Here is a 56,396-nt window from a genome sequence, read left to right on the forward strand (position 1 = left end):
GGATTAGGTACTGTCGGATCTGGTGTTGTTAAAATCATCGAAGAGAACCGACAGCAAATTCAAGATACATTAAATAAAGATATTGTCATAAAGCATATTCTTGTTCGAGATAAATCTAAAAAGAGACCGCTAAATATTAGCCAATATCATTTAACTGAAGATGTTAATGAAATTTTAAATGATGATTCATTAGATATTATCGTTGAAGTCATGGGAGGAATTGAACCAACTGTAGATTGGTTAAGAACAGCACTTAAAAATAAAAAACATGTTATTACCGCAAATAAAGATTTATTAGCAGTACATCTTAAACTTTTAGAAGATTTAGCAGAAGAAAATGGTGTAGCTTTAAAGTTTGAAGCGAGTGTAGCAGGTGGTATTCCGATCGTAAATGCCATAAATAATGGTTTGAATGCGAATAATATTTCAAAATTTATGGGAATTTTAAATGGTACCTCTAATTTTATTTTATCTAAAATGACTAAAGAGCAAACGACATTTGAGGAAGCACTTGATGAAGCGAAAAGACTTGGTTTTGCTGAAGCGGATCCAACTGATGATGTAGAAGGGGTAGATGCAGCGCGTAAAGTTGTCATTACATCATATTTATCATTTAACCAAGTCATTAAATTAAACGACGTTAAACGAAGAGGAATTAGTGGCGTAACTTTAACTGATATTAATGTAGCCGATCAACTGGGGTATAAAATTAAATTGATTGGTAAGGGAATATATGAAAATGGCAAAGTTAATGCATCGGTAGAACCAACGTTAATTGATAAAAAGCATCAATTAGCAGCTGTAGAGGATGAATATAACGCGATTTATGTCATTGGTGATGCCGTTGGTGACACGATGTTTTATGGAAAAGGAGCAGGCAGTTTAGCAACAGGTAGTGCCGTTGTCAGTGATTTATTGAATGTAGCATTATTCTTTGAATCAGATTTACACACATTGCCACCACATTTTGAAATAAAGACAGATAAAACACGGGAAATGATGGATTCAGATGCAGAAATTAATATTAAAGAAAAATCCAATTTCTTTGTAGTAGTGAATCATGTCAAAGGTTCAATTGAAAATTTTGAAAATGAGTTAAAGGCAATATTACCATTTCACCGATCATTAAGAGTTGCAAATTACGATAATCAATCATATGCCGCTGTTATAGTTGGATTGGAATCATCACCGGAAGAATTAATCACTAAGCATGGATACGAAGTTGACAAAGTATACCCAGTAGAAGGAGTTTAATTATAATGAGAAGATGGCAAGGATTAGTAGAAGAGTTTAAAGCACATTTACCAGTAAATGAAAATACACCAAAATTAACATTGAACGAGGGAAATACACCACTCATTCATTGTGAAAATATGTCTAAAATACTAGGTATAGATTTATATGTGAAGTATGAAGGTGCCAATCCGACAGGTTCATTTAAAGATCGCGGTATGGTAATGGCTGTGACAAAAGCAAAAGAGCAAGGTAAGAAAATTGTAATATGCGCTTCGACTGGAAATACATCAGCGTCTGCAGCAGCATATGCAGCGAGAGCAGGTTTAAAAGCTATCGTCGTAATACCAGAAGGTAAAATTGCATTAGGTAAATTGTCGCAAGCAGTAATGTATGGTGCAGAAATCGTTTCTATTGAAGGAAACTTTGATGAAGCTTTAGAAATTGTAAAAGAAATTGCAAAAAGTGGCGAAATAGAGCTTGTAAACTCTGTCAATCCATTTAGAATCGAAGGGCAAAAGACAGGCTCATTTGAAATTGTACAACAATTAGACGGTGAAGCACCTGATATTTTAGCGATTCCTGTAGGTAATGCAGGTAATATTACTGCATATTGGAAAGGCTTTAAAGAATATCATGAAGCTAAAGGTTCACAATTGCCGAAAATGTTTGGCTTCCAAGCTGAAGGCGCATCACCAATTGTTCAAAATAAAGTCATTAAAAATCCTGAAACGATTGCAACTGCTATTCGAATTGGTAATCCTGCTAGTTGGGATAAGGCGACTAATGCTCTTAAAGAATCAAATGGATTAATAGATAGTGTTACTGATGATGAAATTCTAGAAGCATATCAGTTAATGACAACTAAAGAAGGTGTCTTTAGTGAACCAGCGAGTAATGCTTCTATTGCAGGTTTAATTAAATTGCATAGACAAGGTAAATTACCTCAAGGTAAAAAAGTAGTTGCTATTTTAACTGGTAATGGATTAAAAGATCCTGATACTGCTATTTCACTACTAGATAATCCGATAAAGCCATTGCCAAATGATAAAGATAGCATTATCGATTATATTAAAGGAGCTTTATAACATGTCGAATGTTTTGGAGTTAACAATTCCTGCATCAACAGCCAACCTTGGAGTTGGCTTTGATTCTATAGGTATGGCTTTAGATAAATTTTTGCATCTGTCTGTAAAGGAAACATCAGGGACAAAATGGGAATATATTTTCCATGATGATGCATCTAAGCAATTGCCTACTGACGAAACAAACTTTATTTATCATGTAGCACAACAAGTTGCTTCTAAATATAGTGTTGACTTGCCTAATTTATGTATCGAAATGAGAAGTGATATTCCATTGGCAAGAGGGTTAGGTTCGTCAGCTTCTGCTTTAGTAGGAGCTATATATATCGCAAATTATTTTGGTGATATCCAACTGTCTAAACATGAGGTATTACAATTAGCGACTGAAATCGAAGGACATCCTGATAATGTTGCGCCGACCATTTATGGTGGTTTAATCGCTGGATATTATAATGATGTCTCGAAAGAAACGTCAGTTGCACATATCGACATACCAGACGTGGATGTGATTGTAACGATACCAACTTATGAACTAAAAACAGAAGCATCAAGACGTGCTTTACCACAAAAATTAACACATAGTGAAGCGGTTAAAAGTAGTGCAATTAGTAATACAATGATTTGTGCATTAGCACAGCACAATTATGAATTAGCAGGTAAACTCATGCAACAAGATGGCTTTCATGAACCGTATCGTCAGCATTTAATTGCTGAATTTGATGAAGTGAAAACAATTGCTATTCAACATAATGCCTATGCAACTGTAATTAGTGGTGCTGGACCAACTATTTTAATATTTAGTCGTAAAGAAAATAGTGGGGAATTGGTTCGCTCTTTAAATAGTCAGGTAGTATCATGCCATTCTGAATTGGTCGATATTAATATCAGTGGTGTTAAAGAACGAATTGTATACCAATAGACGCTTTATATTGTAAAATAGTATTAAATGCAGAATAGAGAGGAGATTTAATGCGATATGACAAATTATAAAGTTGTCGTTTTAGATATGGATGACACATTGCTAAATTCAGATAATGTGATATCAGAAGAAACTGCAAATTATTTAACAGCAATTCAAGATGAAGGTTATTATGTTGTTTTAGCATCTGGTAGACCTACTGAAGGTATGATTCCAACTGCTAGAGATTTAAAATTACCTGAACATCATAGCTATATTATTAGTTATAACGGTAGTAAAACGATTAACATGACTAATGAAGAAGTAGAAGTAAGTAAATCGATTGGTAAGCAAGATTTCGATGAAATTGTAGATTATTGTCGAGATAGAGGCTTTTTCGTTCTTACATATCATGATGGTCAAATTATTTACGACAGCGAACATGAGTATATGAATATTGAAGCAGAATTAACAGGTTTACCGATGAAACGTGTTGATGATATCAAAGCGTATATTCAAGGCGATGTACCCAAGGTCATGGGTGTAGATTATGTAGCGAATATTACAGAAGCTAGAATTGATTTGAATGGTGTGTTCAATGATAATGTAGATGCTACGACAAGTAAGCCATTCTTCTTAGAATTTATGGCCAAAGACGTTTCAAAAGGTAATGCAATTAAAGCGTTATGTCACAAATTGGGATATTCGGTGGATCAAGTCATTGCTTTTGGTGATAGTATGAATGATAAATCAATGTTTGAAGTCGCAGGTCTAGCTATTGCTATGGGGAATGCATCAGATGAACTTAAGCAATATGCAAATGAAGTTACGTTGGATCATAATGAAAATGGTATTCCACATGCGCTCAAAAAATTGTTATAAATTTTAAAATAAGCCTTAACACATGATATTTGAATAAGATATCTTGTGGTTAAGGCTTTTTATTTTTGTGAAAATGACTTCAGTTATACTATGGAGGATTTGAAATACATATTTTAGATTAGTAATGATATCAAACGAATAGAGTAAATGTATATTTTTTGAATAAATCAAGTATTAACTAGTCACTGAAGGTAGATAAATAAATTTGATCATTCTGAATAATAACGAATGCATTAAAAAATGCAGTGACAATCTAACATTAATTGTTAAAATCACTGCAAGCATCTTGATTTTATTTAGCTGTTTGTGTCCAGTCATGCTTACCTCTGAAACGTTTTACATGAGCATATATTTGGTCAGCAGTATAATCTAAATTTGTATAAACTGTAATACTGAACGCTGATTGGTTTTCAGCAAATGATTCTTCGGAAAATAATTCCTTTAAGTGCATAAATAAATCATTCATTTGTTTATGGTTTAAACCGGGATATTCCCTTAAAGTTCTCTTTAATAATTGTCCGTTCTTTTCTTCTAATGCTTGAACTACAATAACAAATCTTTCATCTTGCTTTAGTACATCATCAAATAAATTTGTTTGTCCAATCATTGAATTTCACCCCTGAAAAGTTATTGTTATCTATATTATACACGATATGCAAAATATCTAAAATAAAGAATGGTAACATGGTAATAATAAAATATAAACAGAATACTAGTTAATACACTTTATACTAGAAAAAGATATTAAAGTATATCTGCTTTACACCATTAAAAAGCGGCAAATGCTATAGATAATCTAAAGCATCTGCCGTATGAGAATTTATTTATTTTTGATTGTCATAATCGTGTGGTTTTAAATTAATTGTTTCTAGCTTTACAAATTTTGTTTTGTGAATGATTTTATGAATAAAGTAAATCAACGCTAGAATGATTAAAGGTAAAAAGTTTTTAAAAGCATTTAACCATTGATCTTTTAAAATATATTCAACTGAGCCACCAAATAGCAAGAATAATAGTGTAGTGATGACAATGATTGGTCCTAATGGATAAAAAGGTGCTTTATATGGTAGGACCTTATTAGGGTCTTGACCTTGTTTTTTAATAGCTTGTCGCAATCGTATTTGTGACCAAATGCTTGATCCCCAAACAACTATAATCATTGAACCAATAATTTCAAGTAAATTAAAAACGGCATTTGAATTAAAGTTTGCATAAATAATAACAATAACAACGACTGCATAAGTAGTTAATAATGCTCTTAAAGGTAACTTAGTTGTCTTGTTTAATTTACTTAAAAATTGGGGTGCTTTTTTGTCTGAACTTAAGGAATACAACATTCTGCCTGTTGTATAAACACCTGAATTTGCAGCGGATAATAATGAAGTTAAAATAACCGCGTTGATTACTGATGCTGCAAAGGCTATGCCTACTCTATCGAATACAATTGTAAATGGGCTTTGACTTATTGAACTACTTGCTCTTAATAATGATGGATCTGTGTACGGAATAATTGCACCAATTACTGCAATTGATAAGACATAGAATAAAAGAATACGCCAAAATACTTGTTTAATTGCCTTAGGCATAGACTTTTTAGGGTCATCTGATTCACCAGCAGTTACTGCTACTACTTCTGTACCACCAACCGAAAATCCGGCGACTAATAATACGCCTAAGAAACCAGAGATACCACCAACAAACGGTGCTTGGCCTTTTGTATAGTTTTCAAATCCATATGTATGACCACCTAAGATACCGAAAATCATTAAAAAGCCAAAAATAACGAATACGATAATTGTTAACACTTTAATCAATGATAACCAAAACTCAGTTTCTCCAAATGATTTTACAGAAAAAATGTTTAATAATAGTAAAATTGTAATAAAGATTAAGCTCCAAGTAATGGGGTGGAAAAATTTAAATGTGTCCCAGAAATAAAGCACATTTGACGCTACTATGACATCAACACTTGTAACTAATGACCACAATGCCCAATACAACCATCCCATGGTAAAGCCAAGAGATGAGTCAATAAAGCGTGTTGAATAAGAGCTGAATGAACCTGATACTGGATAAAATGTTGCCAACTCTCCAATTGATGACATTAAGAAATATAGCATGACACCAATAACAAGATAAGCGAGTATAGCGCCTCCAGGACCAGCTTGAGAAATGATATTACCAGTAGCTACAAATAGACCAGTCCCAATTGCACCACCTATAGCAATCATGGAAATGTGTCTTGAGTTAAGACTACGGTTCATTTTATTATCTTCCATATTTAGTCTCCCATCTATTTAAATATACCCATTATTGTAAGCTTTTTAAGTGTACTATTCAATAACTATTTAGTACTGTAAAGCGAAAAAATTAAAATTTTCTGATTTTTTAATCATCTTGAGCATGTTTAATTGTAATTTTGATGGGGTTAAATTATAATATGTATTAAATTATAATTATTATAAATTGTGGAGGGATGACTATGTCACAACAAGACAAAAAGTTAACTGGTGTTTTTGGGCATCCAGTATCAGACCGAGAAAATAGTATGACAGCAGGGCCTAGGGGACCTCTTTTAATGCAAGATATTTACTTTTTAGAGCAAATGTCTCAATTTGATAGAGAAGTAATACCAGAACGTCGAATGCATGCCAAAGGTTCTGGTGCATTTGGGACATTTACTGTAACTAAAGATATAACAAAATATACGAATGCTAAAATATTCTCTGAAATAGGTAAGCAAACCGAAATGTTTGCCCGTTTCTCTACTGTAGCAGGAGAACGTGGTGCTGCTGATGCGGAGCGTGACATTCGAGGATTTGCGTTAAAGTTCTACACTGAAGAAGGGAACTGGGATTTAGTAGGGAATAACACACCAGTATTCTTCTTTAGAGATCCAAAGTTATTTGTTAGTTTAAATCGTGCGGTGAAACGAGATCCTAGAACAAATATGAGAGATGCACAAAATAACTGGGATTTCTGGACGGGTCTTCCAGAAGCATTGCACCAAGTAACGATCTTAATGTCAGATAGAGGGATTCCTAAAGATTTACGTCATATGCATGGGTTCGGTTCTCACACATACTCTATGTATAATGATTCTGGTGAACGTGTTTGGGTTAAATTCCATTTTAGAACGCAACAAGGTATTGAAAACTTAACTGATGAAGAAGCTGCTGAAATTATAGCTACAGATCGTGATTCATCTCAACGCGATTTATTCGAAGCCATTGAAAAAGGTGATTATCCAAAATGGACAATGTATATTCAAGTAATGACTGAGGAACAAGCTAAAAACCATAAAGATAATCCATTTGATTTAACAAAAGTATGGTATCACGATGAGTATCCTCTAATTGAAGTTGGAGAGTTTGAATTAAATAGAAATCCAGATAATTACTTTATGGATGTTGAACAAGCTGCGTTTGCACCAACTAATATTATTCCAGGATTAGATTTTTCTCCAGACAAAATGCTGCAAGGGCGTTTATTCTCATATGGCGATGCGCAAAGATATCGATTAGGAGTTAATCATTGGCAGATTCCTGTAAACCAACCTAAAGGTGTTGGTATTGAAAATATTTGTCCTTTTAGTAGAGATGGTCAAATGCGCGTAGTTGACAATAATCAAGGTGGAGGAACACATTATTATCCAAATAACCATGGTAAATTTGATTCTCAACCTGAATATAAAAAGCCACCATTCCCAACTGATGGATATGGCTATGAATATAATCAACGTCAAGATGATGATAATTATTTTGAACAACCAGGTAAATTGTTTAGATTACAATCAGAGGACGCTAAAGAAAGAATTTTTACAAATACAGCAAATGCAATGGAAGGCGTAACGGATGATGTTAAACGACGTCATATTCGTCATTGTTACAAAGCTGACCCAGAATATGGTAAAGGTGTTGCAAAAGCATTAGGTATTGATATAAATTCTATTGATCTTGAAACTGAAAATGATGAAACATACGAAAACTTTGAAAAATAAATTTGATATGTAGTTTCTATATTGCGTAGTTGAGCAGTTTATGATATCATAATAAATCGTAAAGATTCCTAACAAGAGAGGGTGTTTAACGTGCGCGTAAACGTAACATTAGCATGCACAGAATGTGGCGATCGTAACTATATCACTACTAAAAATAAACGTAATAATCCTGAGCGTATTGAAATGAAAAAATATTGCCCAAGATTAAACAAATATACGTTACATCGTGAAACTAAGTAATTCTTATCATTCAAATACGACGATTTGAAAATAAAGCGGGCTTACCTATTATATTGGGGAGCTCGCTTTTTTATGAAATTTTTGTGAAGAGTGATTAATGGATTGAGTTTCATCGGTAGAACAATATATGATTGTATTAGTTGTTACTTTATTAAAATTTGAGAATATTTATAGAAGGAAATAGATTACTGATTTTATAAAGTCACTTTGTTAGCGAATGCTTGAAAGAGTATTTAATATAGTAGAATTTAAAATTTCAAAGCGGAATTTAATAAGTACGAAGTAATTCTGGGTATGTTTTATAAATGTTCGATAATACACTTTAATCTTAAATATGATGGTTTAGAAAATGATTTAACAAAGAAATGAAACTTTACTGTTGAATTATGTGAGGATTGTGTTATTATATAAATCGTAATAATTACGATTTGATAAAAAGTGAGGTAACTATATATGGCTAAGAAATCTAAAATAGCAAAAGAGAGAAAAAGAGAAGAGTTAGTAAATAAATATTACGAATTACGTAAAGAGTTAAAAGCAAAAGGTGATTACGAAGCGTTAAGAAAATTACCAAGAGATTCATCACCTACACGTTTAACTAGAAGATGTAAAGTAACTGGAAGACCTAGAGGTGTATTACGTAAATTTGAAATGTCTCGTATTGCGTTTAGAGAACATGCGCACAAAGGACAAATTCCAGGTGTTAAAAAATCAAGTTGGTAAAATCAAATTTCGTACTTTAGCCCATTTACAATATCAATAAAACAATGTACAGTATATACGAATGCTATAAACTGAATGTTTTCTCATATTAATAAGGAAACATTCGGTTTTTAATTTGCATTTAAAAATAATTAGTTTTTAAAGGGGCTATTTAAAGTGAAAATATTTGATTACGAAGATATTCAATTAATACCTAATAAATGCATAGTTGAAAGTAGGTCTGAATGTGATACAACTATCCAATTTGGTCCGAAAAAATTCAAGCTACCTGTAGTTCCTGCAAATATGCAAACAGTTATGAATGAGAAATTAGCGAAATGGTTTGCTGAAAATGATTACTTTTATATCATGCATCGTTTTGATGAAGAAGCAAGAATACCTTTTATAAAACATATGCAAAATTCAGGCTTATTTGCATCTATTTCAGTTGGTGTAAAGAAAGCGGAATTTGATTTTATTGAAAAGTTAGCTCAAGAAAAATTAATCCCCGAATATATTACAATAGATATTGCGCATGGTCACTCAGATTCAGTGATAAACATGATTAAACATATAAAAAACCATATACCTGATAGTTTTGTTATTGCTGGTAATGTTGGCACGCCAGAAGGTGTTAGAGAATTAGAAAATGCTGGTGCTGATGCTACCAAAGTCGGTATAGGTCCTGGTAGAGTTTGTATTACAAAGATTAAAACAGGTTTTGGTACTGGTGGTTGGCAGTTAGCGGCATTAAACATATGTAGTAAAGCAGCTCGTAAACCTTTGATTGCCGATGGTGGTATAAGAACGCATGGCGACATTGCTAAATCAATTAGATTTGGTGCATCAATGGTCATGATTGGTTCATTATTTGCTGCACACGAAGAATCACCTGGTGAAACTGTAGAACTTGATGGTAAACAGTATAAAGAATATTTTGGTAGTGCATCTGAATTTCAAAAAGGCGAACATAAAAATGTAGAAGGTAAAAAAATGTTTGTAGAACATAAGGGTTCATTAATGGATACCTTAAAAGAAATGCAACAAGATTTACAAAGCTCAATTTCATATGCCGGTGGAAAAGACTTGAAATCATTACGTACTGTAGATTATGTTATTGTTAGAAACTCTATTTTCAACGGTGATAGAGATTAATATTTATAGTAGGTGATGTAAATTAAAAAATTCATAGTAACTGTTGTTGCGTTTTTATCAATTACTATCATTGCGCCAATAACAGAATTTAAACCATTCATTCATTTACAAAATGAAGTAAGACAATATATTGACATTCACATCAATAAAGAAACAATTTCTGCGGAAAATAAATTGGATACACCGAAGAAACAACAATTTGCCTTTAATAATATACAAATGAACATGTCGAAATCAGATGTTGAGAAAACATTAAATAAACCAAAAAGAGTGACATTTAATGAATATGGTACGAAGTGGTATACGTATTATGATGACGATTACAATAATTTTATAATGATAAGTTACATGAAAGATAAAGTTAATGCGTTATATACAAATCAAAATATAATCACTTCAAAATCAAAAATTAAATACAATACACCTAAATCGGTTGTAAGGCAAAGATTAGGCGAACCAGAAACAGAGATTGTTAAAGGTAGAGTGCGTTACGAACAAAATAATAAAGAATATGATGTTTTCCATAAAAATCACATTTATACGACGGTATTTTATGATAAGCATCGACGTAATAATGTAACAGCTGTTTTACAAGTAAGTGATGCTATGGAAAATAGATTAAAAGAACAATATGGAGCACCTTCGAAATCGCTTGCAGATAGTTTTGAACTACAAAATTTTGATTTAGTTAATGCTGAAAGAAAACAACATCAATTATTTACATTGAAGTATTCTAAACAGAATTCTGAAACTGCACGTAAGCATAGTAAAGATATGGCCAACAATCATTATTTTGATCATACAAATTTAAAAGGTCAATCACCATTTGATCGATTGAAAAAAGATGGTATTACATTTAACTCAGCCGGAGAGAATTTAGCATATGGTCAAGTTAGTAGTATCTATGCACATCAAGGATTAATGAATTCTATTGGTCACAGAAAAAATATTTTAAATGATACGTTTAAAATATTAGGTGTTGGTGTTGATTTTAATGATGAAAAACAACCTTTTTGGACAGAAAATTATACTGGTTAATGTTTTTGGCATGAGATTAAAGGGTAATGTTTGTCTGTAAGGAAGTAGATAAACATGATGACAACAGATAAACCAAAAGATGCGGATATACTTGAACGCGTCAAAGATATACTTAATAAAAAAGAAAGAAAAAAATAATAATGGCTCGCTCCTGTAAATTATTACGGGGGCGAGTTTTAATTTGTGTAACATTTTGCAGAAATCTGTAATTCAAAATTTATATTAAAGAATGAGATTATCTAACAATTCGCAATTTCTGTTTGAACTGAATTTAGATTAGAATAAATAAAACCTCTTGAAAACGTAACTTTTTCAAGAGGTCCAAAATTTATAAAAATGAGGGCTTAACAATTACGATAATATATAACGGTTTAAAATATTACATTTCGCGGTACAAACCAATTACTTTCCCAATTACAGCAACATTGTCTAGGTAAATTGGCTCCATTGTACTATTTTCAGGTTGTAATCGATAACGATTTTTTTCTTTATAGAAGCGTTTGACAGTTGCTTCATCTTCCTCAGTCATAGCAACAATAATGTCTCCATTTTCTGCTATGGTTTGACTGCGAACAATTACTTTGTCTCCGTCTAATATACCAGCCTCAATCATACTGTCGCCTACGACGTTTAATATGAATATGTCGCTATTGTGTGTCGATGTTAAGTGTTCAGGTAATGGAAAATATTCTTCAATATTTTCTACTGCGGTAATAGGAACACCTGCTGTGACTTTACCAATAACTGGCACATGAATCGTTTCTTCCATATTAATATTATCATTTGTTTGATCACTTACAATTTCTATAGCACGTGGTTTCGTTGGATCTCTTCTTATATAGCCTTTTTCTTCAAGACGTGAAAGGTGACCATGAACAGTTGAACTGGATGCTAAGCCAACTGCTTCACCAATTTCGCGAACACTAGGCGGATAACCTTTCGTTTGAACAACTTGTTTAATATAGTTATATATTTCGCTTTGTCGTTTTGTTAATTCTCTCATATATAGGCACTCCCTAAATTAATTTAAATACAGTATATCATTAATTTGAAACCAAAACAAACATTTGTTCGTTAAAATATTGACACAGAACATAAGTTCTGATAAATTACTAATACAAACAAATGTTCTAGGAGTGAAAATGATGTTTTACAATAAATATAAAAACGTATCAACATATATCATCATATTTTTAGTTTCAAGTGCAGCCTTTGCAATATTCTTGTTAAGTGCGAACATTAGTGCTCACTCGGAACAAGTGTACGAAATGACTGACCATCAAATTAAGAACAATACGATAAATAAAGCATACGAACATAAAGGCCCTACAAACAATAGCGAACAAAGAGATGGGAAAGTGTTCGCTTTAATAAATTGATACATTGTCACAACGTTATTTTGCCTATTTTTGCGAAATAGCGTTTTTTATTACTTTTTTTGCTGATCTTAAATTTGTTATATTTTGTTAAAGTATTATAATGATTGAATAAACAAATTGAAGGTAGGTTTTTTAATTGAGTAATTCTGATTTGAATATCGAAAGAATTAACGAGTTAGCTAAAAAGAAAAAAGAAGTAGGATTAACTCAAGAAGAAGCAAAGGAGCAAACAGCCTTAAGAAAAGCTTATCTTGAGAGTTTTAGAAAAGGGTTTAAACAACAAATTGAAAATACTAAAGTAATTGATCCAGAAGGTAATGATGTAACACCTGAAAAAATTAAAGAGATACAACAAAAAAGAGATAATAAAAATTAAATCACAAATCTGTAAAGAATTTTCTGACATTATAACTTGAAATAAGTATTTTACTTATCTTTTTATTTTAAAATAAGTTATAATGTATTTGATAAAATTGAAGAAGGGAAGATACACAAGATGTTTAATGAAAAAGATCAATTAGCTGTTGATACGCTACGTGCACTAAGTATCGACACAATCGAAAAAGCGAATTCTGGTCATCCAGGATTACCTATGGGAGCTGCCCCAATGGCTTACACTTTGTGGACACGTCATCTGAATTTTAATCCACAATCTAAAGATTACTTCAATAGAGACCGTTTCGTATTATCTGCAGGGCATGGTTCAGCATTATTGTATAGCTTGTTACATGTTTCTGGTAGTTTAGAATTAGAAGAATTAAAGCAATTTAGACAATGGGGTTCTAAAACACCAGGTCATCCTGAATACAGACATACAGATGGTGTAGAAGTTACTACCGGACCACTTGGACAAGGTTTTGCTATGTCAGTAGGATTAGCTTTAGCAGAAGATCACCTAGCAGGGAAATTTAATAAAGAAGGATATAATGTTGTAGATCATTACACATATGTATTAGCTTCTGACGGTGATTTAATGGAAGGTATATCGCATGAAGCAGCTTCATTTGCTGGACATAATAAATTAAGTAAATTAGTTGTTTTATACGATTCAAATGATATTTCATTAGATGGCGAATTAAACAAAGCTTTTTCTGAAAACACAAAAGCTCGTTTTGAAGCATATGGTTGGAATTACTTACTAGTTAAAGATGGTAATGATTTAGAAGAAATTGATAAAGCGATTACTACAGCTAAATCTCAAGAAGGACCAACGATTATTGAAGTTAAAACAACAATCGGATTTGGTTCACCGAATAAAGCAGGAACTAATGGTGTTCATGGGGCGCCTTTAGGTGAAGTTGAAAGAAAATTAACATTCGAAAATTACGGTTTAGATCCTGAAAAACGTTTTAATGTTTCAGAAGAGGTATACGAAATTTTCCAAAATACTATGTTAAAACGTGCTAATGAAGATGAATCTCAATGGAATTCATTATTAGAAAAATATGCAGAAACATATCCTGAATTAGCAGAAGAATTTAAATTAGCGATTAGTGGTAAATTGCCTAAAAATTATAAGGATGAATTACCACGTTTTGAACTGGGTCATAATGGTGCATCTCGTGCTGATTCTGGTACTGTTATTCAAGCAATCAGTAAAACTGTCCCTTCATTCTTTGGTGGATCAGCAGACCTTGCTGGTTCAAACAAATCCAATGTAAATGATGCAACAGATTATAGTTCTGAAACACCTGAAGGTAAAAATGTGTGGTTTGGTGTACGTGAATTTGCTATGGGTGCTGCTGTAAATGGTATGGCTGCACATGGAGGTTTACATCCATATGGTGCAACATTCTTCGTATTTAGTGATTATTTAAAACCAGCGTTACGTTTATCATCAATTATGGGATTAAATGCAACGTTCATCTTCACACATGATTCAATTGCAGTAGGTGAAGATGGTCCTACTCATGAACCAATTGAACAATTAGCTGGATTAAGAGCTATTCCAAATATGAATGTTATCCGTCCTGCTGATGGTAATGAAACAAGAGTAGCATGGGAAGTTGCCTTAGAATCTGAATCTACACCTACTTCATTAGTATTGACACGTCAAAACTTACCGGTTTTAGATGTACCAGAAGATGTAGTTGAAGAAGGCGTTCGAAAAGGTGCCTATACAGTTTATGGCTCTGAAGAGACACCAGAATTCCTATTATTAGCTTCAGGTTCAGAAGTTAGTCTTGCAGTTGAAGCTGCTAAAGATCTTGAAAAACAAGGTAAATCAGTGCGTGTTGTTTCAATGCCTAACTGGAATGCATTTGAACAACAATCTGAAGAATATAAAGAATCAGTTATTCCATCAAGCGTAACAAAACGTGTTGCGATTGAAATGGCTTCACCGCTTGGATGGCATAAATATGTAGGTACTGCAGGTAAAGTTATTGCTATTGACGGCTTTGGCGCAAGTGCACCTGGCGATTTAGTAGTTGAAAAATATGGATTTACTAAAGAAAATATCTTAAACCAAGTTATGAGCTTATAAGAATAATTTATAAAGCGAGTATGTTTAGAAGTCTAGGATGCATAATCTTAGGCTTCTTTTAAAGTGTTGAAATTTAGAGTATAGCACTTAAACTACATCATAAGTGATAAGTTATGAAAGTATACTATTTCAGATTAATCTTTAAAAGCTCTGTTATAACAGCATGATTTTTGATATTATTTTTAGTATCGATATTAAAATACTTGAATAAACTAGTTCTTGAAATAATGTGATGAATTTAGTAAAATTCAGTAGGATAAAGAAAGCGGGTGAAACAATGGCAACTTGGTTAGCAATTATTTTTATAGTAGCTGCATTAATTTTAGGTTTAATTGGAGGTTTCCTTTTAGCTAGAAAATATATGATGGACTACTTGAAGAAAAACCCACCAATCAACGAAGAAATGCTTCGTATGATGATGATGCAAATGGGTCAAAAACCTTCTCAGAAGAAAATTAATCAAATGATGACGATGATGAATAAAAATATGGATCAAAATATGAAGAGTGCGAAAAAGTAAATTCGCAATTGATAGAGGCTATTTTCCAGATATGGAAATGGCCTCTTTTTATAATCAAATTAATAAGAATAAATATGTTTATTAAAATTAAAGTTAACAAAATGACGAATAGACTGAGAAATGCTATAATTCATTTTGTATGATTTACAGAGAGTTTATTTAACGAGAAGGTGTCTGCGTGCTCTATTTAATATTTTCAATCATTGTAGCTTTATTTATGGGAACTATAGTTATAGTTATTCGTATGAAAGCTCAAAATTATCCGGTAAATGAGAAAAAAATAGTTTTGCCACCGTTTTTTATGGCGACCGGTGCATTGATGTACGTCGTTCCATATTTTAGGCTAACAGGATCGGAAATGCTAGAAGCCTTTATAATTGGTTTGCTTTTTTCTACAGTTCTAATTTGGACTTCTCGATTTGAAGTCAAAGGTACAGAAATTTATATGAAACGATCTAAAGCATTTCCAGTTATTTTGATTTCATTACTTATCATTCGTACTGTGATGAAAATATTCATTAGTAATGAAATAGATCCTGGAGAATTAGGCGGCATGTTCTTTTTATTAGCATTCTGTATGATTGTTCCTTGGAGAGCAGCAATGCTATATAAATACAAAAAACTAAAGAAAACATTAATCAATTAATTACTTTTAAAACCACTTGTGATCGACTTCTAAATCAGTCAATGAGTGGTTTTAATTTTACTTGAAAAGGTGAAATGATTATATTAAAATAAAAGCGAACAAATGTTCTATATGGAGGCAGTAATGAAAATTATACATACAGCAGACTGGCACTTAGGGAAAATATTAAATGGCAAACAGCTTTTAGAAGATCAAGCGTATATTTTAGATATGTTCGTAGAAAAAATGAAAGAAGAAGAACCTGATATCATTGTGATAGCTGGAGATTTATATGACACAACATATCCAAGTAAAGATGCAATCATGTTATTAGAACAAGCGATTGGAAAGTTAAATTTAGAACTGCGTATACCAATAATTATTATTAGTGGAAATCACGATGGTAAAGAGAGGTTAAACTATGGGGCGAGTTGGTTTGAACATAATCAGTTATTTATAAGAACAGATTTTACATCGATTAATTCACCAATAGAGATAAATGGGGTTAATTTTTATACACTCCCTTATGCTACTGTGAGCGAAATGAAACACTACTTTGAAGATGACACCATTGAAACACATCAACAGGGAATTACGCGCTGTATTGAAACAATAGCACCGGAAATTGATGAAGATGCCGTCAATATTTTAATTAGTCATCTGACTGTTCAAGGTGGAAAGACATCTGATTCTGAAAGACCATTAACTATTGGAACGGTTGAATCAGTTCAGAAAGGTGTTTTTGATATATTTGATTATGTCATGCTAGGTCACTTGCATCATCCATTTAGTATAGAAGACGACAAAATTAAATATAGTGGCTCCTTATTGCAGTATTCATTTTCGGAAGCGGGTCAAGCTAAAGGGTATAGACGTGTAACAATTAATGATGGCATTATTAACGATGTATTTATTCCTCTTAAGCCACTTAGACAATTGGAAATTATCTCAGGCGAATATAATGATGTTATTAATGAAAAAGTTCATGTGAAAAATAAAGATAATTATTTACATTTTAAACTTAAAAATATGTCTCATATTACTGATCCAATGATGAGTTTAAAACAAATTTATCCTAATACTTTAGCGCTGACGAATGAAACTTTTAATTACAATGAAGAAAATAATGCTATAGAAATAAGTGAAAAAGATGACATGTCAATTATCGAAATGTTTTATAAACATATAACTGATAAAGAATTATCGGATATCCAATCTAAAAAGATAAAAAATATTTTAGAAAACGAATTGAGAAAGGAGGATTAATGAATGAAACCATTACATTTAAAGTTGAATAATTTCGGCCCCTTTTTAAAAGAAGAAATTGATTTTTCTAAAATTGATAATAATGAATTGTTTTTAATAAGTGGTAAGACTGGATCGGGTAAAACAATGATTTTTGATGCAATGACTTATGCCTTGTTTGGTAAAGCATCAACTGAACAAAGAGAAGAAAATGATTTGAGAAGTCATTTCGCTGATGGTAAACAGCCGATGTCAGTAACATTTGAATTTCAATTAAATCATCGAATTTATAAAGTGCATAGACAAGGCCCTTATATCAAAGAAGGTAATACAACAAAAACGAACGCTAAATTTGATGTATTTGAGATGGTGGATGGCAAGTATGAAATTAGAGAAAGTAAAGTAATTTCAGGTACCCAATTCATTATTGAATTATTAGGAGTAAATGCAGATCAATTCCGACAATTGTTTATTTTGCCTCAAGGTGAATTCAAACGCTTTTTAATATCAAACAGTCGTGAAAAGCAAGGGATATTAAGAACACTGTTTGACAGTGAAAAATTTGAAGCTATACGAGAAATATTAAAAGAAGAAGTAAAAAAAGAAAAAGCTCAAATCGAGAATAGATATCAACAAATTGACCTTTTATGGCAAGAAATTGAATCATTTGATGATGACAATATAAAAGGCTTATTAGAGGTTGCCACTCAACAGATAGACAAATTGATTGAAAATATACCACTTTTACAAGCTAGGTCGAAAGAAATACTAGCATCTGTAAATGAAAGTAAAGAAACTGCTATTAAAGAATTTGAAATAATAGAAAAGAAAACATTAGAAAATAATATATTAAAAGATAATATTAATCAACTCAACAAAAATAAAATTGATTTCGTTCAATTGAAAGAACAACAACCTGAAATAGAGGGAATTGAAGCTAAGTTAAAGTTGTTACAAGATATTACAAACCTATTGAATTATATTGAAAATAGAGAAAAAATTGAAACTAAAATTGCTAATAGCAAAAAAGATATTTCTAAAACCAATAATAAAATATTGAATCTTGATTGTGATAAGCGAAACATAGACAAAGAGAAAAAAATGTTAGAAGAAAATGGAGATTTAATTGAAAGTAAAATCTCTTTTATTGATAAAACTAGAGTATTATTTAACGATATTAATAAGTATCAACAAAGTTATCTCAATATTGAACGCTTGAGAACTGAGGGTGAACAATTAGGTGATGAATTAAATGATCTAATTAAAGGTTTAGAAACGGTCGAAGATTCAATAGGTAATAACGAAAGTGATTACGAGAAAATTATCGAACTAAATAATACGATAACGAACATAAATAATGAAATTAATATAATTAAAGAAAATGAAAAAGCTAAAGCTGAATTAGATAAACTATTAGGTAGTAAGCAAGAGTTAGAGAATCAAATTAATGAAGAAACATCTATATTGAAGAATCTCGAAATAAAATTAGATCGCTACGATAAAACAAAATTGGACTTAAATGATAAAGAAAGCTTTATAAGTGAAATTAAATCTGCTGTAAATATTGGAGATCAATGTCCGATATGTGGTAATGAAATTCAGGATTTAGGGCATCATATTGATTTTGACAGTATTGCTAAACGTCAAAATGAAATTAAAGAAATTGAAGCAAATATCCACGCTATAAAATCGAATATTGCTGTGCATAATTCTGAAATTAAATTTGTTAATGAAAAAATATCGAATATTAATATTAAAACGCAAAGTGATTTTTCACTTGAAGTATTGAATAAGCGTCTGCTAGAAAATGAAAATGCATTGAATAATCAAAGAGATCTTAATAAATTTATAGAACAAATGAAAGAAGAAAAAGATAATCTAACGTTGCAAATTCATAATAAACAATTGCGTCTAAATAAAAATGAATCTGAGTTGAAATTATGTCGAGATCTCATCACTGAATTTGAAACACTCTCGAAATATAATAATATCACTAATTTTGAGGTGGATTATAAGAAGTATGTTCAAGATGTGAATCAGCATCAAGAACTCTCAAAGGAGATTGAAGATAAGTTAATGCAATTGTCTCAAAGAAAGTTAATTGAGCAAAATAATCTAAATCATTATGAAAATCAACTAGAAACTTACAATAATGACTTAGAATTGAATGAACAGTCTATTGAAATGGAAATGTCGAGGCTGAATTTAACTGATGACAATGATATAGATGAAATAATAGCCTGGAGGGGCGAGCAAGAGGAATTAGAGCAGAAAAGGGATACTTATAAAAAACGTTATCATGAATTTGAAATGGAAATAGCTAGGTTAGAATCATTAACTAAGGATAAAGAGTTATTGGACTCTGATAAATTAAAAGATGAATATGAGCTAAAAAAAGGAAAGATGAATACACTGATAGATGAATACTCTGCTGTTCATTATCAATGTCAAAATAATATTAATAAAACACAATCTATAGTTTCGCATATTAATTACTTAAATCAAGAATTAAAGGATCAACAAGAAATATTTCAATTGGCTGAAATTGTCAGTGGTAAGAATAACAAAAATCTTACATTGGAAAACTTTGTCTTAATTTACTATTTAGATCAAATTATTGCTCAAGCAAATCTGAGATTAGCAACAATGTCAGATAATCGATACCAACTAATTAGGCGAGAAGCGGTTTCTCATGGTCTTAGTGGCCTAGAAATTGATGTATTTGATTTGCATTCAAATAAGTCTAGACATATTAGCTCGTTATCAGGTGGAGAAACTTTCCAATCGTCGCTTGCATTAGCTTTAGGGTTAAGCGAAATTGTACAGCAGCAATCAGGAGGTATTTCACTAGAATCAATATTTATTGATGAAGGATTCGGTACATTAGATCAAGAAACGCTTGAAACAGCGTTAGACACTTTATTAAATCTTAAATCAACTGGTAGAATGGTTGGGATTATTTCACATGTGAGCGAATTGAAAAATAGAATACCTTTAGTTTTAGAAGTGAAATCAGATCAATATCAGAGTTCAACAAGATTCAAAAGAAATTAAAACATAAAAAATAGAGATGGTACTTTGGAATGTATAGAACAACCTTAGCCCATCTCTTTTTATTTAAAAATTATTTTTTCTCACGTAATAAATCTCTGATTTCAGTTAGTAACACAACATTTTCTTCCACAACTGCTTCTTCTTCGGCTTCTTCTTTCTTCATTAATGTATTTGCAATCTTAACAAAGATGAATAAAGCAAACGCGATGATAATAAAGTCGATAACAGATTGGATAAATAAACCGTATTTAATACCCCAGAATGACCATTCTTTAGCAAAATCAACTGATCCGAAAATTTTACCAATTAATGGCATAATGATATTTTCTACTAATGAAGATATAATCTTGTTGAAAGCTGCACCCATCACAACAGCAATTGCTAAATCTAAGACGTTACCTTTTAAGGCGAACTCTTTGAATTCTTTTAACATTACACTCAACCTCTCTTTTTTAAATGTAACCTCAATTATACAACAAATAAAAAAATTAGAAAATAGATTATTCAAGAAAATTTGATTATCGCAAAGACCTTTGTTATCCTATAAAGGTGCGTGAGTTATTGAATAAAATGTTTAGATAATATTTTTATTCTACTACATAAAATTAAATATAGAATTGAAGGGAGTAATTAATTATGAATTCTTCTTCACCAGAGAATCCAAATGGAAAGAAGTATTCACCAGTCTTCATCTATAGTGCAATTGTTGTTGCTATAGTCGTATTACTTGGTGCATTTTTACCTGAACAATTCAACTATGTTACCAATAATATTAAAATGTGGATTACAGAAAAGTTAGGTTGGTATTATCTTATTCTTACTACGATTATCGTGTTCTTCTGTATATTCCTTATTTTTAGTCCTATTGGAAAACTTAAACTAGGTAAACCAAATGACAAACCTGAGTTTAATACAATTTCATGGTTTGCTATGTTGTTTAGTGCTGGTATGGGGATAGGTTTGGTGTTTTATGGTGCAGCTGAACCGATGGCGCACTTTGCTACGCCACCTACAGCAGATCCCAAAACTACTGAAGCTTATACTGAAGCTCTACGTTCAACATTTTTCCATTGGGGATTCCATGCTTGGGCTGTTTATGGTGTTGTTGCGTTAGCGTTGGCATATTCGCAATTCCGTAAAGGTGAACCAGGTTTATTATCTAGAACTTTACGTCCTCTTTTAGGTGATAAAGTAGAAGGTCCTATTGGGATTTTTATTGACGTTTTATCTGTATTTGCGACAATCGTTGGGGTAGCCGTTTCGTTAGGTATGGGTGCTCTACAAATTAATGGTGGTTTACATTACTTGTTCAATGTTCCAAACAATACGTTTGTACAAGCGATTATCATCATTGTTGTTACTATCTTATTTATAGCAAGTGCATGGTCTGGATTAAGTAAAGGTATTCAATACTTAAGTAACTTGAACATTGGTTTAGGTACTATTTTAATGGTAGCTGCTTTAATTGTTGGACCAACTGTTCTTATTTTAAATATGTTAACTAGCTCTACGGGTAGTTTACTAAACACATTCTTGTTTAATAGTTTTGATACAGCAGCTTTAAATCCTCAAAAACGTGAATGGATGTCTTCATGGACACTTTATTACTGGGGTTGGTGGTTAAGTTGGAGTCCATTCGTTGGAGTGTTTATTGCACGAGTTTCAAAAGGACGTTCAATTAGAGAGTTCATTTCTGGTGTCTTGCTAGTTCCAGCAATTGTTAGTTTTGTTTGGTTTAGTGTCTTTGGTGTATTAGGCATCGAGACAGGTAAGAAACACAAAGAAATTTTTGATATGACTCCTGAAACACAGCTATTTGGAGTGTTTAATCATGTGCCATTTGGCATTGTTTTATCGTTGATTGCATTATTATTAATTGCATCATTCTTTATTACATCTGCTGACTCAGCAACATTTGTATTAGGAATGCAAACAACATTTGGTTCATTAAATCCATCTAGTATGGTAAAAGTTGTTTGGGGAATTTCACAGGCCTTAATAGCATTTGTACTTTTATTAGCTGGTGGCGGTAACGGCGCTGAAGCTTTAAATGCGATTCAAAGTGCTGCAATTATAAGTGCATTCCCATTCTCCTTTGTCGTCATACTCATGATGGTAAGTTTCTACAAGGATGCGAACCAGGAACGTAAATTCCTAGGTTTAACATTGACTCCGAATAAACATCGCTTACAAGAATATATCAAGAGTCAACAAGAAGATTATGAATCTGACATTCTTGAAAAGCGTCAGTCACGTAGAAATATAGAGAAAAAAGATAACTAATAAAGTTTAGTTAAGTATTTTAATAACAAGTAGTATGTCATTCTAGTAGCTAGAACAGATATACTACTTGTTTGTTTTTGTGGAAAATTGAGTATATTCAAAAGGATAAGAACGAGAATTTCGTTATTAAACTACGAATTCTCGATTTTTTTATATTTTAAGATAGGTTTATTTCTGAAAACTTAATAGAAAGGGGTTTGACAAAGCTAAAGTGAAGTTTGACGGTATAAACGCAAATTAAATATACTTTTATAGAAAATTAACTCAGGCTGGGACATAAATCAATATTCTATGCTCTACGAAGTTATATTGGCAGTAGTTGACTGAACGAAAATGCGCTTGTAACAAGCTTTTTTCAATTCTAGTCAGGGGCCCCAACACAGAGAATTTCGAAAAGAAATTCTACAGGCAATGCGAGTTGGGGTGAGGGCCCCAACACAGAAGCTGACGAAAAGTCAGCTTACAATAATGTGCAAGTTGGGGATGGGCCCCAACAAAGAGAAATTGGATTCCCAATTTCTACAGACAATGCAAGTTGGGGTGGGACGACGAAATAAATTTTGCGAAAATATCATTTCTGTCCCACTCCCATCAAAAGAATGACATTGAAAAAAATATTAAAGTTTGGTGCCATAATTTTCTTTCTGCTCAATGAAATAATACGTTTAAAAATTGAATTGAATCATTCGCGAAATTGATAATTATTCTCAATTAATAAAAAATACTTATTACACCTTACCTGTATGATAAGTTTTGCTTATATACTCTGATTAAAAAGTCAAAACCTAAATTAAGCGTTTTCTAAGCATGATGAGTTGTTTATCAATAAATATAATAATACAATTTAATCAAGGCATATAAATATAAAAATGTATCAAGGGGGATCATTAAATGGCTGCAAATTTTAAAGAGCAATCAAAAAAACATTTTGACTTGAATGGCCAAAGTTATACTTACTATGATTTAAAAGCTGTAGAAGAGCAAGGTATTAGTAAAGTTTCCAATTTACCTTATTCAATTCGTGTTTTGTTAGAATCTTTACTTCGTCAAGAAGATGATTTTGTAATTACAGACGATCATATTAAAGCTTTAAGTCAGTTTGGAAAAGATGGAAATGAAGGCGAGGTACCATTTAAACCTTCTCGTGTTATTTTACAAGATTTCACAGGTGTACCAGCCGTAGTTGATTTAGCTTCTTTACGTAAAGCAATGGATGACGTTGGGGGAGATATTACTAAAATTAATCCAGAAGTACCGGTGGATTTAGTTATTGACCACTCAGTTCAAGTGGATAGCTATGCAAATCCAGAAGCTCTTGAACGTAATATGAAATTAGAATTTGAACGTAACTATGAACGTTATCAGTTTTTAAATTGGGCAACGAAAGCATTTGATAATTACAATGCAGTTCCTCCTGCAACTGGAATAGTTCACCAAGTTAACTTAGAATATTTAGCAAGTGTTGTACATGTTCGTGATGTAGATGGTGAAAAAACTGCATTTCCAGATACATTAGTTGGTACTGATTCACATACAACAATGATAAATGGTATTGGCGTACTAGGATGGGGTGTTGGTGGTATTGAAGCTGAAGCTGGAATGCTTGGACAACCTTCTTATTTCCCAATTCCAGAGGTTATTGGTGTACGACTAGTAAATTCATTACCACAAGGCGCAACAGCAACTGATTTAGCGTTAAGAGTAACTCAAGAGCTACGTAAAAAAGGTGTTGTTGGTAAATTTGTGGAGTTCTTTGGTCCAGGTGTACAACATTTACCACTAGCAGACCGTGCTACAATTGCAAACATGGCACCAGAGTATGGAGCAACTTGCGGATTCTTCCCAGTTGATGATGAATCTCTTAAATATATGAAGTTAACTGGTAGATCAGACGAACATATCGCGCTAGTAAAAGAATATTTGAAACAAAACCATATGTTCTTTGATGTTGAGAAAGAAGATCCTAATTATACAGATGTTATCGAATTGGATTTATCAACAGTTGAAGCATCGCTTTCAGGACCAAAACGTCCTCAAGATTTAATTTTCTTAAGTGATATGAAATCATCATTTGAAAATTCTGTAACAGCTCCAGCAGGCAACCAAGGACACGGTTTAGATAAAAGTGAATTTGATAAGAAAGCTGAAATTAACTTTAAAGATGGATCAAAAGCTACAATGAAAACAGGTGATATTGCAATAGCAGCAATTACATCATGTACAAATACATCTAACCCTTATGTAATGTTAGGTGCAGGTTTAGTTGCTAAAAAAGCAGTTGAAAAAGGCTTGAAAGTTCCTGAATACGTTAAAACTTCTCTAGCACCAGGATCAAAAGTTGTTACCGGATATTTAAGAGATGCTGGCTTACAACCTTATTTAGATGATTTAGGCTTCAACTTGGTTGGTTATGGATGTACAACTTGTATCGGTAATTCAGGTCCTTTATTACCAGAAATTGAAAAAGCGATTGCTGATGAGGACCTATTAGTGACATCTGTATTATCTGGTAACCGTAACTTTGAAGGTCGTATCCATCCTCTTGTTAAAGCCAATTACCTAGCTTCACCACAGTTAGTTGTTGCTTATGCATTAGCTGGAACGGTTGATATTGATTTACAGAATGAACCTATTGGTAAAGGTAATGACGGTGAAGATGTATATTTGAAAGATATTTGGCCATCAATTAAAGAAGTTTCAGATACCGTTGATAGTGTTGTAACACCTGAATTATTTATTGAAGAATATAATAACGTATACAATAACAACGAATTATGGAATGAGATTGATGTAACTGATCAACCTCTATATGACTTTGATCCTAATTCAACATACATTCAAAATCCATCATTCTTCCAAGGATTATCTAAAGAACCGGGTACGATTGTTCCATTAAATGGTTTACGTGTTATGGGTAAATTCGGTGATTCTGTGACAACTGACCACATCTCTCCAGCAGGTGCAATTGGTAAAGATACGCCAGCTGGTAAATATTTACAAGATCATCAAGTGCCTATTCGTGAATTTAATTCATATGGTTCAAGACGTGGTAATCACGAAGTAATGGTTCGAGGTACGTTTGCTAATATACGTATTAAAAACCAATTAGCGCCAGGTACTGAAGGTGGTTTTACAACTTATTGGCCAACAAATGAAGTAATGCCTATCTTTGATGCTGCAATGAAATATAAAGAAGATGGTACAGGTTTAGTTGTATTAGCTGGTAACGATTATGGTATGGGTTCATCTCGTGACTGGGCAGCAAAAGGTACAAACTTATTAGGTGTTAAAACAGTTATTGCACAAAGTTATGAACGTATCCATCGTTCAAATTTAGTTATGATGGGTGTATTACCATTAGAGTTTAAAAAAGGTGAATCAGCTGATTCTCTTGGTCTAGATGGTACAGAAGAAATTTCTGTTAATATTGATGAAAATGTTCAACCACATGACTACGTCAAAGTTACTGCTAAGAAGCAAGATGGTGATTTGGTAGAATTTGACGCTATGGTTCGTTTTGACTCACTTGTTGAAATGGATTACTATCGTCACGGTGGAATTTTACAAATGGTTTTAAGAAATAAATTAGCGCAATAAAAAATAGATATCACAGTAAAATTTTAATCGGTATTTGAGGCACTTTGATAGTGCTCAAAAATACTTCTATAAACTTTATGATATAATAGGTCGGTTCAAAACCTTTGTGTTCTTGGCCGGCCTCTTCTTGTATTTTATGTTAGAATGAGATATAAAGTTAAACTGAAAGAAGGCTTAAAATGATATATAGTATTACAGAAATAGAAGCGCGTTATGCTGAAACTGATAAGATGGGTGTAATTTATCACGGGAATTATGCAACTTGGTTTGAAGTTGCGCGGTTGGATTATATATCGAAGTTAGGTTTTAGTTATGCTGATATGGAAAAACAAGGAATCATTTCACCTGTGACTGACCTCAATGTCAATTATAAAAAGTCTATTTTTTATCCAGAAAAAGTTAAAGTTAAAACTTGGGTTGAAAAATATTCGAGATTACGTTCAGTGTATAAATATGAGATTTTTAATGAAAAAGGTGAACTTGCAACTACAGGTTCCACAGAATTGATTTGCATTAAAGAAGATACTTTTAAGCCTATACGGTTGGATCGTTATTTCCCAGATTGGCATGAAGCTTATAGTAAAGTGCAAACGCTCAATAATGAAGGGAAAACAGTAGAGATAATGGATGATATTGATTCTTTATAAGTTACTGTAAATGTTTGGAGAGGCAATATTAACAATTAATCTATAAAAAATAGCCAATACGTTAACATTAATGTAATTAGCGTGAAGATAAGCTAATATATAGCAAAAACGAACTTGTTCATACAACATCAGATGTGCTAAACCAAAGTACAACTTCCGAGGTTCAGGACACATCAGAATGTGTAAACAAGTTCGTTTTATTTTAGTTATTTTGTGGAATAAGAAATTTCATCTTCGTGATCAACTACATTTACAATAATGTGGTCATCTTCAAAGTACCACAAATCTTTTTCCGCTACGACAACATTTAAATCGTCATATTGTTGTTCATAGCCAATATCAACATCTTCCTTTGGTTCAACTGTAAAAGCAGGACTAAATCCTTGCTTGAGTTGGAATTCGCCACCATATCTTACAAAAAACACGAGCACTTTATTATTTTCAGGCAACTCAAGTTCATTTTTAAACCAAGTTACTGCTGCATCAGTAAGTTCTATTTGCATAACAATGACCTCCTATATTTATTACAGAATGGGAGTGGGCCAACTTGTATTATTTGTGGAATTTCTTATCGAAATTCTCTGTGTTGGAGCCCACCCCAACCTGCTCATTATTGTAAGCTGAATTTCCATAAGCTTCTATGTTGGGACCCCCGACCAGAATTGAAAAAACCTAGTTATAAGCGCATTTTGTTCGGTTAACTACAGCTAATATAACATTGTGGAGCCTATGACATTGATTTATGTCTCGGTCTCAAATGTTCTTGTAAAAAACTAAGTATAGTTGAATTTTAAGTTAAAAAAATTGTTTTTGCAAAAATAAAATAATCCATCAACTGCAAAAAAATATGCAATGATGGACTAATGTCAAAAAATTGTTACATCCATTTTATTTTAGGTTCTTCGCCTCTAAAAATCCTTGCGATATTAGAGCGATGTCTAATTATCAATATGATTGAAACTAAGAAACTAACGACTAATAAAATATAGTCTTGAATGATAAGCGAGCCAATCACACAGCAAATTGCTGCAACGATACTTGCTAAAGAAACATATTTAAAAATCTTCAATACAATAAAGAAGATAATTGCAAGTATTAGTAAAAGTATCGGATTGACTCCCAAGACGACACCTGCACTAGTTGCAACAGCTTTGCCACCTTGGAATTTTAAATAAACAGGATAAACGTGTCCAAGTATAGCGAATAAGCCAACAATTAAACCATTTGTAAAAAAAGTACTAATAGGGCCATCTGCGTGAACTGGTAACCATAAAGGGAAGAAAACAGTTATGAACCCTTTGAAAATATCTAGAAATGTTACCAAGAATCCTGCAGGACGACCTAATACTCTAAAGCTATTAGTAGCGCCAGTATTACCACTACCAAATTGTCTAATATCTTTTTTGAAAAATAATTTTCCAATTACGAATCCACTTGGGAAAGCGCCGATAAGATAACTTAGTAGTAACATGACGATTATCATCATAAATATTACACATCCTTTAATATCTTAGGACTATTTTATCATATTCGTTTAAATTACGGCTAAAAATTTTAAAAACGGGGATTAATATATGGAATTAAGCTATGAAAGTTAATTGATACTTGCATTTTACGCTGATTTATATAAGAATAACTATTGTATAGTTTTAAAAACGAACGTACGTTTGCAGGAGGCGAAATCATTGGCAATGAATAAACAAAATAATTATTCAGATGATTCAATACAGGTTTTAGAGGGGTTAGAAGCAGTTCGTAAAAGACCTGGTATGTATATTGGATCAACTGATAAACGGGGATTACATCATCTAGTATATGAAATTGTCGATAACTCCGTCGATGAAGTATTGAATGGTTACGGTAACGAAATAGATGTAACAATTAATAAAGATGGTAGTATTTCTATAGAAGATAATGGACGTGGTATGCCAACAGGTATACATAAATCAGGTAAACCGACAGTCGAAGTTATCTTTACTGTTTTACATGCAGGAGGTAAATTTGGACAAGGCGGCTATAAAACTTCAGGTGGTCTTCACGGTGTTGGTGCTTCAGTTGTAAATGCATTGAGTGAATGGCTTGAAGTTGAAATCCATCGAGATGGTAATATATATCATCAAAGTTTTAAAAACGGTGGTTCGCCATCTTCTGGTTTAGTGAAAAAAGGTAAAACTAAGAAAACAGGTACCAAAGTAACATTTAAACCTGATGACACAATTTTTAAAGCATCTACATCATTTAATTTTGATGTTTTAAGCGAACGACTACAAGAGTCTGCGTTCTTATTGAAAAATTTAAAAATAACGCTTAATGATTTACGCAGTGGTAAAGAGCGTCAAGAGCATTACCATTATGAAGAAGGAATCAAAGAGTTTGTTAGTTATGTCAATGAAGGAAAAGAAGTTTTGCATGACGTGGCTACATTTTCAGGTGAAGCAAATGGTATAGAGGTAGACGTAGCTTTCCAATATAATGATCAATATTCAGAAAGTATTTTAAGTTTTGTAAATAATGTACGTACTAAAGATGGTGGTACACATGAAGTTGGTTTTAAAACAGCAATGACACGTGTATTTAATGATTATGCACGTCGTATTAATGAACTTAAAACAAAAGATAAAAACTTAGATGGTAATGATATTCGTGAAGGTTTAACAGCTGTTGTGTCTGTACGTATTCCAGAAGAATTATTACAATTTGAAGGACAAACGAAATCTAAATTGGGTACTTCTGAAGCTAGAAGTGCTGTTGATTCAGTTGTTGCAGACAAATTGCCATTCTATTTAGAAGAAAAAGGACAATTGTCTAAATCACTTGTGAAAAAAGCGATTAAAGCACAACAAGCAAGGGAAGCTGCACGTAAAGCTCGTGAAGATGCTCGTTCAGGTAAGAAAAACAAGCGTAAAGACACTTTGCTATCTGGTAAATTAACACCTGCACAAAGTAAAAACACTGAAAAAAATGAATTGTATTTAGTCGAAGGTGATTCTGCGGGAGGTTCAGCAAAACTTGGACGAGACCGCAAATTCCAAGCGATATTACCATTACGTGGTAAGGTAATTAATACAGAGAAAGCACGTCTAGAAGATATTTTTAAAAATGAAGAAATTAATACAATTATCCACACAATCGGGGCAGGCGTTGGTACTGACTTTAAAATTGAAGATAGTAATTATAATCGTGTAATTATTATGACTGATGCTGATACTGATGGTGCGCATATTCAAGTGCTATTGTTAACATTCTTCTTCAAATATATGAAACCGCTTGTTCAAGCAGATCGTGTATTTATTGCTTTACCTCCACTTTATAAATTGGAAAAAGGTAAAGGCAAAACAAAGCGAGTTGAATACGCTTGGACAGACGAAGAGCTTAATAAATTACAAAAAGAACTTGGTAAAGGCTTCACGTTACAACGTTACAAAGGTTTGGGTGAGATGAACCCTGAACAATTATGGGAAACGACGATGAACCCAGAAACACGAACTTTAATTCGTGTACAAGTTGAAGATGAAGTGCGTTCATCTAAACGTGTAACAACATTAATGGGTGACAAAGTACAACCTAGACGTGAATGGATTGAAAAGCATGTTGAGTTTGGTATGCAAGAGGACCAAAGTATTTTAGATAATTCTGAAGTACAAGTGCTTGAAAATGATCAATTTGATGAGGAGGAAATCTAGTGAGTGAAATAATTCAAGATTTATCACTTGAAGATGTTTTAGGTGATCGCTTTGGAAGATATAGTAAATATATTATTCAAGAGCGTGCATTGCCAGATGTTCGTGATGGTTTAAAACCAGTACAACGTCGTATTTTATATGCAATGTATTCAAGTGGTAATACACACGATAAAAATTTCCGTAAAAGTGCGAAAACAGTCGGTGATGTTATTGGTCAATATCATCCACATGGAGACTCCTCAGTGTACGAAGCAATGGTCCGTTTAAGTCAAGACTGGAAGTTACGACATGTCTTAATAGAAATGCATGGTAATAATGGTAGTATCGATAATGATCCGCCAGCGGCAATGCGTTACACTGAAGCTAAGTTAAGCTTACTAGCTGAAGAGTTATTACGTGATATTAATAAAGAGACAGTTTCTTTCATTCCAAACTATGATGATACGACACTCGAACCAATGGTATTGCCATCAAGATTTCCTAACTTACTAGTGAATGGTTCTACAGGTATATCTGCAGGTTACGCGACAGATATACCACCACATAATTTAGCTGAAGTGATTCAAGCAACACTTAAATATATTGATAATCCGGATATTACAGTCAATCAATTAATGAAATATATTAAAGGTCCTGATTTTCCAACTGGTGGTATTATTCAAGGTATTGATGGTATTAAAAAAGCTTATGAATCAGGTAAAGGTAGAATTATAGTTCGTTCTAAAGTTGAAGAAGAAACTTTACGCAATGGACGTAAACAGTTAATTATTACTGAAATTCCATATGAAGTGAACAAAAGTAGCTTAGTAAAACGTATCGATGAATTACGTGCTGACAAAAAAGTCGATGGTATCGTTGAAGTACGTGATGAAACTGATAGAACTGGTTTACGAATAGCAATTGAATTGAAAAAAGATGTGAACAGTGAATCAATCAAAAATTATCTTTATAAAAACTCTGATTTACAGATTTCATATAATTTCAACATGGTCGCTATTAGTGATGGTCGTCCAAAATTGATGGGTATTCGTCAAATTATAGATAGTTATTTGAATCACCAAATTGAGGTTGTTGCAAATAGAACGAAGTTTGAATTAGATAATGCAGAAAAACGTATGCATATCGTTGAAGGTTTGATTAAAGCGTTGTCAATTTTAGATAAAGTAATCGAATTGATTCGTAGCTCTAAAAACAAGCGTGACGCTAAAGAAAACCTTATCGAAGTATACGAGTTCACAGAAGAACAGGCTGAAGCAATTGTAATGTTACAGTTATATCGTTTAACAAACACTGATATAGTTGCGCTTGAAGGTGAACATAAAGAACTTGAAGCATTAATCAAACAATTACGTCATATTCTTGATAACCATGATGCATTATTGAATGTCATAAAAGAAGAATTGAATGAAATTAAAAAGAAATTCAAATCTGAACGACTGTCTTTAATTGAAGCAGAAATTGAAGAAATTAAAATTGACAAAGAAGTTATGGTGCCTAGTGAAGAAGTTATTTTAAGTATGACACGTCATGGATATATTAAACGTACTTCTATTCGTAGCTTTAATGCTAGCGGTGTTGAAGATATTGGTTTAAAAGATGGTGACAGTTTACTTAAACATCAAGAAGTAAATACGCAAGATACCGTACTAGTATTTACAAATAAAGGTCGTTATCTATTTATACCGGTTCATAAATTAGCAGATATTCGTTGGAAAGAATTGGGACAACATGTATCACAAATAGTTCCTATCGAAGAAGATGAAGTGGTTATTAATGTCTTTAATGAAAAGGACTTTAATACAGATGCATTTTATGTTTTTGCGACTCAAAATGGCATGATTAAGAAAAGTACAGTGCCTCTATTTAAAACAACGCGTTTTAATAAACCTTTAATTGCTACTAAAGTTAAAGAAAATGATGATTTGATTAGTGTTATGCGCTTTGAAAAAGATCAATTAATTACCGTCATTACTAATAAAGGTATGTCATTAACGTATAATACAAGTGAACTATCAGATACCGGATTAAGGGCAGCTGGTGTTAAATCAATAAATCTTAAAGCTGAAGATTTCGTTGTTATGACAGAAGGTGTTTCTGAAAATGATACTATATTGATGGCCACACAACGCGGCTCGTTAAAACGTATTAGTTTTAAAATCTTACAAGTTGCTAAAAGAGCACAACGTGGAATAACTTTATTAAAAGAATTAAAGAAAAATCCACATCGTATTGTAGCTGCACATGTAGTGACAGGTGAACATAGTCAATATACATTATATTCAAAATCAAATGAAGAACATGGTTTAATTAATGATATTCATAAATCTGAACAATATACAAATGGCTCATTCATTGTAGATACAGATGATTTTGGTGAAGTAATAGACATGTATATTAGCTAAAAACTATATGCAATCACGAAATTAAATGATAAAATACAGTAATGTTAAATTTTGACTAAATTCAAGGGATTTATATTAAATGCTGACCAAGTACTTATCGTTAAATTAGCGATATACTTTGACCAAACTAATATAAATCTCTTGTATTGTATAAGAAATGATGATGTATCTCTATATTTACTGAAGTTTCAATTCGGTCTAATTTTATAGAAGGTACATGATTCATGTAGAGGATGCGAGGGGTTTATTTTGAAAGATTTCGATAGTTTAATTCCTGGATGGTTTAAAGAATTTGTCCATGTTGGTACCGATTTAATATGGTCTCAATATTTAATTGGTCTATTATTGACAGCTGGATTCTTCTTTACAATTAGTTCTAAATTCGTCCAATTACGAATGTTACCTGAAATGTTTGGAGCTTTAGTAGAACGTCCAGAAACTTTAGAAGATGGTAAGAAGGGTATTTCGCCATTCCAAGCATTTGCGATTAGTGCTGGTTCGAGAGTTGGTACTGGTAATATTGCTGGTGTTGCGACTGCGATTGTTTTAGGCGGTCCAGGTGCAGTGTTTTGGATGTGGGTTATTGCATTTATAGGTGCAGCGAGTGCATTTATAGAAGCGACTTTGGCTCAGGTTTATAAAGTACATGATAAAGATGGTGGATTCCGTGGTGGTCCAGCTTACTATATTACTAAAGGTTTAAATCAAAAATGGCTAGGTATCGTATTTGCGATTTTAATTACAATTACATTTGCATTTGTATTTAACACAGTGCAATCTAATACAATTGCGGAGTCGTTAAATACGCAATATAATATTAGTCCAGTAATCACAGGTATTATTTTAGCAATCGTAACAGCTATTATTATATTTGGTGGTGTACGTAGTATTGCTACGTTATCTTCGTTAATTGTACCGATTATGGCTATCATTTACATTGGTATGGTTTTAGTAATATTGCTATTTAATTTAGATCAAATTGTTCCTATGATAGGTACGATTATTAAAAGTGCATTTGGTATCGAACAAGTAACTGGTGGCGCTGTAGGTGCTGCGGTTCTTCAAGGTATCAAACGTGGTTTATTCTCTAACGAAGCTGGTATGGGTTCTGCGCCGAATGCAGCGGCAACTGCTGCCGTACCACACCCTGTTAAGCAAGGTTTAATCCAATCATTAGGTGTGTTCTTTGATACAATGTTGGTTTGTACAGCAACTGCAATCATGATTTTACTATATTCAGGACTGAAATTTGGTGATAACGCACCTCAAGGTGTTGCAGTTACTCAATCAGCACTTAATGAGCATTTAGGTTCTGCTGGAGGTATTTTCTTAACAATAGCAGTTACACTGTTTGCATTTTCATCTGTGGTAGGTAATTACTATTACGGTCAATCTAATATTGAATTTTTATCAACAAACCGTGTAATATTATTTATCTTTAGATGTCTTGTTGTAGTACTTGTCTTTGTCGGTGCAGTTGTAAAAACAGAAACAGTATGGAATACGGCAGACTTATTTATGGGCTTAATGGCAATTGTAAACATTATTTCCATTATAGGACTGTCCAATGTAGCTTTTGCATTGATGAAAGATTATCAAAAGCAGAAAAAAGAAGGCAAGAACCCTGTCTTTAAACCTGAAAACTTAGAAATTAACTTATTTGGAATTAGTGCTTGGGGCGCTAACAAATATAAGAACTCTGATAAATAAATATTTTTAATGTAACGATTCATTATATAAAAATCAAATAAACCCTGAGGTTTTCAAATTAAAGCGAAAATCTCAGGGTTTTAAATTTGTACTCAATAATCATCTGTATCATTACACTAGTTAATCTAAGATTTGATTATATATTAATATAGTAAGGTTGAGATTTATTTCCTCCATTGGTGTGCAAAGACTATACCATTGATAAGACATATTGTTGGATAGATGAATATAAATTTATTTTAGCTTTGCACAATTTAATAGTACGTTTTAGTTTGTATTGAGTATTAATTCAGATAATATATAAATAAATAGAATTATTTGTAAATATGGGAGTCAGATTTTTTTATTATAGTTATTCCACTTTGAGAGGCATCGAAATTAAATTAAGATATATCATATAGGATAGGCGTGTAATAGAACACAAGTATTTAAATTATTATACTTTCAAGTTAGACATTTCCGATATATAATCTTAATAATAGAAAAATAGGTGATGATAATGGGAGAATATATTGTTACTAAAACATTGAACAACAATGTCGTAGTATGTACTAATAATGATCAAGAAGTTATTTTAATCGGTAAAGGTATTGGTTTTAACAAAAAAGAGGGAATGGCGTTAAACGACCAAACTATTACAATAGAGAAAATTTATAAATTAGAGAGTGAGCAACAAAAAGCACATTATAAAAGTTTAGTTGAAATCGCTGATGATAATGTATTACAAGTAATTATTGATTCGTTGAATTTTATTTCTAATACTGCGATGAATGTTGATTCAAAACAACTTGTAGTTTCATTAACGGATCATATTATATTTGCTTATAAACGCTTAAAACAAAATCAAGTTATTAGCAATCCATTTGTTATGGAAACTATGCAGTTATATAGTGATGCATATCATATTGCTAAACAGGTGATTGATCAGTTAAATGCAGCATTAGATGTACATTTTCCTGAAGATGAGATAGGATTTATTGCATTACATATTGCATCTAATACAGAAGATTTATCTATGCATGAGATGACCTTGATCAATAATGTTATTAAAAAAGGTATAGATATCATTGAATCAGACCTTGTGACAACTGTTGATAAGGAATCATTACAATACCAACGTTTTATAAGGCACGTACAATTTTTAATTCGCCGATTAAGAAGAAAAGAATATATACATGCACAAGATGATTTTGTGTCTATGATTAAAAATCACTATCCGATTTGCTATAACACAGCATATAAAATTTTAACTATGATACAAAAACAATTTGATGTTAATATCAGTGAGTCTGAAATTATATATTTAACATTACACATTCATCATTTTGAAGAAAGGATTAATCAATCCTAAATTAAGTGTATTACACGGGCGTTTCGTTACTGTAAAGGGTATTTGTATGGTATCATTGATGTTAGTAATTTTACATAAGTGGACTGTTTTTATACAACATCTTATGAATATTTTAAGTGGTGGTGAATCTATAATTGAATGAAAATGAAAAGAATATAAGAAAGAATTTTTTAAAATTTACCGAATCACGGTATATGAAGTTTGTTGGTGGGAATGATTTAGTCTTCTCATTAATAGCGCTAGTATTGTTGGGTATTGTTATTTTTATTTTCGAAAAAGTATCATATGTTTTTGATCCTTTTATCATCGTTTTTAAGACGATAGCAGCACCTATCATCGTCTCTTTAATTCTATTCTATCTATTTAACCCAATCGTAAATATGATGGAACGTTATAGAATACCAAGAGTTGCAGGTATTTCTATTATTTATCTAGCTGTAGTAGGTGTTATTACGTTAATTGTTAATTTATTGATACCTATTATTGGTTCGCAAGTAGATAGTTTAGTTAAAAATTCACCGCAATATCTAGAAAAATTAATTAATTCTATTGATAAAATAGCAAATAATACGTTTTTCTCTTCGTATTATAGTCAAATTAATGATTGGTTAAATTCTTTACCTAAGAAAATACCATCTATGTTAAGTGAATTTACAGATGGCTTTGGGTCTAAAATTGCAACGTTTGCAGAAACGATTGCTAATATTGGCGTTGTGATTGTCACAACACCATTTGTACTATTCTTTATGCTTAAAGATGGACATCACTTCAAAGAATTTTCAACGAATATTATGCCACCGAAATTCCGAAAAGATTTTCATGATCTACTTGAAAAAATGAGTGTTCAAGTTGGTTCATACATTCAAGGACAAATTATCGTTTCATTCTGTATCGGTATACTGTTGTTTATCGGTTATTCGGTTATCGGGTTGAAATATAGCTTAGTATTAGCTAGTATTGCGGCAGTTACAAGTGTTGTACCATATTTAGGGCCTACTATAGCGATTTCTCCAGCTATTGTAATAGCTGCTATAACATCGCCGTGGATGCTCTTAAAATTAGCAGTAGTATGGACTTTAGTACAATTTGTTGAAGGGCACTTCATTTCACCAAATATCATGGGTAAAACACTTAAGATTCATCCACTTACAATCATTTTCATTTTACTGTGTGCAGGCAAATTGCTTGGTATTGTAGGCGTTATTTTAGGTATTCCGGGATATGCTATTTTAAAAGTATTAGTTACTCATTTATTCCAATTATTTAAACGTCGATACAATCGTTTCTATGGTAATGATGTAGGTGAATATGATATTAAAGAAAGTAATAAAATAGTTGAATAAGTAATAAAAAATACCAATGACTATATGTTTGTTGGTATTTTTTATGGTGCTTATAATGTTGGGCAGTTACATTTATGATTATCAGCACATGTTTAGCTTATAAATTTTTACGAAAGTTTAGCCGTTTATAAAGCACATGCATAATGAAACGAGTATTTGCCACTTGATTAGTACTTCATTATTATGTCGAAAATAAAAACAAGTGGTATTTTTAATATATTAAGAAGCACTCATAATCGGCTGTTAATTAATAATATTTTTCATAAGTATTGATTCATCATTTTCTTTATGTTAAATATGAATCAGTATAGATAACCATATTGTTCTGTTTGAGATAGAAATATTTTCTATTTACTTCTTAATACAGATATCAATATGACAAAAGTGTTATATAAATCAAAGGTAAATGATATGCTATTTTTATGGTTTATATGATATATTTTGATTTATAACAGAAATAATTAGAATTGATGTGAAAAAATGAATCAGGAAGTTAAAAACAAAATATTTTCAATCTTAAAAATTACGTTTGCTACAGCTTTATTTATTTTTGTAGTAATCACATTGTATCGGGAGTTATCTGGTATTAACTTTAAAGATACGTTGGTTGAATTTAGTAAGATTAACCGTATGTCCTTAGTTTTACTATTTATTGGTGGTGGGGCATCGCTTGTTATTCTATCAATGTATGATGTGATTTTATCTAGAGCTTTAAAAATGGATATATCCTTAGGCAAAGTTTTAAGAGTAAGTTATATCATCAATGCATTGAATGCGATTGTAGGTTTCGGTGGCTTTATTGGTGCAGGCGTTAGAGCTATGGTTTATAAAAACTATACGCATGATAAAAAGAAATTAGTTCACTTTATATCCTTAATACTTATTTCAATGTTGACAGGTTTAAGCTTATTATCATTGTTAATTGTATTCCATGTTTTCGATGCATCTTTAATTTTAGATAAGATTACATGGGTAAGATGGGTATTATATGTAGTGTCATTTTTCTTACCATTATTCATTATTTATTCAATGGTTAGACCACCTGATAAAAACAATCGTTTTGTAGGATTGTACTGCACTTTAGTGTCGTGTGTTGAATGGTTAGCAGCTGCAGTTGTATTATATTTCTGTGGTGTAATTGTTGACGCTCATGTATCATTCATGTCCTTTATTGCAATATTTATCATTGCTGCATTATCAGGTTTAGTCAGCTTTATTCCTGGTGGTTTCGGCGCTTTCGATTTAGTTGTATTACTAGGATTTAAAACTTTAGGTGTCCCTGAGGAAAAAGTATTATTAATGCTACTTCTATATCGTTTTGCGTACTATTTTGTACCGGTAATTATTGCATTAATTTTATCATCATTTGAATTTGGTACATCAGCTAAGAAGTACATTGAGGGATCTAAATACTTTATTCCTGCTAAAGATGTTACGTCATTTTTAATGTCTTATCAAAAGGATATTATTGCTAAAATTCCATCATTATCATTAGCAATTTTAGTATTCTTTACAAGTATGATCTTTTTTGTAAATAACTTAACGATTGTTTACGATGCTTTATATGATGGAAATCACTTAACGTATTATATTCTATTGGCAATTCATACTAGTGCTTGTTTATTACTTTTACTGAATGTAGTTGGTATTTATAAGCAAAGTAGACGTGCCATCATCTTTGCTATGATTTCAATTTTATTAATCACAGTGGCGACATTCTTCACTTACGCTTCATATATTTTAATAACATGGTTAGCTATTATTTTTGTTCTGCTTATTGTAGCTTTCCGTAGAGCACGTAGGTTGAAACGCCCAGTAAGAATGAGAAATATAGTTGCAATGCTTTTATTCAGTTTATTTATTTTATATGTTAACCATATATTTATTGCTGGAACGTTATATGCATTAGATATTTATACGATTGAAATGCATACATCTGTATTGCGCTATTACTTCTGGCTTACGATTTTAATCATCGCTATCATCATAGGTATGATTGCATGGTTGTTTGATTATCAATTTAGCAAAGTACGCATTTCTTCTAAAATTGAAGATTGCGAGGAGATTATTAATCAGTATGGCGGTAATTATTTGAGTCACTTGATATATAGTGGTGACAAGCAGTTTTTCACTAATGAAAATAAAACAGCATTTTTAATGTATCGTTATAAAGCAAGTTCATTAGTGGTTCTTGGAGATCCGTTAGGTGATGAAAATGCCTTTGATGAATTGTTAGAAGCATTCTATAATTACGCTGAGTATTTAGGCTATGATGTTATATTCTATCAAGTTACAGATCAACACATGCCTTTATATCATAATTTCGGTAACCAATTTTTCAAATTAGGTGAAGAAGCAATTATTGATTTAACGCAATTTTCAACTTCAGGTAAAAAACGCCGTGGATTTAGAGCGACTTTAAACAAATTCGATGAACTTAATATTTCATTCGAAATTATTGAACCACCGTTTTCAACTGAATTTATAAATGAACTTCAACATGTAAGTGATTTATGGCTAGATAATCGTCAGGAAATGCATTTCTCTGTGGGTCAATTTAATGAAGAATACTTATCTAAAGCGCCAATTGGTGTAATGCGAAATGAAGAAAATGAAGTAATTGCATTTTGTAGTTTAATGCCAACATACTTTAATGATGCCATTTCAGTCGATTTAATTAGATGGTTGCCAGAGTTAGATTTACCATTAATGGATGGTCTATACTTGCATATGTTACTTTGGAGTAAAGAACAAGGTTATACAAAATTTAATATGGGTATGGCAACGTTATCGAACGTTGGTCAATTGCATTATTCATATTTAAGAGAACGACTTGCAGGCCGTGTCTTTGAACATTTCAACGGTCTATATCGTTTCCAAGGATTACGTCGTTATAAATCTAAATATAATCCGAATTGGGAACCACGCTTTTTAGTTTATCGTAAAGATAATTCGCTTTGGGAATCACTTTCTAAAGTAATGCGTGTAATACGTCACAAATAATTAAAATCCAAGTGCTAAGAGGTATACAGTTATGCCTGAAGCGCTTGGATTTTTTGGTTTCTATAAAGAATGATTTATAAAAAACGGTACAGATAAGAATATTTAAGTTTCCTATCTGTACCGTATTTTAATATTGAAATGAGCTTAAGTTAAGTCGCCTAACTTTTATTATCAGTCCAATCAGTTTCATCAAGTATAAATGTTATTGCTTATTTTTGTATTCTTGGCGTATTTTTTGTTCTTCTGCATAGCGCTCTGGATTTTTCTTATAAAAATCTTGGTGATAGTCTTCGGCTTTGTAAAATTGTGACGCGGGTAATATTTTTGTTGCAATTGCCTTATCAGCATTAATCGTATTTTTAAGCTGCTCGATATAAGTCTCAGCGAGTTCTTTTTGATGATCATTAGTGTAGAAAATAGCTGTTTGATATTGAGGACCACGGTCTTGATATTGACCCCCTGTATCTAATGGGTCAATGACTGAGAAAAATATTTCTAATAACTTATTGTATGAGAATAATGCAACATCATATTGAATTTCAACAGTTTCTAAATGACCACTCGTACCTGATTTTACTTGTTCGTAAGTAGGATTTTCAATATGTCCGCCCATATATCCAGAAGTTACTTTTTCTATGCCGTCAAAGGTGTCAAATGGTTTCGTCATACACCAAAAGCAACCTCCGGCAAAATAAGCTGTATTAATATTCATTTTTGACATCCTTTCATTAGACCTTAGTACGATTTATTAAGAAATCACTTGCTTTTTGAATTGTTTTTATATAACGTTAATATGTGATTATTATAGTACACAAAAATCTATTTTTGAAGATATAAGGTAGGTAAATATGGATAAAGAAACTAATGACAACGAATATAGACGTCAAAGTGAACATCGCACTTCGGCGCCTAAGCGAAAAAAGAAGAAGAAAATTAGGAAATTACCTATCATTCTTCTGATTGTTGTAATTTTACTTATCGCATTAGTTGTATATATTGTGCATAGTTACAATAGCGGTGTAGAATATGCCAAGAAACATGCGAAAGATGTTAAAGTACATCAATTTAATGGACCAGTAAAAAATGATGGTAAAATTTCTATTCTTGTACTCGGTGCAGATAAAGCACAAGGTGGACAATCAAGAACAGATTCTATCATGGTTGTTCAATATGACTTTATCAATAAAAAGATGAAAATGATGTCTGTCATGCGTGATATTTATGCAGATATTCCAGGATATGGAAAACACAAAATTAATTCAGCATACGCTTTAGGTGGTCCAGAGCTACTTAGAAAAACACTTGATAAAAATTTAGGAATTAATCCTGAATATTATGCAGTAGTTGATTTTACTGGATTTGAGAAAATGATTGATGAATTAATGCCAGAAGGTGTACCAATTAATGTCGAAAAGGATATGTCGAAAAATATTGGTGTATCTTTGAAAAAGGGTAACCATAGGTTGAATGGTAAAGAATTACTTGGTTATGCAAGATTCCGTCACGACCCTGAAGGTGACTTCGGACGCGTGCGACGTCAGCAACAAGTGATGCAAACATTGAAAAAAGAAATGGTTAATTTTAGAACAGTTGTTAAATTACCAAAAGTTGCAGGTATTTTAAGAGGCTATGTGAATACAAACATTCCTGATTCAGGGATTTTCCAAACAGGTTTGAGTTTTGGTATCCGAGGTGAAAAAGATGTTAAGTCATTGACTGTGCCAATCAAGAACTCATACGAAGATGTCAATACAAATACTGATGGTAGTGCATTACAGATTAATAAAAACACAAATAAACAAGCTATTAAAGACTTTTTAGATGAAGATTAAAAATAAACAAGGCGATTTCTATCATACTCAGATAGAAGTCGCCTTGTTCGTTTTCAAAGAATTAATTGGCATGCATCTTATGAAGAATTATTGATCTGACTTTCTTACGCCAGCCACACCATAATGGTTTGGTTTCATTTCTTCTATAACAACGTGAATTGCTTGTCTATTTGCCCCCGTTGTTTTTTCTACGGCGTCAGTTACTTCGCTAACTAAATTTTTTAATTGTTCATCCGAACGACCTTCTAATAATTTTACATTGACGATTGGCATTATCCAAACCTCCTAATCATTATTAATTTGAGTATATCATGTAATACTTAAAAATTCATTTGCAAAATAACAGAACGTTTGTTCTAAAATAGTTGAAATGGAACACGTGTTCGTATATAATGAGATTCAAGTAAGGGAGGAATAACAGTGTATAATTATCATTTATTAGAAGATAGGGATGTTCTATGTATTGACCAAAAAAGTTTTTTTGCGAGTGTTTCTTGTATTGAAAAGGGGCTAGATCCATTAGAAACAAAGCTAGCTGTTGTTGCAGATACTAAGCGTCAGGGTTCTGTAATATTGGCTGCGACACCTAAATTAAAAGAATTAGGCATCAAGACAGGGTCGCGATTGTTTGAAATACCACATAGAAATGATATTTACATTATCAATCCAAGTATGCGTAAATATCTTAATGTTTCAGTTGCTATTTCTAAGATTGCATTGCGTTATATTCCACCTGAAGATTTACACCAATATAGTATTGACGAATTTTTTATGGATGTTACTGATAGCTATCATAGATTTAGTTCTACAGTACATGCATTTTGCGAAAGACTTAAACGTGAAATTTATGAAGAAACAGGCATTTATTGTACTGTGGGCATTGGTTCTAATATGTTATTAAGTAAAATTGCTATGGATGTTGAAGCGAAGCATAGTCAAAATGGTATAGCTGAATGGCGATATCAAGATGTACCAACGAAATTATGGCCAATTCAGCCCTTGCGAGATTTTTGGGGTATTAATCGTCGAACAGAAGCCAAATTGAATAAAAGAGGAATTTTTACTATAGGAGATTTAGCGAAATATCCATATAAATTTTTAAAAAAAGAGTTCGGTATTTTAGGTGTTGATATGCATCTACATGCGAATGGGATAGATCAGAGTAAAGTACGTGAAAAGCACAAGATCAGCAATCCATCGATATGCAAAAGTCAAATATTAATGAGAGATTATCATTTTGATGAAGCAAAAGTAGTAATGCAAGAGTTAATTGAAGATGTTGCTAGCAGAGTTCGAGCAAGAAAAAAAGTGGCAAGAACGATACATTTTGCCTTTGGCTATAGTGATGAAGGCGGTGTACATAAGCAATATACTTTGAAAGATCCAACAAACTTAGAAAAAGATATTTATAAAGTAGTAATGCATTTCGCAGATAAATTATGTAATAAACAAGCACTATATCGTACGCTAAGTATATCTTTGAGTCAATTTATTAATGAGGATGAGCGACAGTTAAGTCTGTTTGAAGATGAATACCAACGCAAACGTGACGAATGTCTAGCTAAAACGATAGACCAATTACATTTGAAATACGGCAAAGGTATTGTGTCCAAAGCAGTATCGTTTACAGAAGCAGGTACAAAACACGGCAGATTAGGTTTAATGGCTGGACATAAAATGTAATGACTATACGGTTTAAGTAATATATAACTGTGATTCGTATAAAATAAGTCTCTAAAGATAAATATTTCATATATCACAATAGATTTCACAATAATATCTAAGAATACATGGAATTTATCAAAAGAGACTTAATAATTATTGGATATAACAATCAAAATCACTCAATGCTTGCATACCGCGTTCTCGGTCAGTAGGGTTTTTGAAACTAATTTTTAAAGCACCGTATATATCTTCGCGTACTTCTAAGATTCTTAAGTTGCTTATAGATATGTTATGTAAACTCAGGATATAAGTCACTTTACTTATCATACCTGATTCATCCGGAATGTCTACATATAGATCATACGCAGTATTTAGTCCACCTAGTTGTTTAGCGGGTAGTGCGTCGCGATACGATTTAGCTTGGGCAAAAAATGATAACAATTTTTCAGAATCATTGCTTTCAATTAGTCTTTCTAAATCTTGAAACTGACTTTTTAGCTGTCGAATCATTTCTAAAATATACGTTTTATTACTCAAGGTGATATCTTTCCACATTTGTGCATTACTACTAGCTATACGAGTGATATCACGAAAACCACCAGCTGCAAGTTTATTAACTAAATGATGTTCTTGACCGTTCTTTTGACTAACATGAACTAAACTAGATGCAACGATATGAGGTAAATGACTTACGACGCTTGTTACGTAGTCGTGTTCTTCAGCAGTAGTTACAATAAATTTAGCAAGAGTAGGTGATAACAGTTCTTTTAACGTGTTTGCTGCTTGCTCATTTCTTGGCTCATTGTAGACTAAAATATAATAAGCGTTTTCAAATAAGTGCTTTTTAGCATTTAGTACACCAGATTTATGACTACCAGCCATTGGATGACCACTGACTAAATGAATATTATGCTTTAATAAATTGCATTCGTGTTGCTGTATCATTGCTTTAGTACTACCAGTATCAGAAACAATAACACCAGGTTTAGTTGGCATATCTATAAGCTCGCTAAGATATTTATTTGTGATAGCAACAGGTGTTGCATAAATAATTACATCGGCTTTTTTAATAGCTTCACTATAATTTAAACATTTTTCATTAATAATGCCGATTGATTTAGCTTTATCTAACTGAGAAGTATCTGCATCGTATGCAATAATATTAGTATTAGGGTTATGGTATTTTATATTGCTAGCAAGACTTCCACCAATTAATCCAAGCCCAACAAATAAAACTGTTGTCATATAAATCACCTTATTTCGAAATTTTCAGAATAATAACATTGTAAATGAGCTGTTGACACAGTGCAATAGTAAATAAAAATCGATAATAGCATTAATAGATAAACGGAGATAAATCATCTACAATAAAGAGTATAGTAACACAATGGCAACGGAGGGGTAAATCAATGGAACCAATATTAGAAATGATTAAAACATTAACAGGTATTAATAGTCCTTCAGGAGACACAGAAGAAGCAATTCAATTTGTCGAAAAATATGCAAAAGACTTGGGTTATCAAACAACACTAACAAATAAAGGTGCGTTATTAATAACAGTGCCAGGCAAAAATGATGAAGTACAACGCTGTATTACTGCTCATGTTGATACTTTAGGTGCAATGGTTAAAGAAATTAAAGAAGATGGTCGCTTAGCAATAGAATTAATTGGAGGATTCACGTATAACGCGATTGAGGGTGAATATTGCCAAATTAAAACTGATGCTGGTCAAATATATACAGGAACAATTTGTCTGCATGAAACAAGTGTTCATGTATATAGAAATAATCATGAAATACCTAGAGATCAAAAGCATATGGAAATAAGAATTGATGAAGTAACTACATCAGAAGAAGATACAAAGAGTTTAGGTATTTCAGTAGGTGATTTTGTTAGCTTTGATCCACGTACAGTTATCACGTCATCAGGTTTTATTAAATCTCGTCATTTAGATGATAAAGCTAGCGTAGCGATTATACTACAATTACTAAAGAAATTAAAAGAAGAGCAAATAATATTACCACATACAACGCAATTTTATATTTCTAATAACGAAGAAATAGGTTACGGTGCAAATGCATCAATTGATTCGAAAATCAAAGAATATATTGCATTAGATATGGGCGCGTTGGGAGACGGTCAAGCATCGGATGAATATACAGTTTCTATTTGTGCCAAAGATGCTTCAGGTCCATATCATAAGCAATTGAAATCGCACCTAGTTAATCTTTGCAAAATAAATAACATTCCATATAAAGTCGACATATATCCATATTATGGTTCAGATGCTTCAGCAGCTTTACATGCTGGTGCGGATATCAGACATGGTTTATTTGGCGCTGGCATTGAATCATCTCATGCAATGGAACGAACACATATTGATTCTATTAAAGCGACAGAGAAATTACTATATGCATATTGCTTATCACCAATTGAGTAAACAATTAGTGTTGACAAATGTGAACGACCTATGTAATATAATGAACTATAAAAATAATTAGAATTTTCTAAAGAAATAGTAGCAGATATGAAACGTAGCAAATAGAAAGCTAATGGGTGATGGGAATTAGCACGCCATATCTTGTGAATTGGACTTTGGAAAACAATTGAATGAGTTTTGAAAGTGAACATGAATTATGTTAACTAAGGTGGCACCACGGTAACGCGTCCTTACAGGTATATGCGTTATGTGGTGTCTTTTTATTTAGACAAAATGTAGTAGTTAATTAAAGGTAGCAACAGAAAGTTAGTGGATGATGTGAACTAACACCGAGATTAATGAAATTGGGTTTTGTCTGCAACAGAAAAATTATATATAGTAAAGAGTGAACTATGAATATTTCGAATATTCGGTTAATTTAGGTGGTACCACGCGTCAGCGTCCTTTATATTGATAAGGATGCTGACGCTTTTTTGAAAGGAGCGTATAGAATGGATATATTTTATAAAAAAATAAAAGCAAATGTAACGCCAGAAGTTTTAGCACAACTTCATTCCAAGAAGATCATTTTGGAAAGTACAAATCAACAACAAACTAAAGGTCGCTATTCAGTTGTTATTTTTGATATTTATGGCACTTTAACTTTAGATAATGATGTATTATCAGTAAGCACTTTAAAAGAATCGTATCAAATCAGTGAAAGACCGTACCATTATTTAACGACTAAAATAAATGAAGACTACCATAATATTCAAGATGAGCAACTTAAGTCATTACCGTTTATATCTGGATATGTTGGGACGTGTAGCTTTGATTTAGTAAGACATGAATTTCCTAAATTGCAATCAATACAATTAGAAGATCACAAGCAGCACGATGTAAGGTTATATATGGTTGAACAAGTTTATGTATTTGACCATTACAAAGATGAGTTATATATCATCGCGACGAATCAATTTTCAAATTCAACAAAATCAGATCTTGAGAATCGAGTTAATAAGTCTATCGAAGACTTAACTAAAATCCAACCATTCATGCCTACACAAGATTTTGATTTTAAAACTAAAGAAATTCAATCAAACATTTCTGAAGAAAGATTTATCGAAATGATTCAGTATTTCAAAGAGAAAATAACAGAAGGGGATATGTTTCAAGTTGTGCCATCAAGAATTTACAAATATGCGCATCATGCTAGTCAGCATTTAAATCAACTTTCGTTTCAACTGTATCAAAATTTAAAACGACAAAACCCAAGTCCATATATGTATTATCTTAATATCGATCAACCATATATTGTCGGTAGTTCTCCCGAAAGTTTCGTAAGTGTCAAAGATCAAATTGTAACAACTAATCCTATTGCAGGTACGATTCAACGTGGTGAGACGACACAAATAGATAATGAGAATATGAAACAACTACTTAATGATCCAAAAGAATGCAGCGAACATCGTATGCTAGTTGATTTAGGGCGTAATGATATTCATAGAGTAAGTAAAATCGGTACCTCAAAAATTACTAAATTAATGGTTATTGAAAAATATGAACATGTTATGCATATCGTAAGTGAAGTCACAGGTAAAATAAATCAAAATTTATCGCCAATGACAGTTATTGCGAATTTATTACCAACAGGTACCGTTTCAGGTGCACCAAAATTACGTGCAATTGAAAGAATATATGAACAATATCCACATAAACGGGGCGTTTATAGTGGTGGTGTTGGATACATAAATTGTAATCATAACTTAGATTTTGCATTAGCAATTCGAACGATGATGATAGATGAGCAGTATATCAACGTAGAAGCTGGTTGTGGCGTTGTATATGATTCTATTCCTGAAAAAGAACTGAATGAAACGAAATTGAAAGCTAAAAGCTTATTGGAGGTGAGCCCATGATCTTAGTTGTAGATAATTATGATTCCTTTACATATAACCTAGTGGATATTGTTGCTCAACATACTGACGTCATTGTTCAATACCCTGATGATGATAATGTGCTGAATCAATCGGTGGACGCTGTTATTATATCTCCTGGTCCAGGGCATCCATTAGACGATCAACAGTTGATGAAAATCATATCAACCTATCAACACAAACCCATTTTAGGTATATGTTTAGGGGCTCAGGCACTGACTTGTTACTACGGTGGAGAAGTCATTAAAGGCGACAAGGTTATGCACGGCAAAGTTGATACACTAAAGGTTATATCGCATCATCAACATCTGTTATATCAAGATATACCAGAACAGTTTTCAATTATGAGATATCATTCATTAATAAGTAACCCTGACAATTTTCCAGAAGAATTGAAAATTACTGGACGTACCAAAGATTGTATACAGTCATTCGAGCATAAAGAAAGACCGCATTATGGTATTCAGTACCATCCTGAATCATTTGCTACAGACTATGGTGTCAAAATAATTACAAATTTCATTAATCTAGTGAAGGAAGGATGAAAACCATGACATTACTAACAAGAATAAAAACTGAAACTATATTACTTGAAAGCGACATTAAAGAGCTAATCGATATACTTATTTCTCCTAGTATTGGAACTGATATTAAATATGAATTACTTAGTTCCTATTCGGAGCGAGAAATCCAACAACAAGAATTAACATATATTGTACGTAGCTTAATTAATACAATGTATCCACATCAACCATGTTATGAAGGGGCTATGTGTGTGTGCGGCACAGGTGGTGACAAGTCAAATAGTTTCAACATTTCAACGACTGTTGCTTTTGTTGTAGCAAGTGCTGGCGTAAAAGTTATAAAACATGGTAATAAAAGTATTACCTCAAATTCAGGTAGTACGGATTTGTTAAATCAAATGAACATACAAACAACAACTGTTGATGATACACCTAACCAATTAAATGAAAAAGACCTTGTATTCATTGGTGCAACTGAATCATATCCAATCATGAAGTATATGCAACCAGTTAGAAAAATGATTGGAAAGCCTACAATATTAAACCTTGTGGGTCCATTAATTAATCCATATCACTTAACGTATCAAATGGTAGGCGTCTTTGATCCTACAAAGTTAAAGTTAGTTGCTAAAACGATTAAAGATTTAGGTAGAAAACGTGCAATCGTTTTACATGGTGCAAATGGTATGGATGAAGCAACACTATCTGGTGATAATTTGATATATGAATTGACTGAAGATGGAGAAATCAAAAATTACACATTAAATGCGACTGATTATGGTTTGAAACATGCGCCGAATAGTGATTTTAAAGGCGGTTCACCTGAAGAAAATTTAGCAATCTCCCTTAATATCTTGAATGGTAAAGATCAGTCAAGTCGACGTGATGTTGTCTTACTAAATGCGGGTTTAAGCCTTTATGTTGCAGAGAAAGTGGATACCATCGCAGAAGGCATAGAACTTGCAACTACATTGATTGATAATGGTGAAGCATTGAAAAAATACCATCAAATGAGAGGTGAATAATATGACGATTTTATCAGAAATTGTTAAATATAAACAGTCACTTTTACAAAATGGCTATTATCAAGACAAACTTAATACCTTGAAAAGTGTGAAGATTCAGAATAAAAAATCTTTTATAAACGCAATTGAGAAAGAACCAAAGCTAGCAATTATTGCAGAAATTAAATCGAAGAGTCCTACAGTTAATGACTTACCTGAACGAGATTTATCGCAACAAATCTCAGATTATGACCAATATGGTGCAAATGCCGTGTCCATTTTAACTGATGAAAAGTACTTTGGTGGTAGTTTTGAAAGATTACAAGCATTGACGACAAAAACAACATTACCCGTATTATGCAAAGACTTTATTATAGACCCGCTTCAAATTGATGTTGCTAAACAAGCTGGTGCATCTATGATTTTATTGATCGTTAACATCTTATCTGATAAACAATTGAAAGATTTATATAACTACGCTATATCGCAAAATCTAGAAGTGTTAGTTGAAGTACATGATCGCCATGAATTAGAACGTGCCTATAAGGTTAATGCTAAATTGATTGGTGTAAATAACAGGGACTTAAAACGATTTGTTACAAATGTGGAACATACAAATACTATTTTAGAAAATAAAAAAACAAATCATTATTATATTTCTGAAAGTGGTATTCACGATGCATCTGATGTAAGAAAAATCTTGCATAGTGGTATCGATGGCTTACTAATAGGTGAGGCGCTTATGCGTTGTGACAATCTATCTGAATTTTTACCACAACTGAAAATGCAAAAGGTGAAGTCATGATGAAATTGAAATTTTGTGGCTTTACATCAATAAAGGATGTTACAGCAGCCAGTCAATTACCTATTGATGCGATAGGTTTCATCCATTATGAAAAAAGTAAAAGGCATCAAACAATTACCCAAATAAAAAAGTTAGCGTCTGCTGTTCCAAATCATATCGATAAAGTATGTGTCATGGTAAATCCTGATTTAACAACAATTGAACACGTATTAAGCAATACGTCAATTAACACAATACAGTTACACGGCACAGAATCTATTGATTTTATACAGGAAATTAAAAAGAAATATTCAAGCATTAAAATCACTAAAGCTTTAGCTGCAGATGAAAACATAATCCAAAACATAAATAAATATAAAGGGTTCGTAGATTTATTTATTATCGACACACCCTCAGTGTCGTATGGTGGTACCGGTCAAACATATGACTGGACTATTTTGAAGCACATAAAAGACATACCTTATTTGATAGCAGGAGGCATTAACTCTGAAAATATTCAAACAGTTAATCAACTTAAATTATCACATCAAGGTTATGATCTTGCATCAGGTATAGAAGTAAATGGGCGAAAAGATATAGAAAAAATGACAGCAATTGTAAATATTGTGAAAGGAGATAGAGACAATGAATAAACAAATACAAACAGAAGCAGATGAATTAGGTTTCTTTGGTGAATATGGAGGGCAATATGTTCCAGAAACATTAATGCCAGCAATTATTGAGTTGAAAAAAGCTTATAAAGAGGCAAAAGCAGACCCAGAGTTTCAAAGAGAACTGGAATACTATTTATCAGAGTATGTAGGACGCGCGACACCACTTACATATGCTGCATCATATACTGAAAGCCTAGGTAGCGCTAAAATATATTTGAAACGAGAGGATCTAAATCATACAGGCGCCCATAAAATTAATAATGCGTTAGGTCAAGCGTTGCTTGCTAAAAGAATGGGCAAGAAGAAGCTTGTTGCTGAAACTGGTGCGGGTCAACATGGTGTAGCTAGTGCTACGGTTGCTGCATTATTTGATATGGAACTTGTTGTCTTTATGGGAAGTGAAGATATTAAAAGACAACAACTTAATGTATTTAGAATGGAATTACTTGGTGCAAAGGTTGTGGCAGTTGAAGATGGTCAAGGGACTTTATCGGATGCAGTTAATAAAGCATTGCAATATTGGGTAAGTCATGTAGATGATACACATTATTTATTAGGTTCTGCATTAGGTCCAGACCCGTTCCCAACGATTGTTAGAGATTTTCAGAGTGTGATTGGTAAAGAAATAAAATCACAGATATTGAAGAAAGAAGGTCGACTTCCGGATGCAATTGTAGCATGTATCGGTGGTGGCTCAAATGCAATCGGTACATTTTATCCATTTATTAAAGATGATGTTGCATTATACGGTGTTGAAGCCGCAGGTCAAGGCGATGATACTGATAAACATGCACTTGCAATTGGCAAAGGATCACCTGGCGTATTACATGGTACTAAAATGTATTTAATTCAAGATGAAGATGGGCAAGTGCAACTAGCACATTCTATTTCAGCAGGACTTGATTATCCTGGTATTGGACCAGAACATTCTTATTACCACGACATTGGTAGAGTAACTTTTGAAAATGCTAGTGATACACAAGCAATGAATGCTTTAATCAACTTTACAAAACATGAAGGTATTATACCTGCAATTGAAAGTGCACATGCACTGAGTTATGTTGAAAGACTAGCGCCTACGATGTCGAAAGAAGATATTATTGTAGTAACTATTTCTGGACGTGGCGATAAAGATATGGAAACAATTAGACAATATATGGTAGAGCGAGGTCTTGCAAATGACTAAATTATTTATACCTTATATTATGGGCAATAAAGATTTGATTGAAAATGCAACATTGTTGAGTGAAAATGGTGCAGATATAATTGAAATTGGAGTACCTTTCTCTGATCCGGTTGCTGATGGTCCAGTTATCATGGAAGCAGGTCAACAAGCGATTAAACAAGGCATCACGATAGATTATATTTTCAATCAATTAGAAAAACATGGTGATCAAATTAAGTGTAACTATGTATTAATGACGTATTATAATATTATTTGTCATTATGGAGAACAAGCGTTTTTTGAAAAATGTCGAGATACTGGTGTCTACGGCTTAATTATTCCTGATTTACCATATGAATTATCGCAGCGTTTAAAACAACAATTTAGTCACTATGGCGTCAAAATCATATCGTTAGTTGCGATGACTACTGATGACAAACGTATAAAAGATATCGTATCCCATGCGGAAGGCTTTATTTATACTGTGACGATGAATGCGACAACAGGGCAAAACGGTGCGTTTCATCCAGAATTAAAACGAAAAATTGAGTCAATTAAAGCGATAGCCAATGTGCCAGTTGTCGCAGGATTTGGTATAAGAACACCACAACATGTTGCAGATATAAAAGAGGTTGCAGATGGCATTGTCATTGGTAGCGAAATCGTTAAGCGATTTAAATCTAACACGCGTGAGGAAATCATTAAATATTTACAATCTATCCAACAAACATTGAATAATTAAGTTTACTTGATTTAAAAAAATTAGGCGAATACTGTTTGAAAAAGTGAAAAACGGTGAATTATAAAATTGAATAGAAATGATACAAAAGTAATATGAGCAAACCCAAACGTTCATATTACTTTTTTTGAAATTGTATGCAAAAATCTAAATATTACTATAAAAGTATACGCAATTAAAGCGTTTATGTTTTAGTTTTAACATTAACTATTGTATACTTATTTAGATTAGATTTATTATTTTTGACATTTGCAGAGGGGAAATAGAAAAACTGCAAATACGGAAATGAAATTAATTAACGAGAGACAAATAGGAGTAATGATAATGAAGTTTACAAATTTAACAGCTAAAGAGTTTGGTGCATTTACAGATAGCATGCCATACAGTCATTTCACGCAAACTGTTGGCCACTATGAGTTAAAGCTTGCTGAAGGTTATGAAACACATTTAGTGGGAATAAAAAACAATAATAACGAGGTCATTGCAGCTTGCTTACTTACTGCTGTACCTGTTATGAAAGTGTTCAAGTATTTTTATTCAAATCGCGGTCCAGTGATTGATTATGAAAATCAAGAACTCGTACACTTTTTCTTTAATGAATTATCAAAATATGTTAAAAAACATCGTTGTCTATACCTACATATCGATCCATATTTACCATATCAATACTTGAATCATGATGGCGAGATTACAGGTAATGCTGGTAATGATTGGTTCTTTGATAAAATGAGTAACTTAGGATTTGAACATACTGGATTCCATAAAGGATTTGATCCTGTGCTACAAATTCGTTATCACTCAGTGTTAGATTTAAAAGATAAAACAGCAGATGACATCATTAAAAATATGGATGGACTTAGAAAAAGAAACACGAAAAAAGTTAAAAAGAATGGTGTTAAAGTAAGATTTTTATCTGAAGAAGAACTACCAATTTTTAGATCATTTATGGAAGATACGTCAGAATCAAAAGCTTTTGCTGATCGTGATGACAAATTTTACTACAATCGCTTAAAATATTACAAAGACCGTGTGTTAGTACCTTTAGCGTATATCAACTTTGATGAATATATTAAAGAACTAAACGAAGAGCGTGATATTTTAAATAAAGATTTAAATAAAGCGTTAAAGGATATTGAAAAACGTCCTGAAAATAAAAAAGCACACAACAAGCGAGATAACTTACAACAACAACTTGATGCTAATGAGCAAAAGATTGAAGAAGGTAAACGTCTACAAGAAGAACATGGTAATGAATTACCTATCTCTGCTGGTTTCTTCTTTATCAACCCATTTGAAGTTGTTTATTATGCTGGTGGTACATCAAATGCTTTCCGTCATTTTGCCGGAAGTTATGCAGTGCAATGGGAAATGATTAATTATGCATTAAATCATGGCATTGACCGTTATAATTTCTATGGTGTTAGTGGTAAATTTACAGAAGATGCTGAAGATGCTGGTGTAGTTAAATTCAAAAAAGGTTACAATGCTGAAATTATTGAATATGTTGGTGACTTTATTAAACCAATTAATAAACCTGTTTACGCAGCATATACCGCACTTAAAAAAGTTAAAGACAGAATTTTTTAGGAAGGGAATTATCAAAACATGAAATTTACAGAGTTAACTGTTACCGAATTTGACAACTTTGTACAAAATCCATCATTGGAAAGTCATTATTTCCAAGTAAAAGAAAATATAGTTACCCGTGAGAATGATGGCTTTGAAGTAGTTTTATTAGGTATTAAAGACGACAATAACAAAGTAATTGCAGCAAGCCTTTTCTCTAAAATTCCTACTATGGGAAGTTATGTTTACTATTCGAATCGTGGTCCAGTAATGGATTTTTCAGATTTAGGATTAGTTGATTATTATTTAAAAGAGTTAGATAAATATTTACAGCAACATCAATGTTTATATGTTAAATTAGATCCGTATTGGTTATATCATCTATATGATAAAGATATCGTGCCATTTGAAGGTCGCGAGAAAAATGATGCCCTAGTAAACTTGTTTAAATCACATGGTTACGAGCATCATGGCTTTACAACTGAGTATGATACATCGAGCCAAGTACGATGGATGGGCGTATTAAACCTTGAAGGTAAAACACCCGAAACATTGAAAAAGACATTTGATAGTCAACGTAAACGTAATATTAATAAAGCGATAAACTATGGTGTTAAAGTCAGATTCCTTGAACGTGATGAGTTCAATCTTTTCCTAGATTTATATCGTGAAACTGAAGAGCGTGCTGGATTTGTATCAAAAACAGATGATTATTTTTATAACTTTATTGACACATATGGAGATAAAGTATTAGTACCATTAGCATATATTGACCTTGATGAATATGTGTTAAAGCTGCAACAGGAATTGAATGACAAAGAAAATCGTCGTGATCAAATGATGGCGAAAGAAAACAAATCAGATAAACAAATGAAGAAAATTGCAGAATTAGATAAGCAAATTGATCATGATCAGCATGAATTATTGAATGCAAGTGAATTGAGCAAAACGGACGGCCCAATTCTAAACCTTGCTTCTGGTGTTTATTTTGCAAATGCATATGAAGTGAATTATTTCTCTGGTGGTTCATCAGAAAAATATAATCAATTTATGGGACCATACATGATGCATTGGTTTATGATTAACTATTGCTTCGATAATGGTTATGATCGTTATAATTTCTATGGTTTATCAGGTGATTTTACGGAAAACAGTGAAGATTATGGCGTATACCGCTTTAAACGTGGATTTAATGTACAAATCGAAGAATTAATAGGGGATTTCTATAAACCAATTCATAAAGTGAAATATTGGTTGTTCACAACATTGGATAAACTACGTAAAAAATTAAAGAAATAGATGTAAATGATGTTAGGGCTTATAGTTATTGATACTATAGGCTCTTTTTTATGCTTTTTTTAGCGAAATTTTAATTATTTCACACTAAGAAAAACTAGTATGTATTTGTCAATCTAATGTTTTTCATTATAATGATGTTTTATTGATTTAGTTTTATGATTAAAAGATTATGCAAAACATAAAATATATAGCGTCATATTTGAGTTTTAATGATAATATTTTTATAA

At 32.2% G+C, this 56,396-nt stretch carries 49 protein-coding genes; 39 read left to right on the forward strand and 10 right to left on the reverse strand.

Going from position 1 to position 56,396, the window contains the following annotated elements; all coding sequences use genetic code 11:
- From IDG66_RS03240 to IDG66_RS03255, 4 genes are all read left to right on the forward strand, one after another.
- A partial coding sequence (locus tag IDG66_RS03240; protein ID WP_198993251.1) for a homoserine dehydrogenase occupies nt 1-1,254 on the forward strand: 1,254 nt, incomplete at its 5' end.
- 5 nt (nt 1,255-1,259) lie between these two features.
- Nucleotides 1,260-2,321, forward strand: coding sequence for a threonine synthase (gene thrC / locus IDG66_RS03245; RefSeq protein WP_001255460.1), 1,062 nt, complete (start codon nt 1,260-1,262; stop codon nt 2,319-2,321).
- A 1-nt stretch (nt 2,322) separates the two neighbouring features.
- Complete coding sequence (thrB, locus tag IDG66_RS03250) at nt 2,323-3,237, forward strand: homoserine kinase (protein WP_000073182.1); 915 nt, start codon at nt 2,323-2,325, stop codon at nt 3,235-3,237.
- Between the two features lie 57 nt (nt 3,238-3,294).
- The gene (locus IDG66_RS03255) at nt 3,295-4,098 is read left to right on the forward strand and encodes a Cof-type HAD-IIB family hydrolase (RefSeq protein WP_000186313.1); all 804 of its coding nucleotides are present in this window, start codon (nt 3,295-3,297) and stop codon (nt 4,096-4,098) included.
- A 292-nt stretch (nt 4,099-4,390) separates the two neighbouring features.
- On the opposite strand, the gene IDG66_RS03260 is transcribed toward IDG66_RS03255, so the two are convergent.
- The 3 genes from IDG66_RS03260 to IDG66_RS03270 form a co-directional block, all read right to left on the reverse strand.
- Nucleotides 4,391-4,705, reverse strand: a complete 315-nt coding sequence (locus IDG66_RS03260; protein ID WP_000580198.1) for a hypothetical protein — start codon at nt 4,703-4,705, stop codon at nt 4,391-4,393.
- Nucleotides 4,680-4,784: a hypothetical protein gene (locus IDG66_RS03265; RefSeq protein ID WP_001791424.1), complete on the reverse strand. Its 105-nt coding sequence runs from the start codon at nt 4,782-4,784 to the stop codon at nt 4,680-4,682. The genes IDG66_RS03260 and IDG66_RS03265 overlap by 26 nt, the downstream gene beginning before the upstream one ends.
- 138 nt (nt 4,785-4,922) lie before the next feature.
- A complete protein-coding gene (locus tag IDG66_RS03270; protein ID WP_000389956.1) occupies nt 4,923-6,377 on the reverse strand; it encodes an amino acid permease in 1,455 nt (484 codons plus the stop codon).
- Between the two features lie 203 nt (nt 6,378-6,580).
- Between IDG66_RS03270 and IDG66_RS03275 the strand changes: the two genes are divergently transcribed.
- The 5 genes from IDG66_RS03275 (at nt 6,581) to IDG66_RS03295 (ending at nt 11,233) form a co-directional block, all read left to right on the forward strand.
- Entirely contained in the window at nt 6,581-8,098 is a 1,518-nt protein-coding gene (locus IDG66_RS03275; protein WP_000082539.1) for a catalase, read from the forward strand.
- A 90-nt stretch (nt 8,099-8,188) separates the two neighbouring features.
- Nucleotides 8,189-8,338: a 50S ribosomal protein L33 gene (gene rpmG, locus IDG66_RS03280; protein WP_001265708.1), complete on the forward strand. Its 150-nt coding sequence runs from the start codon at nt 8,189-8,191 to the stop codon at nt 8,336-8,338.
- A 453-nt stretch (nt 8,339-8,791) separates the two neighbouring features.
- Entirely contained in the window at nt 8,792-9,061 is a 270-nt protein-coding gene (gene rpsN, locus IDG66_RS03285; protein ID WP_001085655.1) for a 30S ribosomal protein S14, read from the forward strand.
- 156 nt (nt 9,062-9,217) lie between these two features.
- Nucleotides 9,218-10,195: a GMP reductase gene (guaC, locus tag IDG66_RS03290; RefSeq protein ID WP_000688122.1), complete on the forward strand. Its 978-nt coding sequence runs from the start codon at nt 9,218-9,220 to the stop codon at nt 10,193-10,195.
- Nucleotides 10,196-10,216: 21 nt separating this feature from the next.
- The gene (locus IDG66_RS03295; RefSeq protein WP_168989892.1) at nt 10,217-11,233 is read left to right on the forward strand and encodes a CAP domain-containing protein; all 1,017 of its coding nucleotides are present in this window, start codon (nt 10,217-10,219) and stop codon (nt 11,231-11,233) included.
- 379 nt (nt 11,234-11,612) lie between these two features.
- Here the strand turns inward: IDG66_RS03295 and lexA are convergent, their stop codons facing one another.
- On the reverse strand, nt 11,613-12,236 hold the full coding sequence (lexA, locus tag IDG66_RS03300; protein WP_001208760.1) for a transcriptional repressor LexA: 624 nt from the start codon (nt 12,234-12,236) through the stop codon (nt 11,613-11,615).
- 142 nt (nt 12,237-12,378) lie between these two features.
- Here lexA and sosA point away from each other — a divergent pair, with 142 nt between their 5' ends.
- The 8 genes from sosA (at nt 12,379) to sbcC (ending at nt 20,541) form a co-directional block, all read left to right on the forward strand.
- Complete coding sequence (sosA, locus tag IDG66_RS03305; RefSeq protein ID WP_206172176.1) at nt 12,379-12,612, forward strand: DNA damage-induced cell division inhibitor SosA; 234 nt, start codon at nt 12,379-12,381, stop codon at nt 12,610-12,612.
- A 136-nt stretch (nt 12,613-12,748) separates the two neighbouring features.
- Complete coding sequence (locus IDG66_RS03310) at nt 12,749-12,988, forward strand: DUF896 domain-containing protein (protein WP_000071351.1); 240 nt, start codon at nt 12,749-12,751, stop codon at nt 12,986-12,988.
- Between the two features lie 120 nt (nt 12,989-13,108).
- Nucleotides 13,109-15,097 carry a transketolase gene (gene tkt, locus IDG66_RS03315; protein WP_000481443.1) on the forward strand — a complete coding sequence of 663 codons (1,989 nt, stop codon included), beginning with the start codon at nt 13,109-13,111 and terminating at the stop codon, nt 15,095-15,097.
- 277 nt (nt 15,098-15,374) lie between these two features.
- The gene (locus tag IDG66_RS03320) at nt 15,375-15,617 is read left to right on the forward strand and encodes a YneF family protein (protein WP_000246909.1); all 243 of its coding nucleotides are present in this window, start codon (nt 15,375-15,377) and stop codon (nt 15,615-15,617) included.
- The gene (locus IDG66_RS03325; protein WP_001789897.1) at nt 15,604-15,702 is read left to right on the forward strand and encodes a hypothetical protein; all 99 of its coding nucleotides are present in this window, start codon (nt 15,604-15,606) and stop codon (nt 15,700-15,702) included. Before IDG66_RS03320 ends, IDG66_RS03325 begins: the two co-directional genes overlap by 14 nt.
- Nucleotides 15,703-15,795: 93 nt before the next feature.
- A complete protein-coding gene (locus IDG66_RS03330) occupies nt 15,796-16,263 on the forward strand; it encodes a CcdC family protein (RefSeq protein WP_000966142.1) in 468 nt (155 codons plus the stop codon).
- Nucleotides 16,264-16,386: 123 nt separating this feature from the next.
- Nucleotides 16,387-17,508 carry an exonuclease subunit SbcD gene (sbcD, locus tag IDG66_RS03335; RefSeq protein ID WP_000691284.1) on the forward strand — a complete coding sequence of 374 codons (1,122 nt, stop codon included), beginning with the start codon at nt 16,387-16,389 and terminating at the stop codon, nt 17,506-17,508.
- A 3-nt stretch (nt 17,509-17,511) separates the two neighbouring features.
- Complete coding sequence (sbcC, locus tag IDG66_RS03340; RefSeq protein WP_000803157.1) at nt 17,512-20,541, forward strand: exonuclease subunit SbcC; 3,030 nt, start codon at nt 17,512-17,514, stop codon at nt 20,539-20,541.
- A gap of 70 nt (nt 20,542-20,611) precedes the next feature.
- On the opposite strand, the gene mscL is transcribed toward sbcC, so the two are convergent.
- Nucleotides 20,612-20,974 (reverse strand): large conductance mechanosensitive channel protein MscL, encoded by a 363-nt coding sequence (gene mscL / locus IDG66_RS03345; protein ID WP_000910489.1) that lies wholly within the window; start codon nt 20,972-20,974, stop codon nt 20,612-20,614.
- 203 nt (nt 20,975-21,177) lie between these two features.
- Here mscL and IDG66_RS03350 point away from each other — a divergent pair, with 203 nt between their 5' ends.
- The 3 genes from IDG66_RS03350 (at nt 21,178) to menI (ending at nt 27,068) form a co-directional block, all read left to right on the forward strand.
- Nucleotides 21,178-22,824, forward strand: a complete 1,647-nt coding sequence (locus IDG66_RS03350) for a BCCT family transporter (RefSeq protein WP_001088978.1) — start codon at nt 21,178-21,180, stop codon at nt 22,822-22,824.
- Between the two features lie 891 nt (nt 22,825-23,715).
- Nucleotides 23,716-26,421 (forward strand): aconitate hydratase AcnA, encoded by a 2,706-nt coding sequence (gene acnA, locus IDG66_RS03355; RefSeq protein ID WP_206172177.1) that lies wholly within the window; start codon nt 23,716-23,718, stop codon nt 26,419-26,421.
- Between the two features lie 179 nt (nt 26,422-26,600).
- Complete coding sequence (gene menI / locus IDG66_RS03360) at nt 26,601-27,068, forward strand: 1,4-dihydroxy-2-naphthoyl-CoA hydrolase MenI (RefSeq protein ID WP_000640486.1); 468 nt, start codon at nt 26,601-26,603, stop codon at nt 27,066-27,068.
- A 206-nt stretch (nt 27,069-27,274) separates the two neighbouring features.
- Here menI and IDG66_RS03365 read toward each other — a convergent pair whose 3' ends face one another.
- Nucleotides 27,275-27,571 carry a HesB/YadR/YfhF family protein gene (locus tag IDG66_RS03365; RefSeq protein ID WP_001165377.1) on the reverse strand — a complete coding sequence of 99 codons (297 nt, stop codon included), beginning with the start codon at nt 27,569-27,571 and terminating at the stop codon, nt 27,275-27,277.
- 374 nt (nt 27,572-27,945) lie between these two features.
- A complete protein-coding gene (gene plsY / locus IDG66_RS03370) occupies nt 27,946-28,554 on the reverse strand; it encodes a glycerol-3-phosphate 1-O-acyltransferase PlsY (protein ID WP_000972779.1) in 609 nt (202 codons plus the stop codon).
- A gap of 205 nt (nt 28,555-28,759) precedes the next feature.
- On the opposite strand from plsY, the gene parE reads away from it, so the two are divergent.
- The 7 genes from parE to mprF all read left to right on the forward strand — a co-directional run bounded on the left by parE (nt 28,760) and on the right by mprF (nt 40,560).
- Entirely contained in the window at nt 28,760-30,751 is a 1,992-nt protein-coding gene (gene parE / locus IDG66_RS03375) for a DNA topoisomerase IV subunit B (protein ID WP_001837315.1), read from the forward strand.
- Nucleotides 30,751-33,153: a DNA topoisomerase IV subunit A gene (gene parC, locus IDG66_RS03380; protein WP_001289569.1), complete on the forward strand. Its 2,403-nt coding sequence runs from the start codon at nt 30,751-30,753 to the stop codon at nt 33,151-33,153. Before parE ends, parC begins: the two co-directional genes overlap by 1 nt.
- Before the next feature lie 249 nt (nt 33,154-33,402).
- Nucleotides 33,403-34,863: a glutamine transporter AlsT gene (gene alsT, locus IDG66_RS03385; protein WP_103143675.1), complete on the forward strand. Its 1,461-nt coding sequence runs from the start codon at nt 33,403-33,405 to the stop codon at nt 34,861-34,863.
- Nucleotides 34,864-35,362: 499 nt separating this feature from the next.
- Nucleotides 35,363-36,214 (forward strand): glucose PTS transporter transcription antiterminator GlcT, encoded by an 852-nt coding sequence (glcT, locus tag IDG66_RS03390; RefSeq protein WP_000505015.1) that lies wholly within the window; start codon nt 35,363-35,365, stop codon nt 36,212-36,214.
- The gene (locus tag IDG66_RS03395) at nt 36,189-36,356 is read left to right on the forward strand and encodes a hypothetical protein (protein WP_001788758.1); all 168 of its coding nucleotides are present in this window, start codon (nt 36,189-36,191) and stop codon (nt 36,354-36,356) included. The genes glcT and IDG66_RS03395 overlap by 26 nt, the downstream gene beginning before the upstream one ends.
- Nucleotides 36,349-37,557, forward strand: coding sequence for a cell elongation protein CozEb (cozEb, locus tag IDG66_RS03400; RefSeq protein WP_001004752.1), 1,209 nt, complete (start codon nt 36,349-36,351; stop codon nt 37,555-37,557). The genes IDG66_RS03395 and cozEb overlap by 8 nt, the downstream gene beginning before the upstream one ends.
- Before the next feature lie 480 nt (nt 37,558-38,037).
- Complete coding sequence (gene mprF, locus IDG66_RS03405) at nt 38,038-40,560, forward strand: bifunctional lysylphosphatidylglycerol flippase/synthetase MprF (protein WP_001071152.1); 2,523 nt, start codon at nt 38,038-38,040, stop codon at nt 40,558-40,560.
- 202 nt (nt 40,561-40,762) lie between these two features.
- Here the strand turns inward: mprF and msrA are convergent, their stop codons facing one another.
- Entirely contained in the window at nt 40,763-41,272 is a 510-nt protein-coding gene (gene msrA / locus IDG66_RS03410; protein ID WP_001024830.1) for a peptide-methionine (S)-S-oxide reductase MsrA, read from the reverse strand.
- 136 nt (nt 41,273-41,408) lie between these two features.
- Here msrA and IDG66_RS03415 point away from each other — a divergent pair, with 136 nt between their 5' ends.
- A complete protein-coding gene (locus tag IDG66_RS03415; protein WP_000356975.1) occupies nt 41,409-42,392 on the forward strand; it encodes an LCP family protein in 984 nt (327 codons plus the stop codon).
- Nucleotides 42,393-42,479: 87 nt separating this feature from the next.
- On the opposite strand, the gene IDG66_RS03420 is transcribed toward IDG66_RS03415, so the two are convergent.
- A complete protein-coding gene (locus IDG66_RS03420; protein WP_001123276.1) occupies nt 42,480-42,665 on the reverse strand; it encodes a 2-hydroxymuconate tautomerase in 186 nt (61 codons plus the stop codon).
- Nucleotides 42,666-42,812: 147 nt separating this feature from the next.
- Here IDG66_RS03420 and IDG66_RS03425 point away from each other — a divergent pair, with 147 nt between their 5' ends.
- The gene (locus IDG66_RS03425; protein ID WP_000283016.1) at nt 42,813-44,075 is read left to right on the forward strand and encodes a Y-family DNA polymerase; all 1,263 of its coding nucleotides are present in this window, start codon (nt 42,813-42,815) and stop codon (nt 44,073-44,075) included.
- Between the two features lie 135 nt (nt 44,076-44,210).
- On the opposite strand, the gene IDG66_RS03430 is transcribed toward IDG66_RS03425, so the two are convergent.
- Nucleotides 44,211-45,302 (reverse strand): prephenate dehydrogenase, encoded by a 1,092-nt coding sequence (locus tag IDG66_RS03430; protein WP_000214266.1) that lies wholly within the window; start codon nt 45,300-45,302, stop codon nt 44,211-44,213.
- A gap of 164 nt (nt 45,303-45,466) precedes the next feature.
- On the opposite strand from IDG66_RS03430, the gene IDG66_RS03435 reads away from it, so the two are divergent.
- The 10 genes from IDG66_RS03435 to femB all read left to right on the forward strand — a co-directional run bounded on the left by IDG66_RS03435 (nt 45,467) and on the right by femB (nt 56,169).
- Nucleotides 45,467-46,498, forward strand: coding sequence for a M42 family metallopeptidase (locus IDG66_RS03435; RefSeq protein WP_000433350.1), 1,032 nt, complete (start codon nt 45,467-45,469; stop codon nt 46,496-46,498).
- A gap of 491 nt (nt 46,499-46,989) precedes the next feature.
- Complete coding sequence (locus IDG66_RS03440; protein WP_000350972.1) at nt 46,990-48,396, forward strand: anthranilate synthase component I; 1,407 nt, start codon at nt 46,990-46,992, stop codon at nt 48,394-48,396.
- Nucleotides 48,393-48,959 (forward strand): anthranilate synthase component II, encoded by a 567-nt coding sequence (locus tag IDG66_RS03445; RefSeq protein WP_000604817.1) that lies wholly within the window; start codon nt 48,393-48,395, stop codon nt 48,957-48,959. Before IDG66_RS03440 ends, IDG66_RS03445 begins: the two co-directional genes overlap by 4 nt.
- 5 nt (nt 48,960-48,964) lie before the next feature.
- Nucleotides 48,965-49,963, forward strand: a complete 999-nt coding sequence (gene trpD, locus IDG66_RS03450; protein WP_000173833.1) for an anthranilate phosphoribosyltransferase — start codon at nt 48,965-48,967, stop codon at nt 49,961-49,963.
- 1 nt (nt 49,964) lies between these two features.
- Nucleotides 49,965-50,747 (forward strand): indole-3-glycerol phosphate synthase TrpC, encoded by a 783-nt coding sequence (gene trpC, locus IDG66_RS03455; protein ID WP_000154116.1) that lies wholly within the window; start codon nt 49,965-49,967, stop codon nt 50,745-50,747.
- Entirely contained in the window at nt 50,747-51,379 is a 633-nt protein-coding gene (locus IDG66_RS03460) for a phosphoribosylanthranilate isomerase (RefSeq protein ID WP_000768192.1), read from the forward strand. The genes trpC and IDG66_RS03460 overlap by 1 nt, the downstream gene beginning before the upstream one ends.
- Complete coding sequence (gene trpB, locus IDG66_RS03465; protein WP_001041358.1) at nt 51,372-52,586, forward strand: tryptophan synthase subunit beta; 1,215 nt, start codon at nt 51,372-51,374, stop codon at nt 52,584-52,586. The genes IDG66_RS03460 and trpB overlap by 8 nt, the downstream gene beginning before the upstream one ends.
- Nucleotides 52,579-53,307 (forward strand): tryptophan synthase subunit alpha, encoded by a 729-nt coding sequence (trpA, locus tag IDG66_RS03470; protein WP_000163627.1) that lies wholly within the window; start codon nt 52,579-52,581, stop codon nt 53,305-53,307. The genes trpB and trpA overlap by 8 nt, the downstream gene beginning before the upstream one ends.
- A 321-nt stretch (nt 53,308-53,628) precedes the next feature.
- Nucleotides 53,629-54,891 (forward strand): glycine glycyltransferase FemA, encoded by a 1,263-nt coding sequence (gene femA / locus IDG66_RS03475; protein WP_000673309.1) that lies wholly within the window; start codon nt 53,629-53,631, stop codon nt 54,889-54,891.
- A gap of 18 nt (nt 54,892-54,909) precedes the next feature.
- Nucleotides 54,910-56,169, forward strand: a complete 1,260-nt coding sequence (gene femB, locus IDG66_RS03480) for a glycine glycyltransferase FemB (RefSeq protein ID WP_000673098.1) — start codon at nt 54,910-54,912, stop codon at nt 56,167-56,169.
- The last annotated feature ends 227 nt before the right edge of the window (nt 56,170-56,396 follow it).

Source organism: Staphylococcus sp. EG-SA-18, from assembly GCF_017151825.1.
Taxonomy (GTDB): Bacteria; Bacillota; Bacilli; order Staphylococcales; family Staphylococcaceae; genus Staphylococcus; species Staphylococcus aureus.

What these genes read in the sequence shown, in the direction of transcription:
- rpsN (WP_001085655.1), top strand. Translation starts at nt 8,792, where the DNA reads ATGGCTAAGAAATCTAAAATAGCAAAAGAGAGAAAAAGAGAAGAGTTA.
- IDG66_RS03365 (WP_001165377.1), bottom strand. Translation starts at nt 27,571, where the DNA reads ATGCAAATAGAACTTACTGATGCAGCAGTAACTTGGTTTAAAAATGAA.
- IDG66_RS03320 (WP_000246909.1), top strand. Translation starts at nt 15,375, where the DNA reads ATGGCAACTTGGTTAGCAATTATTTTTATAGTAGCTGCATTAATTTTA.
- IDG66_RS03350 (WP_001088978.1), top strand. Translation starts at nt 21,178, where the DNA reads ATGAATTCTTCTTCACCAGAGAATCCAAATGGAAAGAAGTATTCACCA.
- msrA (WP_001024830.1), bottom strand. Translation starts at nt 41,272, where the DNA reads ATGAATATTAATACAGCTTATTTTGCCGGAGGTTGCTTTTGGTGTATG.
- trpC (WP_000154116.1), top strand. Translation starts at nt 49,965, where the DNA reads ATGACGATTTTATCAGAAATTGTTAAATATAAACAGTCACTTTTACAA.
- IDG66_RS03260 (WP_000580198.1), bottom strand. Translation starts at nt 4,705, where the DNA reads ATGATTGGACAAACAAATTTATTTGATGATGTACTAAAGCAAGATGAA.
- sbcC (WP_000803157.1), top strand. Translation starts at nt 17,512, where the DNA reads ATGAAACCATTACATTTAAAGTTGAATAATTTCGGCCCCTTTTTAAAA.
- mscL (WP_000910489.1), bottom strand. Translation starts at nt 20,974, where the DNA reads ATGTTAAAAGAATTCAAAGAGTTCGCCTTAAAAGGTAACGTCTTAGAT.
- IDG66_RS03275 (WP_000082539.1), top strand. Translation starts at nt 6,581, where the DNA reads ATGTCACAACAAGACAAAAAGTTAACTGGTGTTTTTGGGCATCCAGTA.
- IDG66_RS03255 (WP_000186313.1), top strand. Translation starts at nt 3,295, where the DNA reads ATGACAAATTATAAAGTTGTCGTTTTAGATATGGATGACACATTGCTA.
- sbcD (WP_000691284.1), top strand. Translation starts at nt 16,387, where the DNA reads ATGAAAATTATACATACAGCAGACTGGCACTTAGGGAAAATATTAAAT.
- glcT (WP_000505015.1), top strand. Translation starts at nt 35,363, where the DNA reads ATGGGAGAATATATTGTTACTAAAACATTGAACAACAATGTCGTAGTA.
- lexA (WP_001208760.1), bottom strand. Translation starts at nt 12,236, where the DNA reads ATGAGAGAATTAACAAAACGACAAAGCGAAATATATAACTATATTAAA.
- IDG66_RS03440 (WP_000350972.1), top strand. Translation starts at nt 46,990, where the DNA reads ATGGATATATTTTATAAAAAAATAAAAGCAAATGTAACGCCAGAAGTT.
- thrC (WP_001255460.1), top strand. Translation starts at nt 1,260, where the DNA reads ATGAGAAGATGGCAAGGATTAGTAGAAGAGTTTAAAGCACATTTACCA.
- trpB (WP_001041358.1), top strand. Translation starts at nt 51,372, where the DNA reads ATGAATAAACAAATACAAACAGAAGCAGATGAATTAGGTTTCTTTGGT.
- IDG66_RS03420 (WP_001123276.1), bottom strand. Translation starts at nt 42,665, where the DNA reads ATGCCAATCGTCAATGTAAAATTATTAGAAGGTCGTTCGGATGAACAA.
- acnA (WP_206172177.1), top strand. Translation starts at nt 23,716, where the DNA reads ATGGCTGCAAATTTTAAAGAGCAATCAAAAAAACATTTTGACTTGAAT.
- IDG66_RS03270 (WP_000389956.1), bottom strand. Translation starts at nt 6,377, where the DNA reads ATGGAAGATAATAAAATGAACCGTAGTCTTAACTCAAGACACATTTCC.
- thrB (WP_000073182.1), top strand. Translation starts at nt 2,323, where the DNA reads ATGTCGAATGTTTTGGAGTTAACAATTCCTGCATCAACAGCCAACCTT.
- IDG66_RS03430 (WP_000214266.1), bottom strand. Translation starts at nt 45,302, where the DNA reads ATGACAACAGTTTTATTTGTTGGGCTTGGATTAATTGGTGGAAGTCTT.
- trpD (WP_000173833.1), top strand. Translation starts at nt 48,965, where the DNA reads ATGACATTACTAACAAGAATAAAAACTGAAACTATATTACTTGAAAGC.
- plsY (WP_000972779.1), bottom strand. Translation starts at nt 28,554, where the DNA reads ATGATGATAATCGTCATGTTACTACTAAGTTATCTTATCGGCGCTTTC.
- IDG66_RS03415 (WP_000356975.1), top strand. Translation starts at nt 41,409, where the DNA reads ATGGATAAAGAAACTAATGACAACGAATATAGACGTCAAAGTGAACAT.
- trpA (WP_000163627.1), top strand. Translation starts at nt 52,579, where the DNA reads ATGACTAAATTATTTATACCTTATATTATGGGCAATAAAGATTTGATT.
- mprF (WP_001071152.1), top strand. Translation starts at nt 38,038, where the DNA reads ATGAATCAGGAAGTTAAAAACAAAATATTTTCAATCTTAAAAATTACG.
- tkt (WP_000481443.1), top strand. Translation starts at nt 13,109, where the DNA reads ATGTTTAATGAAAAAGATCAATTAGCTGTTGATACGCTACGTGCACTA.
- sosA (WP_206172176.1), top strand. Translation starts at nt 12,379, where the DNA reads ATGTTTTACAATAAATATAAAAACGTATCAACATATATCATCATATTT.
- IDG66_RS03265 (WP_001791424.1), bottom strand. Translation starts at nt 4,784, where the DNA reads ATGTTACCATTCTTTATTTTAGATATTTTGCATATCGTGTATAATATA.
- femB (WP_000673098.1), top strand. Translation starts at nt 54,910, where the DNA reads ATGAAATTTACAGAGTTAACTGTTACCGAATTTGACAACTTTGTACAA.
- femA (WP_000673309.1), top strand. Translation starts at nt 53,629, where the DNA reads ATGAAGTTTACAAATTTAACAGCTAAAGAGTTTGGTGCATTTACAGAT.
- parE (WP_001837315.1), top strand. Translation starts at nt 28,760, where the DNA reads ATGAATAAACAAAATAATTATTCAGATGATTCAATACAGGTTTTAGAG.
- IDG66_RS03460 (WP_000768192.1), top strand. Translation starts at nt 50,747, where the DNA reads ATGAAATTGAAATTTTGTGGCTTTACATCAATAAAGGATGTTACAGCA.
- IDG66_RS03445 (WP_000604817.1), top strand. Translation starts at nt 48,393, where the DNA reads ATGATCTTAGTTGTAGATAATTATGATTCCTTTACATATAACCTAGTG.
- IDG66_RS03435 (WP_000433350.1), top strand. Translation starts at nt 45,467, where the DNA reads ATGGAACCAATATTAGAAATGATTAAAACATTAACAGGTATTAATAGT.
- menI (WP_000640486.1), top strand. Translation starts at nt 26,601, where the DNA reads ATGATATATAGTATTACAGAAATAGAAGCGCGTTATGCTGAAACTGAT.